The sequence below is a fragment of the Laspinema palackyanum D2c genome (assembly GCF_025370875.1).
Taxonomy (GTDB): domain Bacteria; phylum Cyanobacteriota; class Cyanobacteriia; order Cyanobacteriales; family Laspinemataceae; genus Laspinema; species Laspinema palackyanum.
On record NZ_JAMXFD010000022.1, the window covers coordinates 1 to 57671 of the forward strand.

49 protein-coding genes and 1 pseudogene (1 of these 50 running past the window's edge) are annotated in these 57671 nt (G+C 47.8%); 28 read left to right on the forward strand and 22 right to left on the reverse strand.

Going from position 1 to position 57671, the window contains the following annotated elements; genetic code table 11:
- Positions 1–498 precede the first annotated feature (498 nt).
- Positions 499–1155, forward strand: a complete 657-nt coding sequence (locus NG795_RS20880; protein ID WP_261204367.1) for a DUF3318 domain-containing protein — start codon at positions 499–501, stop codon at positions 1153–1155.
- A gap of 16 nt (positions 1156–1171) precedes the next feature.
- Here NG795_RS20880 and NG795_RS20885 read toward each other — a convergent pair whose 3' ends face one another.
- The 3 genes from NG795_RS20885 to NG795_RS20895 all read right to left on the reverse strand — a co-directional run bounded on the left by NG795_RS20885 (position 1172) and on the right by NG795_RS20895 (position 3109).
- A complete protein-coding gene (locus NG795_RS20885) occupies positions 1172–1984 on the reverse strand; it encodes a 7-carboxy-7-deazaguanine synthase QueE (RefSeq protein WP_367290575.1) in 813 nt (270 codons plus the stop codon).
- 233 nt (positions 1985–2217) lie between these two features.
- Positions 2218–2805 (reverse strand): hypothetical protein, encoded by a 588-nt coding sequence (locus tag NG795_RS20890; RefSeq protein ID WP_367290576.1) that lies wholly within the window; start codon positions 2803–2805, stop codon positions 2218–2220.
- A 79-nt stretch (positions 2806–2884) separates the two neighbouring features.
- Positions 2885–3109, reverse strand: coding sequence for a hypothetical protein (locus NG795_RS20895; RefSeq protein ID WP_367290577.1), 225 nt, complete (start codon positions 3107–3109; stop codon positions 2885–2887).
- A gap of 191 nt (positions 3110–3300) precedes the next feature.
- On the opposite strand from NG795_RS20895, the gene trpD reads away from it, so the two are divergent.
- On the forward strand, positions 3301–4392 hold the full coding sequence (gene trpD / locus NG795_RS20900; RefSeq protein ID WP_367290578.1) for an anthranilate phosphoribosyltransferase: 1092 nt from the start codon (positions 3301–3303) through the stop codon (positions 4390–4392).
- A 140-nt stretch (positions 4393–4532) separates the two neighbouring features.
- Here the strand turns inward: trpD and NG795_RS20905 are convergent, their stop codons facing one another.
- Positions 4533–5108, reverse strand: a complete 576-nt coding sequence (locus NG795_RS20905; RefSeq protein WP_367290579.1) for a retropepsin-like aspartic protease family protein — start codon at positions 5106–5108, stop codon at positions 4533–4535.
- Positions 5109–5154: 46 nt separating this feature from the next.
- Here NG795_RS20905 and NG795_RS20910 point away from each other — a divergent pair, with 46 nt between their 5' ends.
- From NG795_RS20910 to NG795_RS20940, 7 genes and pseudogenes are all read left to right on the forward strand, one after another.
- Positions 5155–5478, forward strand: a complete 324-nt coding sequence (locus NG795_RS20910; protein ID WP_367290580.1) for a hypothetical protein — start codon at positions 5155–5157, stop codon at positions 5476–5478.
- A gap of 56 nt (positions 5479–5534) precedes the next feature.
- Positions 5535–6695 (forward strand): glutamine-hydrolyzing carbamoyl-phosphate synthase small subunit, encoded by a 1161-nt coding sequence (carA, locus tag NG795_RS20915; protein WP_367290654.1) that lies wholly within the window; start codon positions 5535–5537, stop codon positions 6693–6695.
- A 351-nt stretch (positions 6696–7046) separates the two neighbouring features.
- A pseudogene (locus NG795_RS20920) lies at positions 7047–7160 on the forward strand (RNA-guided endonuclease TnpB family protein); the annotation flags it as partial.
- 29 nt (positions 7161–7189) lie between these two features.
- The gene (locus NG795_RS20925) at positions 7190–7558 is read left to right on the forward strand and encodes an STAS domain-containing protein (RefSeq protein WP_254564168.1); all 369 of its coding nucleotides are present in this window, start codon (positions 7190–7192) and stop codon (positions 7556–7558) included.
- A gap of 702 nt (positions 7559–8260) precedes the next feature.
- Complete coding sequence (locus tag NG795_RS20930) at positions 8261–8776, forward strand: Mini-ribonuclease 3 (protein ID WP_367290581.1); 516 nt, start codon at positions 8261–8263, stop codon at positions 8774–8776.
- A 454-nt stretch (positions 8777–9230) separates the two neighbouring features.
- The gene (rlmB, locus tag NG795_RS20935) at positions 9231–10031 is read left to right on the forward strand and encodes a 23S rRNA (guanosine(2251)-2'-O)-methyltransferase RlmB (protein WP_436836073.1); all 801 of its coding nucleotides are present in this window, start codon (positions 9231–9233) and stop codon (positions 10029–10031) included.
- 70 nt (positions 10032–10101) lie between these two features.
- The gene (locus NG795_RS20940) at positions 10102–10386 is read left to right on the forward strand and encodes a DUF1816 domain-containing protein (protein WP_436836074.1); all 285 of its coding nucleotides are present in this window, start codon (positions 10102–10104) and stop codon (positions 10384–10386) included.
- A gap of 22 nt (positions 10387–10408) precedes the next feature.
- On the opposite strand, the gene NG795_RS20945 is transcribed toward NG795_RS20940, so the two are convergent.
- Both NG795_RS20945 and NG795_RS20950 read right to left on the reverse strand, forming a co-directional pair.
- Positions 10409–11278, reverse strand: a complete 870-nt coding sequence (locus NG795_RS20945; protein WP_367290583.1) for an alpha/beta fold hydrolase — start codon at positions 11276–11278, stop codon at positions 10409–10411.
- Between the two features lie 104 nt (positions 11279–11382).
- Positions 11383–12726 carry a serine hydrolase gene (locus NG795_RS20950; RefSeq protein WP_367290584.1) on the reverse strand — a complete coding sequence of 448 codons (1344 nt, stop codon included), beginning with the start codon at positions 12724–12726 and terminating at the stop codon, positions 11383–11385.
- A 204-nt stretch (positions 12727–12930) separates the two neighbouring features.
- On the opposite strand from NG795_RS20950, the gene NG795_RS20955 reads away from it, so the two are divergent.
- From NG795_RS20955 to NG795_RS20970, 4 genes are all read left to right on the forward strand, one after another.
- Positions 12931–13212: a hypothetical protein gene (locus NG795_RS20955; RefSeq protein WP_367290585.1), complete on the forward strand. Its 282-nt coding sequence runs from the start codon at positions 12931–12933 to the stop codon at positions 13210–13212.
- A gap of 22 nt (positions 13213–13234) precedes the next feature.
- On the forward strand, positions 13235–13735 hold the full coding sequence (locus NG795_RS20960) for a hypothetical protein (RefSeq protein ID WP_367290586.1): 501 nt from the start codon (positions 13235–13237) through the stop codon (positions 13733–13735).
- Entirely contained in the window at positions 13710–13904 is a 195-nt protein-coding gene (locus NG795_RS20965) for a hypothetical protein (protein WP_367290587.1), read from the forward strand. Before NG795_RS20960 ends, NG795_RS20965 begins: the two co-directional genes overlap by 26 nt.
- Positions 13905–14091: 187 nt before the next feature.
- Positions 14092–15316 (forward strand): ISAzo13 family transposase gene (locus NG795_RS20970; RefSeq protein WP_367290588.1). Its coding sequence is split into 2 segments (ribosomal slippage): positions 14092–14835 and positions 14837–15316, totalling 1224 coding nucleotides; the frame shifts between segments, so codons are not numbered across the junction.
- A gap of 164 nt (positions 15317–15480) precedes the next feature.
- Here NG795_RS20970 and NG795_RS20975 read toward each other — a convergent pair.
- The 3 genes from NG795_RS20975 to NG795_RS20985 form a co-directional block, all read right to left on the reverse strand.
- On the reverse strand, positions 15481–15618 hold the full coding sequence (locus tag NG795_RS20975) for a hypothetical protein (RefSeq protein ID WP_367290589.1): 138 nt from the start codon (positions 15616–15618) through the stop codon (positions 15481–15483).
- A gap of 6 nt (positions 15619–15624) precedes the next feature.
- The gene (locus NG795_RS20980) at positions 15625–16017 is read right to left on the reverse strand and encodes a hypothetical protein (RefSeq protein ID WP_367290590.1); all 393 of its coding nucleotides are present in this window, start codon (positions 16015–16017) and stop codon (positions 15625–15627) included.
- Positions 16018–17599: 1582 nt separating this feature from the next.
- Positions 17600–18994, reverse strand: coding sequence for an aminopeptidase P N-terminal domain-containing protein (locus NG795_RS20985; protein ID WP_367290656.1), 1395 nt, complete (start codon positions 18992–18994; stop codon positions 17600–17602).
- Positions 18995–19665: 671 nt separating this feature from the next.
- On the opposite strand from NG795_RS20985, the gene NG795_RS20990 reads away from it, so the two are divergent.
- Positions 19666–20109: a DUF4332 domain-containing protein gene (locus NG795_RS20990; RefSeq protein ID WP_367290591.1), complete on the forward strand. Its 444-nt coding sequence runs from the start codon at positions 19666–19668 to the stop codon at positions 20107–20109.
- Positions 20110–20134: 25 nt separating this feature from the next.
- Here the strand turns inward: NG795_RS20990 and NG795_RS20995 are convergent, their stop codons facing one another.
- Complete coding sequence (locus NG795_RS20995; protein WP_367290592.1) at positions 20135–20758, reverse strand: TetR/AcrR family transcriptional regulator; 624 nt, start codon at positions 20756–20758, stop codon at positions 20135–20137.
- A 268-nt stretch (positions 20759–21026) separates the two neighbouring features.
- Between NG795_RS20995 and NG795_RS21000 the strand changes: the two genes are divergently transcribed.
- Both NG795_RS21000 and NG795_RS21005 read left to right on the forward strand, forming a co-directional pair.
- Positions 21027–22553, forward strand: a complete 1527-nt coding sequence (locus NG795_RS21000) for a M16 family metallopeptidase (protein WP_436836076.1) — start codon at positions 21027–21029, stop codon at positions 22551–22553.
- Positions 22553–24049: a M16 family metallopeptidase gene (locus tag NG795_RS21005; protein WP_367290594.1), complete on the forward strand. Its 1497-nt coding sequence runs from the start codon at positions 22553–22555 to the stop codon at positions 24047–24049. The genes NG795_RS21000 and NG795_RS21005 overlap by 1 nt, the downstream gene beginning before the upstream one ends.
- A 114-nt stretch (positions 24050–24163) precedes the next feature.
- On the opposite strand, the gene NG795_RS21010 is transcribed toward NG795_RS21005, so the two are convergent.
- The 4 genes from NG795_RS21010 to NG795_RS21025 all read right to left on the reverse strand — a co-directional run bounded on the left by NG795_RS21010 (position 24164) and on the right by NG795_RS21025 (position 34591).
- Positions 24164–26098: a phospholipase D-like domain-containing protein gene (locus tag NG795_RS21010; protein WP_367290595.1), complete on the reverse strand. Its 1935-nt coding sequence runs from the start codon at positions 26096–26098 to the stop codon at positions 24164–24166.
- Positions 26076–31052, reverse strand: coding sequence for an AAA domain-containing protein (locus NG795_RS21015; RefSeq protein ID WP_367290596.1), 4977 nt, complete (start codon positions 31050–31052; stop codon positions 26076–26078). Before NG795_RS21015 ends, NG795_RS21010 begins: the two co-directional genes overlap by 23 nt.
- Positions 31053–31215: 163 nt before the next feature.
- On the reverse strand, positions 31216–31728 hold the full coding sequence (locus tag NG795_RS21020) for an HmpF-related protein (RefSeq protein WP_367290597.1): 513 nt from the start codon (positions 31726–31728) through the stop codon (positions 31216–31218).
- A gap of 121 nt (positions 31729–31849) precedes the next feature.
- Entirely contained in the window at positions 31850–34591 is a 2742-nt protein-coding gene (locus NG795_RS21025) for a valine--tRNA ligase (RefSeq protein ID WP_367290598.1), read from the reverse strand.
- Positions 34592–35129: 538 nt separating this feature from the next.
- Here NG795_RS21025 and NG795_RS21030 point away from each other — a divergent pair.
- Positions 35130–36413, forward strand: coding sequence for a hypothetical protein (locus tag NG795_RS21030; protein ID WP_367290599.1), 1284 nt, complete (start codon positions 35130–35132; stop codon positions 36411–36413).
- A 194-nt stretch (positions 36414–36607) separates the two neighbouring features.
- Here NG795_RS21030 and NG795_RS21035 read toward each other — a convergent pair whose 3' ends face one another.
- Positions 36608–37480 carry a DUF4351 domain-containing protein gene (locus tag NG795_RS21035; RefSeq protein WP_367290600.1) on the reverse strand — a complete coding sequence of 291 codons (873 nt, stop codon included), beginning with the start codon at positions 37478–37480 and terminating at the stop codon, positions 36608–36610.
- A gap of 237 nt (positions 37481–37717) precedes the next feature.
- On the opposite strand from NG795_RS21035, the gene NG795_RS21040 reads away from it, so the two are divergent.
- Genes NG795_RS21040 through NG795_RS21050 form a run of 3 tightly spaced genes read left to right on the forward strand, consistent with a single transcriptional unit; the run spans position 37718 to position 41528 of the window.
- Complete coding sequence (locus NG795_RS21040) at positions 37718–40018, forward strand: hypothetical protein (protein ID WP_367290601.1); 2301 nt, start codon at positions 37718–37720, stop codon at positions 40016–40018.
- The gene (locus NG795_RS21045; RefSeq protein WP_367290602.1) at positions 40005–41030 is read left to right on the forward strand and encodes an NAD(P)/FAD-dependent oxidoreductase; all 1026 of its coding nucleotides are present in this window, start codon (positions 40005–40007) and stop codon (positions 41028–41030) included. Before NG795_RS21040 ends, NG795_RS21045 begins: the two co-directional genes overlap by 14 nt.
- A 60-nt stretch (positions 41031–41090) precedes the next feature.
- The gene (locus NG795_RS21050; protein ID WP_367290603.1) at positions 41091–41528 is read left to right on the forward strand and encodes a secondary thiamine-phosphate synthase enzyme YjbQ; all 438 of its coding nucleotides are present in this window, start codon (positions 41091–41093) and stop codon (positions 41526–41528) included.
- A gap of 498 nt (positions 41529–42026) precedes the next feature.
- On the opposite strand, the gene NG795_RS21055 is transcribed toward NG795_RS21050, so the two are convergent.
- Entirely contained in the window at positions 42027–42776 is a 750-nt protein-coding gene (locus NG795_RS21055) for a glycosyltransferase family A protein (protein WP_367290604.1), read from the reverse strand.
- Between the two features lie 426 nt (positions 42777–43202).
- Between NG795_RS21055 and NG795_RS21060 the strand changes: the two genes are divergently transcribed.
- Positions 43203–43688 carry a hypothetical protein gene (locus tag NG795_RS21060; RefSeq protein WP_367290605.1) on the forward strand — a complete coding sequence of 162 codons (486 nt, stop codon included), beginning with the start codon at positions 43203–43205 and terminating at the stop codon, positions 43686–43688.
- Positions 43689–43758: 70 nt separating this feature from the next.
- Here NG795_RS21060 and NG795_RS21065 read toward each other — a convergent pair whose 3' ends face one another.
- Genes NG795_RS21065 through NG795_RS21080 form a run of 4 tightly spaced genes read right to left on the reverse strand, consistent with a single transcriptional unit; the run spans position 43759 to position 45777 of the window.
- Positions 43759–44076: a gas vesicle protein GvpG gene (locus NG795_RS21065; protein WP_367290606.1), complete on the reverse strand. Its 318-nt coding sequence runs from the start codon at positions 44074–44076 to the stop codon at positions 43759–43761.
- 4 nt (positions 44077–44080) lie between these two features.
- The gene (gene gvpF, locus NG795_RS21070) at positions 44081–44824 is read right to left on the reverse strand and encodes a gas vesicle protein GvpF (protein ID WP_367290607.1); all 744 of its coding nucleotides are present in this window, start codon (positions 44822–44824) and stop codon (positions 44081–44083) included.
- A 32-nt stretch (positions 44825–44856) separates the two neighbouring features.
- Positions 44857–45336, reverse strand: coding sequence for a gas vesicle protein K (locus NG795_RS21075; RefSeq protein WP_367290608.1), 480 nt, complete (start codon positions 45334–45336; stop codon positions 44857–44859).
- Positions 45337–45369: 33 nt separating this feature from the next.
- Complete coding sequence (locus tag NG795_RS21080) at positions 45370–45777, reverse strand: gas vesicle protein (RefSeq protein ID WP_436836075.1); 408 nt, start codon at positions 45775–45777, stop codon at positions 45370–45372.
- A gap of 1185 nt (positions 45778–46962) precedes the next feature.
- Between NG795_RS21080 and gvpA the strand changes: the two genes are divergently transcribed.
- From gvpA to NG795_RS21110, 6 genes are all read left to right on the forward strand, one after another.
- Positions 46963–47181: a gas vesicle structural protein GvpA gene (gvpA, locus tag NG795_RS21085; RefSeq protein ID WP_254567340.1), complete on the forward strand. Its 219-nt coding sequence runs from the start codon at positions 46963–46965 to the stop codon at positions 47179–47181.
- 186 nt (positions 47182–47367) lie between these two features.
- Positions 47368–47736: a hypothetical protein gene (locus tag NG795_RS21090; RefSeq protein WP_367290609.1), complete on the forward strand. Its 369-nt coding sequence runs from the start codon at positions 47368–47370 to the stop codon at positions 47734–47736.
- 30 nt (positions 47737–47766) lie between these two features.
- Positions 47767–48705, forward strand: coding sequence for a gas vesicle protein GvpN (gvpN, locus tag NG795_RS21095; protein ID WP_367290610.1), 939 nt, complete (start codon positions 47767–47769; stop codon positions 48703–48705).
- A gap of 219 nt (positions 48706–48924) precedes the next feature.
- Positions 48925–51927, forward strand: coding sequence for a LamG domain-containing protein (locus NG795_RS21100; protein WP_367290611.1), 3003 nt, complete (start codon positions 48925–48927; stop codon positions 51925–51927).
- A 74-nt stretch (positions 51928–52001) separates the two neighbouring features.
- Positions 52002–53903 carry an ArsA family ATPase gene (locus NG795_RS21105; RefSeq protein ID WP_367290612.1) on the forward strand — a complete coding sequence of 634 codons (1902 nt, stop codon included), beginning with the start codon at positions 52002–52004 and terminating at the stop codon, positions 53901–53903.
- Between the two features lie 501 nt (positions 53904–54404).
- Complete coding sequence (locus tag NG795_RS21110) at positions 54405–56282, forward strand: AAA family ATPase (protein WP_367290613.1); 1878 nt, start codon at positions 54405–54407, stop codon at positions 56280–56282.
- A gap of 74 nt (positions 56283–56356) precedes the next feature.
- On the opposite strand, the gene NG795_RS21115 is transcribed toward NG795_RS21110, so the two are convergent.
- The gene (locus NG795_RS21115) at positions 56357–56551 is read right to left on the reverse strand and encodes a hypothetical protein (RefSeq protein ID WP_367290614.1); all 195 of its coding nucleotides are present in this window, start codon (positions 56549–56551) and stop codon (positions 56357–56359) included.
- 97 nt (positions 56552–56648) lie between these two features.
- Here NG795_RS21115 and NG795_RS21120 point away from each other — a divergent pair, with 97 nt between their 5' ends.
- The gene (locus tag NG795_RS21120) at positions 56649–57323 is read left to right on the forward strand and encodes a class I SAM-dependent methyltransferase (protein WP_367290615.1); all 675 of its coding nucleotides are present in this window, start codon (positions 56649–56651) and stop codon (positions 57321–57323) included.
- A 161-nt stretch (positions 57324–57484) separates the two neighbouring features.
- Here NG795_RS21120 and NG795_RS21125 read toward each other — a convergent pair whose 3' ends face one another.
- On the reverse strand, positions 57485–57671 hold the 3' end of the coding sequence (locus NG795_RS21125) for a phosphoribulokinase (protein WP_367290616.1). 818 nt of this gene lie beyond the right edge of the window; the window shows 187 of its 1005 coding nt (coding positions 819–1005); its start codon lies off the right edge, out of view; the stop codon is at positions 57485–57487.

Below are 57671 nucleotides of genomic sequence, written 5' to 3' on the forward strand. Positions count from 1 at the left end.
TAACGACTTCAGTCGTTCTCTTCTCTTAAGTTCGTAGTAACGACTTCAGTCGTTCTCTTCTCTTAAGTTCGTAGTAAGAATTGAATTAGAAGTAATTCTTGAGCTACTTTTTTCCCTTAAAGTTAACTCCCGGAAACGACTGAAGTCGTTACTACGAACTCGGATAACGACTGAAGTCGTTACTACGAACATTGATACAGTTTTATCATTTAAGCCTAACAATCTCTCTTTTGCTACGATTGCCACGGGTTAACTGTTGCAAATTAAACGAATAACGCTCTAGTTCTGAAAATTTTCGTTAATTTACATAAATTGTTATATTTGTCAACCCCCCGAGGAATGAAACCGGGAACTCGGCCATCTGGAGACCCTTTTGAGGGGTATTGATGCCCCAGGAAACCGAATCCCGGGGGAGTGAAGTGGTGCTTATGGCCTAAAAATCGCTACAATCCAAGTAGATAAACTGTTTTTTGTGTCAAAATTTCAGCGGCTTGAGCAATGACCTCATATACTACGACAAAAGCTGACATGATAGAACTCCGGCGGCTCAAAGGCTTACTGCCGCCGGAATTGCAAAGCTGGGTCATGGTCGAAAAAGCGATCGAAGTGAATCCCCCCTTGGTTCGCAGTGAAGAAATCGGAAGCGATCAGGTGGAAGTCCAAATTGACCTAGTGAAGTGGGAACAACTCGCCCTAGATCAGCGCAACTTGCTGTTTTGGCATGAAGTAGCACGCATCCAAAACGACACCATTTCTAAAGAGGGATGGGAAATGGCGGCGCTGGCGATCGGGTTAGGTGGTGCAGTGGGAGAACTGTGGGTACAGGATGGTTTGCTGCTGTTGTTGGCACTGTCTCTGTGCGGCGTGGCGGGATACCGACTTTATCAGAAAAACAATGGAGATCGCACCTTAAAGGAAGCAATCGAAGCGGATGAAAAAGCGATCGCCCTTGCGACTCGTTTTGGCTATTCCCTTCCCAACGCTTATAAAAGTCTCGGCAGCGCCTTAAAAACCCTCGTTGAACTCACCCCGAAAAAACGCCAGCGTAGCAAATACGAAGCCCGGTTGCAAGCGCTCAAACGCAGTGCTGCCAAAGCTAAAGCTAAAGTTAAGGCGGCGCGGGAAACTACCACGAATACGGAAAGCGTGTACTAACCCCCACCGCACCCCACTACAACTGACCCAACATTTTATGGGTTTGTGGGACCACTCTCACGGGTTTCAGCCATTGTTTCATCACTCCTTGCCACGCCAGCACCTTTGTGGGTGCTGGTGATTTTATGGCAGGGGTCGGGCGATCGCCAAAGTTCGCCGTTTCTCCCGCATTCAGCGGCGTCACAGGTTGCAAAAACACCGTCACGTTGGGGTTAATCCCCGCTACCAATTGCGCCGCCTGTTCCAACTCCGCCTCTAAGGTGTCATCAGAAATAATAATTTTGACAAATACTTCCACTCCGGCAGCACAGCAGAGGCTCAAAAATTCCTGATGTGCCTGCCAATGGGTTTCTCCACTGACACTCGGCAATTTGATATCCATCCCCACCAGATCCAAATGAGGCAAAATCCTCTGCAATTGCTGGGGACGATGACCCCCAGTTTCCAAATACAGGGGTAACCCGGTTCGTTGTTTGAGTTGTGGCAAAAATTCCACCAAAAAGGGAGTATGGAGTAAGGGTTCACCGCCGGTTAAACTGATGCTGTCATGTAAACCCGGTTGATTTTGGCGATCGATCCAGTCTAGGAAGAGAGGGAGGGGGACGGGGTTGGGGTGAATTTCAAAATCGCGATCGCCGGGAGTTTTTTCAATCCGGCAGGTATCCGGTGCCGTCCAAGTATGAGCGCTATCGCAATAGTTACAGCGCAAATCACATCCGGCAAAGCGAACGAAAATTTGACGAGTCCCCACATTCAATCCTTCGCCTTGAATACCAGAAAATACTTCGATCGCTCTTACAGTGGGAGGAGCGGCAATAGTTGCAGTCATGATCAATCGATGGATTCTTTACGGGATTAATGTTTTGTCTATAACAACCCCGCAGGCTGAAGCCTGGGGCTATACGGACGAAGCCCGCCTGCGCGGGCTAAGATAGAAAACAGACTTGATATCCAATTCAGTTGTCTCAAGTTTTCTCTTCAGCCTGCGGAGGCAGGCTTTGTCCGTGTAGCCCCAGGCTTCAGCCTGCGGGGTTTTATTTGAGACAACCGGATTTGGTATGATTAGGGGTTGTGCTTCGGTGGAACTTGGCCGAGTTTCTGCAACTGTTGTTGCACCTCTACTTCCACTATAGAAGGGATTCGAGCGATCGCCTGGACAATTTCCCTCTCCAGTTCGGCGATCGGCGTTTGTCCCGGTTTCCCCGCAGGCAGTCCATCCAAACACTGTTGTAGCGCGGTAATCACTTCCGCCAAACTTTCCACCTCTTCCAATTCCGGGCGCTCTTTAAATTCACTCCGCAGCCGCTGTAACTGGGTCGTTACAACCGTTAGAGTTTGCTCCAACTCGGTTGAGCGCGATCGCAGTTGTCGCACTGCCACCACCACGGGCTCAATCTCTTGGGCGATCGTCATCTTCATCGCTTCCGGGGCAATTTTCACTTCCTCCACCGCCACCCGAGATGGCATACTCTGTCGTCGGCGATTCACCAAATTCAACCCCAAAGAAACGATCACCGGCGCTGCCGCATAAATCACCTGCCCAGAAATAGCCGCCAGCACTGACCCCAGCACTACAGCCGCCAGAGAGACATATTCAGCAATATTCAGCCAGTCACGCCGATCCATCAAGTCACCCCAGGTACTGAACATCCCTCATTTTAAGCCTTAACCTGGAAACTCTACCGTTCCTCACGGAAACTCTCGTCCCAGAATCCTTGAGTTTTCCGGCTCATAGCAAATCTTCTAAATTCACTTCAATCCAATTTTGACGGTTATTGATGTTTTCAATAGCATTTATTAGCTTATCTCGGTTCGCTTTTGAACTTAATAAATATTCAGTTTCATCAATTTCAGAAACTACAATTTTTATATTTTTACCCGCAAATTTTGTTTTAACATCATCTAAAAATTGACTATCAATTTCATTAGCATTCAATCGATAAATAACCGACATAATTGTTCCCGATTTGAGAGGCCCATCTTAAGCATAAGATAATCCTAACAGAGCCACCGCTCCAACTTCAACCCAGCCCCACTCCTGAAAACCCAATCCAGAAATTTCCTACGAGCCTGCTTATCGCGGTAAAATCGATTCGTTTAAATCAGCAGCACCCCAACTGCTTGCCGTGCAATCCCAATTTAACTATGATTGATTCTCCTTCTGCAACCGAACAAACTCCCGGAAAAATCACCTTAGACACCAACTGGTCCGAGTTATTGCAACAATTGCTCGATCGCCAATCTCTGACGATGGATCAAGCGAGTCAACTGATGACGGGATGGCTTCAAGAAGAAATCCCCCCGGTGTTATCCGGGGCCATTTTAGCCGCTTTGCAAAGCAAAAGTGTTTCCGCAGAGGAACTGGCAGGGATGGCAAAAGTATTACAATCCCAGTCTGCCTATATGGAAACTGGGACAAATTGCGAAACTCGTAAACAGGCGATCGATACCTGTGGCACCGGAGGCGATGGGGCTTCGACTTTTAACATTTCCACCTGTGTTGCCTTTGTCGCTGCTGCTGCTGGGGTTAAGGTTGCCAAACATGGAAATCGATCGGCATCGAGTAAGGTGGGTTCTGCCGATGTGTTGGAAGCGTTGGGTGTGAATTTGAATGCACCGGGTAGTCAGGCGATCGCCGCTTTAGATGAAGTCGGCATCACCTTTCTATTTGCACCCGGTTGGCATCCGGCCATGAAAGCGGTGGCCCCCCTGCGCCGCACCTTAAAAGTTCGCACCGTTTTTAACTTATTGGGACCTCTAGTTAATCCTGTGCGACCCACCGGACAGGTGATAGGCGTCTGTGACCCCCACTTGGTGGTGCCGATCGCCCATGCGTTACGACAATTGGGGACCGAATTAGCGATCGTGGTGCATGGACGGGAAAAACTCGATGAAGCGGGATTAGCAGATGCCAGTGATTTAGCCATCCTTGCCAATGGAGAAGTGCAACTCAGTACCATCACCCCGGCAGAACTCGGGCTAGAACCCTCACCCACGGGAGCATTGCGAGGCGGGGATGTCGCAGAAAATGCCCAGATTTTGCAGTCGGTCCTCCAAGGTGGAGGGACTCAAGCGCAACAGGATGTAGTCGCCTTAAATGCTGCTTTAGCCTTACAAGTTAGCGGTCTGATCCCCGTAGGGGACCATATCCAGGGCATCGCCTTAGCCAAAGAAATTCTTGCCTCCGGTGCCGCTTGGACCAAACTACAGCAATTGGTGGCATTTCTGAATCAGTAAGATAGCAGCGGGTTAGAAACCGGGTTTTTTCAGAAAATGTGTTGGAATGACCCGTTAATCTGGGGGAGAAACCCGGTTTCTGGTCCGTGGACTCTAAAACTTGACCCGTATCCTAGCTGGGGTCAAGTTTCAGTCACACCTCAATTTTGAGTAGCAGAGGTGCGAGTTCGTAACTCAATGATATTTTCCTTGATGGTGATATCGTAACTGCCAAAAAAGTTTTGTCCTAAGAGACCCATGCCTTGGAGACCCCCTTCAACACCGGGTGGGGCGATCGTGACGAGGAGTTCTTCCAGGGTCGCATCCCCCACTTGGATTTTAGAAACTCGGCCCACTTCCATTTCCACCTCTGAAGCACTCGCGGTGGAAATTCGAGCTTTATCGAAGGGGACTACATTTAAACTGCGGGCCATTGTGGGGGTAATTAAGGTGGCACTCGCCCCCGTATCAAAGAGCATCTCGAATTTCTCTGTGCCATTGAAGATAACATCTACCACCGGAATGCCGCCCTGACGACGTTTGATAGGGATTTGAAAGACGCCGGACATGGCCCCTTCGGGGACATCTGTGGTTTGATTGGGGCAGAGGTTTCCTAATTCAATGAGGTTGCCATTGGAATCAATAGCGAAACAACCGGGATATTCCTGAGCGAGGGCGACAGGCCCCATCAATCCTAGACTGGTCACAGCAAATAGGGTAGAGAGAATTTTTTTCATTAAACTTTTTCCTCTTGGCAGTTAGAGCAGAAATGGAAAGGGGGCAATGGCTAAATCCAGCCGCTCGGAATTCAGGGTAGCATTGGGCAATGCCCAACCTCCGGTGCAGATGAGTCAAGTTGGGTTATGTCTATTATGCCCGGTTGATTCAGGAAAGCGAAACCCCGGCAGCCAGACATTCACAGACCCTGACGCCCAGGGGAAATCCACCGGGGAAGCGAACTTAGGTGAGGAAATATGGCTCACGGGGGAAAGCCAGGGAGTTGCGATCGCTTCTTTACATTACGGCCAACAGATACGCGCCAAGAAAGCAACTCATGGAATAATAGGATCTTGCGGAAGTCAAACGGCTGGGTCCCTCATAGACTAAATGGACCCCTTACCCGTGACTGCCGAAACATGACCCCTGAAGCTAGTGAGGTTTCTATGTCTCTTTCTGCCGATCGCCCTGCCTTGCTCGTACTAGCAGATGGAACGTCCTATCGCGGTTGGTCCTTTGGAGCCACTGGCACGACCATTGGTGAAGTGGTCTTCAATACCGGCATGACAGGCTATCAAGAGGTATTGACAGATCCCAGCTACTGCGGCCAGATCGTGACGTTCACCTATCCCGAATTAGGCAATACCGGGGTGAATCCCGACGACGAAGAATCCCAACGTCCCCAAGTGCGCGGGGCGATCGCTCGGAATATCTGCAAGCGGCCCAGCAACTGGCGCTCAACCCAGTCCCTCCCCGACTACCTGACCCAAAACAATATTCCTGGGATTTACGGCATCGATACCCGCGCACTCACCCGCAAAATTCGCATGGTTGGGGCCATGAATGGTGGAATTTCCACCGAAATCCTCGACCCCGCCGAATTATTAGCCCAAGTGCAAGCGGCCCCCTCCATGAAGGGCTTAAACCTCGTCCCAGAAGTCTCCACCTCAACGGTTTACGAATGGACCGAAACCACTGACCCCCATTGGGAATTCAGTCCCCAAGCTCAAGGCATGAACGGGGAAACATTCACCGTCGTTGCCCTAGATTTTGGGATTAAGCGTAATATCCTGCGCCGTCTAGCGAGTTATGGATGTCGCGTGATTGTCGTTCCTGCCACCACTTCCGCCGAGGAAATCCTCAAGCACAATCCCGATGGGATTTTTCTCTCCAATGGACCCGGAGACCCGGCGGCAGTGCTCCAAGGAGTCGAAACCACCAAACAATTGCTGAACTCTGAAAAACCCATGTTTGGGATTTGTTTAGGACACCAAATTTTGGGACTCTCCCTGGGTTCGGATACCTTTAAGCTCAAATTTGGGCATCGCGGTTTAAATCAACCGGCAGGGTTAACGGGTCAAGTTGAAATTACCAGCCAAAATCACAGCTTTGCCTTGAGTGACGATTCTTTAAGCAGCGAGGTGGAAATTACCCATCTGAACTTGAACGATCGCACCATTGCCGGTTTGCGTCACAAGTCTCTGCCAGTGTTTTCCGTCCAATACCACCCCGAAGCGAGTCCGGGTCCCCATGACGCGGACTATATTTTCAAACAGTTTGTCGATTCCATGCGTGAATCTCGGACTGCCGCGAAAACTGCCAGTTAGCAGGGTGCGGAACTTAAAACCGGGTAATTAATTGGCAAAATTCCTTGTCAATCGGCAATCGGACCGATTACAATCTAAAAATCTAAAGGCGCTGCTCATTGACAAACGGCCAGAAAGCCTTTAAAATGGATCGTCGATTTGAGGAGTAAGGATTTAATCCGAGATTTGCTGGGCATCTGCGGATAATCGGGTATAATATCCGACAAGATCTGAACATGGAGCAGCCACTCGCGCCTTCCCTTAGACTTTTCCGCCCTACCTTTGAGACTTCCTTGCTTGGTTGCCGAGGTGGGTGTGGATTCTTGAGTCTAAGAGGGTACGAGTCTAATCATCCTCATCGACCTTAAACCATCAAGCGCTTTTGGAATCTTTCTAAAAGCTTTGCGGGATACCGCCGCTGTCACCTTCCAGGGTGATAGTGCCATCGCTGCATTGTCCAGCAATAGCCGGACAAATGTCGCGTAAATGTATCAGTATGCAGCTAGGAGGGCGTTATTCCTGAGCCATTAACCCTGACCGTTAGCCTAAGAGGCACGCGCGAAGTCGGGAACGATTACCAACTCTTCCGTCTCACTGGCTTACTCGATGCCTTTTCGGAAGCGACCTTTCGGAAGGCTATCAGTCAGTGTATTGACGAGGGTCCCACGAACATTATTTTGGATTTATCCAAAATAGATTTTGTTGACAGTTCTGGTTTAGGTGCGCTGGTGCAACTGGTAAAAAAAGCTCAAACTGCTGAAGGTACCTTGCAAATTGTCAGCAATCCCCGGGTGACCCAAACGGTCAAACTGGTTCGATTAGAGCAGTTTCTCTCTTTGCAGCCATCGGTGGACGCTGCCCTAGAGAAAATCAAATCCACTTGAGTGTTTTACGCTCTAAATAGGCTATCCAGTTCAATTTTGATACTGGATAGCTTGTTTATTTGGAGGATGGGCCCATGTTTGTAGTAACGACTTGCTGTCGTTTGACCCAGGGGGAGTATGGGTCCATGTTTGTAATAACGACTTGCTGTCGTTGCTCTCGTGTCACGGCTTAAGCCGTGACACGCACGATTGGCGGTTGAAGCGCCTGCGTAATGACTGGATGCTTTACCTGCAAGGGGGCGTTACTTGGCCTCAGCCAAGTAACGCGGTAACGACTGAAGTCGTTACTACGAACGAAGAGGACGACTGAAGTCGTTACTACGAACGAAGAGGACGACTGAAGTCGTTACTACGAACGAAGAGGACGACTGAAGTCGTTACTACGAACTTTCTCCCCCATCTCCCCCATCCGATAAGAACCCGATCGCGAAATGTTATAATCCCCTTATCCCTCGGCACGATTCACCGGGTTAAACCCGATCGCCTTGGATAGTTATGCCCTAGGGCAGAGGGAAACTTCAGGCGATCGGCTGACCTACCCCGCCTAATCCGGGGACTAGAATGTGAGGCGAGGCAGTGACCCTGGTAAAATTTTCCCTTTTCAAGAATTCAAAACATAAAATGGTAACCCAGTTAATCCAGTTAGGGGAGTTTGGACGTGGGATCGGGAATCATTAACTCAAGTGGTTTAGTGCGGGCAGTATGACAGCAACCCCAGAAGCAACAAGCCCAGAAGCTAATCTAGTCGCTGATGTCCCCCCCGGTGCTATGGCGTTTGAGCGCCAGGACTACTTGTCCCTGATGCTCCCCGTCAAAAAATTATCGGCCCCGGAAATTCAACAGCTATCACCCATCGCCCTAGCCTATCTGGGAGATGCAGTGTACGAACTGTTTATCCGCGCCTGGTATTTACGACCACCGAAACGCCAGAAGCTCTATCATAATTGTGTGGTGTCGCAAGTGCGAGCCGAGACCCAAGCACGAATGCTGCGATCGCTCGAACCGTTCCTAACCCCGACCGAACTTGAGATTCTCAAACGCGGGCGCAATGCTGCCACGGGAGGGCCAAAACGAGTTGATGCCGCAATTTATCAACAGGCAACAAGCTTGGAAAGCCTGATGGGATATTTATACCTCACCGATCCCAACCGCTTGATCTACCTATTCACCCAATTAAATCTCGAACCCCTCGAAAGTGGTGGCTCTACTGAACTATAAAGTCAGTTCCACCCATTACCCTCACGCTGATTCCCACCCTTGAGCTTCCCCAACCGGGAAAGAGACTCAACACCACATTGGGATGAAGCCATCTACCCCCCCAATCATAATTGTCATGCCTGGTAAACCCGAAAATTTGAAGCCCTCAGTCCGATCCAAGCGAGAATCTTATCCAAAAAAAGACAGTGGACAGGGATCGTCTTATCCGAAAAAAGACAGTGGGCAGGGATCGTCCTACCCGAAAAAAGATTATGGACAGGGATCGTCTTATCCGAAAAAAGACAGTGGGCAGGGATCGTCCTATCCGAAAAAAGACAGTGGGCAGGGATCGTCTTATCCGAAAAAAGATTATGGACAGGGTTCCTCCTACCCGAAAAAGGACGGGAAAAGTCGCAAATCCTTTCCCCCGGGTTCTGCCCAACCCGCCCTTGACCCAGATACAGACCTCAAAGATATGATTTACGGTCGCCATACTGTATTGAGTGCTTTAGAGGGAGAGCGGCAACTGCATCGGGTCTGGATTACGGCTCAATTGCGGTATGATCCCCGCTTTCATACGGCGATCGCCACCGCCAAAGCTACGGGAACGGTGATTGATGAAGTGGATTACCGACGCCTGGATCTGCTGACTCACGGGGAAAATCACCAAGGGGTTGCCGCACAGGTTTCTCCCTATACCTATTGGGAACTCCCGGATCTAATTGCCAATGCCTTAAAGGTATCCGATCGTCCAGTCCTCCTTATGGGTGATGGGATTAACGACCCTCACAATTTAGGGGCAATGATTCGCACCGCTGAGGCGATCGGCGCTCAGGGGATGGTGATCCCCCAAAGACGAGCGGTTGGGATCACATCAACGGTGATGAAAGTCGCCGCCGGTGCCTTAGAATTTTTTCCGGTTGCCCGGGTGATCAATCTCAGTCGAGCCTTGGAAGAGTTAAAGGAAGCCGGGTTTTGGATCTATGGCACTGCCGCCAACGCGCCTTCGGCTGTGAGCAGCATCGAATTTAGCCGACCCACGGTTTTGGTCGTGGGATCCGAAGGGGAAGGTTTGAATTTGTTGACACAACGTCACTGTGATGAGTTAATTTCTATCCCCCTCCAAGGAAAGATCCCCAGCCTGAATGTCTCAGTAGCAACGGGCATGGCGCTTTACGAGATTTTTCGTCAGCGATGGACCCAGCGTCCGAATATGGGAAATGTGAAGAAAAATACTGTTGAAAAAATAAATCCAAGGGAGTATAAAGAAATGTAAATTAACCCGTCTGCTCGAACCAAGACTTAATAGCACCTCGTCGTCATACAACGGTAAATAGGGGAATGATATGAAGGAATTGAAAGAAATCTTGATTAGCTTGCTGAACCTTTTAGGCTGGGCCTGGTGGGTAGAGATTGCCACAGACAATCCTCGGTGTACTTACTACTTTGGACCATTCCTGAGTAAAACGGAAGCCGAAACCGCTAAAAACGGATATATAGAAGACCTCGAACAAGAAAGCGCTCAGGGCATTTCCTTTGCGGTCAAACGCTGCAAACCCAGCGATCTCACGGTTTATGAGGAGCCGGGGGAGATGAATAGTCGGGGAAAATCCCCGGCATATAGCGGTTAGTTTGAATTGGGAGGCTGCCTGATTATTGGGAAGAAAGCTCGGATGGTGCAACGACTTGGGGATGGCGATCAATCCAGCGATCCATATCCCCGAGGACTTGCGCCGGTATTTCCCAAGGAAACAGGTGAGCGGTATTGGGGTAGCAGATGAATTCAGATTTTTTTAGGTGATCAGCGGTTTCCCGACTCGAATCTGCGGTAATGTGGCGGTCGGCTTCCCCCGCCATGACTAAGGAGGAACAAGTGATTTGTTCTAGGTCAGAGAGTCGGTTGTAGCCCCCTGTGAGGGCGGCGTTGAGCGCATTACGAGCCGGACGGCTGGTTTGAAGATAGGCAGACATCCCCCGAGAAGCGAGGTATTGGTAAGCGACGGGAGTATGTTGCTGAATTAGGTAACGAAAGAGCGATCGCCGGCCCAAGGTTTCGATATTCCATTGCCAACTCGGAACGACTCGATTAATAATCCCGGAGACTCCGGTAAAGGCTAAATCTTGCCAACTAATCGGGGGATGGGAACTCCGGGGACGGGCAGCAGAAGCGACTAACATCAATCCCGTGACGCGATCGGGGTGTCGCAACGCCAGTTCCATTGCCAAAATCCCTCCCAGAGACCAACCTAAGAGTAAAAAGCGATCGACCCCGAGGCGATCGAGCAATGCTTCTATATCCTGAAGATGGTCCGTCATTTGAAAGCGCCCTCGGGTGCGGCTTTTCCCGTACCCTCGCAAATCTGGGGCAATGGTTTGGAATCTTTGGCTCAAATGGTCCGTAAACACAGACATGGAAGCCCCGTGACCCGGATGGCCATGCAAACAGAGAATCGGAAAGCCGGATCCCCGGACAAGCGCACTTAAGTGATGCGGCGAATAAGTTAGAGGTGGAGTGGACACCATGTCGAATTGCTCAGGTCAGAGGTTTTCCTTTTCATAGTATCGGGATCGACTCCCTAGCGGCTACTGATCCCCCATCTGGTATTGCTCGCTACAACCCCTTGCCTTTAGAGTTGACCACTGCGGAAGAGATATTCTGAGATTTCCGAAATAAACTGACGAATACTCGGTTCGCTATAGGCACCATCGTCAATCACGGTAATAATGTAAGTCTCGCCGAAGAGATTCATCGCTACCGTGGTGCCGAGGACGCGAGAGGTTTGCCCGGTTTTTTCCCCTAACCAGTGACCGAATCCTCCTTCTAACCCAGCGAACCCGAGTTCATGGTCATATTGCCGTTCCAGGGAACGAATTAGAATTTCATCGCCGAGATGTTCTCGGTTATAGATTTGAATCATCATCTCAGTCAGATCATCGCTGGTGGTGGTGTTCCTGCCGATCGCCACATTCTGAGGATAAATGCGATCGCCGACAAATTTAGAATAAACCCGCGTTTGTTTAAAACCCCGTTCTTCTAACACTTGATTAATGTAATCCCACCCCAAATAATCAATAATTTGATTGGGGCCGATATTGCTACTGTGACCGATCGTGGCATCTAAAATCGTTTGAATGGGATATTTTTCACCCACCCGCAGGTCCGAGGCATCCTCGGTATAGTTACCCCGATCGACATGAATCGGGGTATCAAACCGGAGTTTTTCCGAGGTGACTTTGTTCATTAACGCCACGGCGATCGGGACTTTCATCAAACTGGCGGCATCTCGCGCCGGTTCATTTCCGCGCAACCGACGGCAGATATGAGTCGTGAGGTGACAGATGGTAATTTTGACTTGGTTCGAGAGGCCACTGCGTTGAGCAATGGGAATTAAAAATTCCGATTGTGCCACTTCCAGACGGTACGAAACCGCCTCTAAATTGGCTTGATATTCAGGGATTTTTGCCTTGGCGCGATCGCCATAGTCGGAATCAGCGGGAATTTGATGCAAATTATCCAACGCTTGTTCCCAAAGGGATTTGAGCGTTTGTAAGGTCTCAACGGAGGAATTCCCCGCCTGACCCAACTCTGATGCTTGTACACCATATTTGAGTGCCTCTTCCCAGTAGGGTTTGCCATTGAGTTGTTTCGCCAGATTTCGTTCTACCGTTTCCATGCGCGCCAACAGGGTATCGTATCGTTGCAACAACGGCGCGAACTCAGAAGGGTAGGACCATTGATCCGTAGAGACAGGCGTTGAGTCAGCACAGTTCGGATCAGAAAGCGAGGGATTGTCTTGTGGAGTGGGGCGATCGCCACCGATGCTAGTCCCGGAGTTCGTCTCCATTGCAGTGGGAGAACAAGTCAGCGGGGGGGCTTTCGCTTGGGGTTGCGGCATCCACCACATCCCCGCCGCCAGTAGACTCAGAGAACTTGTCAGTGCGATCGCAATCCGTTTTTTACCTCTGTGCATATTGCACACCCTACCTCACCGAATAAAAACCATCGACGTTGGTTATTTTACTGAATCCTGCACCAAAAAACCGAAAACAATTCATAGACAAGAGTTTTACGGAATCCACCCCACATCACTTGTAGCAGAATAGATCCCATCAGTTCTCGGTTAAACCGCTCCACTCCAACAAATTACCGAAAATTCCCGAGAAACTCTCAACCCTTGCTCCCCCTGGGACTGAGTAATCATCTGAGTGGCGCTCAAGTCCGCGTCGGAGTGACTTGCGCCTTATGCCATGCCACGATCGATGGAAAAACCGGGGCCATTTTAGAGGGGGCCACCAATAAGGATCTTGATGCTGGTTTATTGCTGGCAATGGCGAGTAACACTGCCGCACTCTATCGGCAGACGGGGGTCAATCCATTGGAACTACCCAAAGGCAGCCATACCTATACCAATAGCCCAGGGGAACTGACCAAATTGCCGGACTCCGAAACCTTATGAATCGTTGACGGATTCATAAGCAGTGCAACGGGGGGCGGTAATTTTTAATCAAGCCGGTTGTGTGGATTGTCATAGTGGTCGCTACTTTACCAATCATGAGGTAATTCCGCAACGGGTAGTGGGGACCCAGCCCGAACGGCCCCAGGCATCCTTGGGACTAAAGAAACTGTTCCAAGACCCGACGACTTATCCCCCGAGCGTCCAGGTCCCGCTTCCGGAGAATCCCCCGGTGATTCCGGTGCCAACGGATATTACACCGCAACGGTCGATTGATCTGACGTTTGGGATTACCGAGCCTAAGGGTGGATACAAAGTGCAGCACTTGATTGGGTTATACCTGACGGCTCCTTATCTTCATGATGGCGGTGTAGCAGCGGCAGCCGATGGGTTAAGCCCTGATGCAGAGGGCAAGTTCCCGGTAAGCCAATCCCGATCGCATTGGCTTACCGGGAACCCTGTTACAAGGGATAAATCCGGATCCGGAAGCAAGTTTAAGAATGCGGGTCGATCGCCGCTTGCGTGAAGCCATGATTGCCGCCAACCGGGCGAACCCCAGTCTACAACGGGCTAATATTGACGGCAGGGGACATGATTACTGGGTGGATGAAGAGGCTGGATTTACACCGGGAGATCAGACGGATTTGATTCAGTTTCTCTTATCCATTGATTTCGCAATTGCCCTAATCTGGTGATAATCAGGTTACTGGGAAGGATAAAAGTTCAATTTAGTGAGTTAGAGTTATTAAGGGAGGAGAGGTTGATGGAAGAATTGATGCGGGGGTTATTGGGCGATCGCATTACGCTAAGGGATTTCCAGAAAATAAATTCTGCAACGCCGTGATAAAATAAGCATTAACCCCGTGCGCAAGGAGAACGCAGATGGAATTAACAGATTCGGTGAAAAATTTATTAATTGAGACAGCAAAGCAATTGAAAGGAGCCGCGAAACGTCGTTTCATGGCTCAGACGGTTAAAGACTTAGGCTTTGGGGGTCAGAGTCGAGCTAACAAAGAACTGGGATGGGATAGGGATACAGTAAGGAAAGGAGTGCGGGAACTAGAGACCGGCATAACTTGTGTAGATAATTATAAAGGCCGAGGTCGCAAAAAAGCTGAAAAACATTTGCCGCATCTCTTAGTAGATATTCAATCGATAGTAGATAGTCAGAGTCAAACAGATCCTACATTTAAAAGTAACCGCTTATATACCCGCTTAAGCGCAGAATTCGTAAGAAAACAGCTAATTATCCAAAAAAACTATACGGAAGAAGAGTTGCCCACGACAGAAACCATTCGACGGAAACTTAACCACTTAGGTTATTACCCGCAAAAAGTGAAAAAAAGTCAACCTCAAAAAAAAATTCCCGAAACCGATGAAATTTTTGCGCAGATGGAAGCGATTAATAAAGAAGCTTTACTCTCTCCTACCACGTTAGAAATCTCAATGGACGGCAAAGCTGCCGTTAACATTGGGCCTTTTTCCCGAAAAGGAAAAACTCGCGTCCCAACGTTCGCTTGCGATCATGATTTTAATTCAAACAGTAAAGTCATACCTTATGGGATTTTTTTACCTCAGTCAGATGACTTATTTTTATATTTTATAGAATCGAAAGTAACTAGAGAAAAGCATAGTTGATATTTTAGAAGAGTGGTGGCAAGAGTTTGGCTCCAGGTTTGGGGAGTGTAAAACTCTGCTAATCAAACAAGATAATGGGCCAGAGAATCATTCACGAAGAACTCAATTTATGAACCGCATTGTCGAGTTTGGTGAAACTTATAAAATCAACGTGCGTCTGGCATACTATCCGCCATATCACAGTAAATATAATCCGATTGAGCGGACTTGGGCTGTGTTAGAAAATCATTGGAATGGCACCATTCTTGAGGATATCAAAACCGCTTTACAGGGGGCAAAAACCATGACTTGGAAAGGCAATAATCCCGTGGTAAAGCTTGTGAATAAGACCTATCAAACAGGAGTCAAGCTAACTTGTAAAGCAATGGAAAAGCTGGAAACCAAGCTCACTCGTTTGATAAACATAGAGCCAGACAATCAGTACAACTTGGGAAAATGGTTTGTAGACATCTTCTATAATGCCCCGTGAAGTTTGCAGATTTTATTTTGTGGAAATCCCTAACCTGGCTGATTTTTATCATTGGGTTTTGTGGCGTGACTTACAGTATCTTGGATCGCGATTCTGATAGGCGATCGCCCGATTAACATCCCAGGAGCAGGGAGCAAGAGGCTCCCTACTCCTCATCCAGAAACTTACTCAGTTTCCGGTAAGGGCGGGCGGAGGGATAGATACACCAAAGGACCCAGTAAGGGAACGATCGCCACCGCCCAGAAAACCCGAGAATCGTGCCCACCCCGACGGGCCATATCATCGCCCAGTAGGATTGGCAAAACTAACTACAGTAAGGCAAAATCCCAACTCATTAAATATAAAAATCGACGGGTTTGCCACTGCTTAATAAATTCGTCAAAATTGCCGAAATATAGGGCATAGATGATTAAGCCAATGGTCCTAAGAAGCAGGGCCACTCCTGTTAAGCGAGCATCAAAAAGTTTTATGAACCCATCTTTTTTACCGGAAAAGTAAGGGCGGCTTTCCCGCAACAGGAGATAGGGCATCATCCCCATGACTCCAGACCCATTGGATGCTAAAAAAGAGGGCCAAGCGGGTATCGGTTGCATTCGCTCATCAATAAACATCAACCCGGCATAAATTAACGGCCAAACTCCCATAAAACTAAACAGGTTAAACCCATAAGCATTCACATCATTCAGTTGCAGTTTGACCATTTTTCAATCAGGGTTAAGTTGCCCGTTTGCTCTAAGGGTTCGAGTTGTAAAATATAGCCAACAAACAATGACCAAATTATTAACAAAAAATTTTTAAACCCATAACCAAAAAGAACCTTTGAGGGAATGGTTTCTGGATATTATAAGAGACAATTTGCGAGAGTTCCTCTGTCTAAAGTGAAGGTTTCCCAGGAAAAGAAACACAGGAACTGACCCAGGGATGGTGCATTCCGGGCAGATTTTGGTGTTGAGCAGCGTTTTGGGTGGGTGGCCCTGATTAACTCTGAACGGTGGCATGGGGTTTGTAAAGGGAACGGATGCCTTCTTGACAATCTGAGGATGATGTCACTACAAATTCTGATTTATTTAAGTATATTTACTCAGCATCAGCCAAATTGCTGATTTCTGTTAAGCTATTTGGCTGATGTAGAAATAAAAGGACCGCGTAGACAATGAATGGTTGGGTGATTTCACTTATTCGAGATTGAGGTTACAAAAGTTCAGGGGATGATCGGTTGAGTGAGTCATCGGAGGGCTGGTGAAAAAACCGAAAAAAAAGAGGGTCAATATGGGAAGCATCTGCGAAAGGATTCACTTAACAGAAAGGGAATCAGGAAACAAAAACATCTATCCCTCGGTGGATATTACAAACGAAAAATCTCAAAACAAAGCTCATCGCTGGTCCCTTTTGAGCGGGAATAAAATGGATGGGGTGATTGACAAGAATGAGTCTTACCCAATCCCTGTTAGCAATCGAAGGGGAACTAGACCCCCAAGCTTTTTGACGATGGAGAGCGGCTGGTATCGATGCCGCAGTCTCTAATTGAATTGGATATAAATTCTGCGGAAAGATGCGGGTTTTCCTATTTTATGGTATTGGAAGAAAAATCTTCGGGTGAAGCCCCACAGTTTCTGATGAGCTACTTTAGGTACCCTAGGGAGCAGAAAAGCACCTGGTTTAAGCCAAAGCAATCCTCCTCCCAAAATTGGAGGTTAATATCCCTGATTGCTTTTGCCCATGATGGGTTAAACCCCATATCTAAAAATGACCAACTTGGCATATAGTCATGAAAGTTAGTAAATTTTTATGAAAACTTGGTAACAGGCTGTACTATAACAAGTTACAAGGTTTATTCCCGATTTCAGCGAAGTTAAATCTCGGATATGAAGCAATTTTTTAAGTGCAAAAATTGCAACTGTTTTATAGACTAATGAAATCAGAAGACTTTCGTATCAGCTAATGCTAACACTCAACTTTGCACATTTCCGCTTGAATGTGGCACCATTTTTGTTGCCTATCCAGCTCTATTTTGCGCCAGGACTACCTGCGCCGGATATTCACGCGATGTCAGTCCCAGTGACCAGACCCTATGAGGAGCGTCCCACCACCGAGGCGAATTCCGATTGTAAGGAGAACGATCAGAAAGAATGCGATCATCATCGGGGCAGTCGGGAGGAGCGTTCGGAACGCTAGTTTTTTAAGGTTGACGGCTAACCCTGTTGTGGGGAACTGAACGCGATCGCTTCATGAGGCGGCGGGTCACAAACTGTGGCCCGCCAGTCTACCTCAGACAAGTGAGACTCAACCCCGAACAATCTGCTCGATTTTCTGCGCTTGCACCGGCAAGGCAGCCGTAAAAACTTCCCGACCCTCTTGGGTAACCATGACATCATCTTCAATGCGGATGCCTCGGACATCGTGAAACTGGGCTAATTTATCCCAGTTGACGACTCCATCATATTGCTCACGCCGTTGGGGGTCGTTTAAAATCGCGGGGACTTGATAAAATCCCGGTTCAATGGTGACTAACATTCCCGGTTGTAGCGTCCGGTTCAGACGCAGGTAACATAAACCAAAGCGATCGCTGCGATCGCGACCCTCCTGATATCCCGCAATATCTCCCAAATCTTCCATATCATGAACATCCAATCCCAGGAGATGTCCCACCCCATGCGGAAAAAATAAGGCATGGGCGTCCATTTCCACTAAATCCTCGGGATTGCCACGCAGAATTCCTAAATTTACCAATCCTTCAGCGATCGCCACCGCTGCTACCCGATGAATATCTGCATATTCCACCCCAGGACCCACCTGCTCAATGCAGGCGTCATGGGCCGCTAGAACCACCTCGTAAATATCCCGTTGGGTGGGGGAAAACTGCCCGGAAACCGGCCAGGTGCGCGTGACATCTGCGGCCCAACCTGTGGCAGTTTCTGCCCCCACATCCACTAACAGCAAATCTCCCGGTTGCAAGGGGTTATGGTAATGCTGATTGTGCAGAACCTGCCCCTCAACCGTGACAATACTGTTATAAGCACAGGTAAAATTCTGGGCCATAATCGCCCCTTCCATTGCAGCGCGGACCATTGCTTCAGTTTGAGCCCGTCGAGTGGACATCATTCCCACGAGATGAGCTTGGACGGTACAGGCAGCCGCTTGTAACAGTTCTCGAATGGCGGATTCATCGTGGATTAGACGTAATTGAGCGATCGCCAGGGCCAATTCCCGATCGCCAGCAACTGTGGGGTTGCCTTGATCGGGAAACAATCCCACCGGGCGATCGAGGATATCCGCCTGTTCCATGCGCGTCTTCAAATCCGATGCAGCAACAGTTGCAGCATTTTGGCTGCGAGATTTTAACTCGGAAAGGGGAAATGCCGCATCTGCGGCGATCGCCTCGGCAACCTGCGATCGCTTCGGCATTTCTCCATGCCAAAGGGTACTACCGGGATGGGGATCATCCATAAACAGTTCCAATCTGCCCCCTTCCAGACGAATGGCCGCATTTTCTAGGGAGACTCCGGCAAAATATAAGAAATGACTGCTTGGGCGAAAGGGATAAACATTCGCCGGAAAATTGCGGGAACAGGGACTTCCTGACCACAAAATCACGGGAGTTGCAACTTCATTTGCCAGCTTGCTGCGGCGTTGCTGTAGGGCGGTTGCCAGGGAAGTTGCAGGAGTGGACATTTGCATGAGGGATAATTTCACCTTGCGATCGAGTTCGGTTTTATCATCCATCATAGGCAGTAAAGAGATCTCAGACTAAAGTCCCCCGAACCTCGTTATCTTAGTTTGTAGTAACGACTTCAGTCGTTATTTCCCCGTTCGTAGTAACGCCTTCAGTCGTTATTTCCCCGTTTGTAGTAACGACTTCAGTCGTTATTTCCCCGTTCGTAGTAACGCCTTCAGGCGTTATTTCCCCGTTTGTAGTAACGACTGAAGTCGTTATTTCCCCGTTCGTAGTAACGACTGAAGTCGTTATTTCCCCGTTCGTAGTAACGACTGCAGTCGTTATTTCCGGTATCGCGATCATCAGAAGGGGTTTAAACTCCCTAACCTGGTGGCGATCGGTGCCAAATCTCTACTACGAACAGGGGAGAACGACTGAAGTCGTTACTACGAACAGGGGAGAACGACTGAAGTCGTTACTACGAACGTGGAGAACGACTGAAGTCGTTACTACGAACAGGGGAGAACGACTGAAGTCGTTACTACGAACGTGGAGAACGCCTGAAGGCGTTACTACGAACAGGGGAGAACGCCTGAAGGCGTTACTACGAACAGGGGAGAACGACTGAAGTCGTTACTACGAACGGGGAGAACGGTTACCCTAATGAAAGAGGAGTCTTCATTCCATCCAACCCATGAACGCATCTAAATCGGGGTCAGTGCGCCCTTTAAAACCGAGTCACTGGCCGATCGCCCAATTACCTGGGGTCAGTTCCCAGGACCAAAATCTACTGGAAAATTGCGGGATTACCACCACTCGGGAACTGCTGCGCCGGGGGAAAACGCCTGAACAACGGCAGGCGATCGCCTCGGAGTTAGGCATCCATCTCCAATATGTGAATAAATGGGTGGCAATGGCTGAATTAGCCTCCGTTCCAACAGTCGGCTGTGAATATTGTGGATTATTGTTACACGCCGGGATTGCTTCGATCGCCCAACTGGCTGACTTACCCATCCACCGATTACACCAACAACTTTTAAGGGTCCAAGTTGCCAATCTCCAACGCCGGGACCTTTGTCCCTCTGTGGATGAAGTGACGCGATGGATTCAACAGGCGCGGACACTTGTGAAAGGATGAGGGATGAAGGATGAAGGATGAGGAATTACTCGTTTTGGGGTGGCACTAAGACGCCATGCAGGAAAATATCGGCCAATCCTTCCGCCATTTCCTGCATCGCTTTGGGAGAGGAATCGTTTTCCAGGAGGGTTTGTTGACTGAACCCTGCCACGGCAAACATTCCGAGGAACACATGAGCAACCAGGCGCGGATTCATGGGACGATAAATTCCCCGTTCCATTGCGGTTTCAAAGAATGCCTCAGCGACATCGGTCATTTTGGAAATCACCTCGGCTTGAATGCGATCGCGTAACTCCGGGTGAAACTGAGCCTCCAGGAAGCAAACCCGCATCAAATCCGCATTTTTGTGAATATTCAACATCCGCCGCCGCATCACCTGCGCTACCGCCTGATAACTGCCCATTTCGCTGAGTTCCGTGAGCAGATCCGTGAGGATTTCGATCCATCCCTCCGTTGCCAACTCCACCAAAATTGCTTTTTTATTGGCAAAATGACGGAATAGGGTTCCTTCAGCTACACTAGCAGATTGAGCGAGGTCCCTGGTGGTGGTGCCGTTGTAACCCTTTTGGGCAAATAACCGCTGCGCCGCATTTAAAATCCGAGTGCGCGTATCGGTTTCAGCAGGTTGGGAGCGAGTAAATATATTCATCGTTAATAGAAAATAGTGCTGTGGGAAATCACATCAATAGCGTTTTTTTCTAACCCCGGAGGACTCAACGAACCCGAATCAAACAGAGGAATAACCGCCCTTGCATCACTTAAAATGGCTGACCCTCAATCGAGGAGTCACCCCCAGACTGATGAATCAAAATCACCGCTTTTTTTTATTGGCTATGTCAATCTCTAGGTTTCGGATGGCGATCGCAAAATTGGGAAAATCCCTAGGGACTGGGAAATGGTCCCACTCCCGACCCTTCATGATCGCCCTTTTGGTCACGCTTCTCCTCTGGTCCGGGATTTCATTAAACCCGGCACTGGGTCGAGAGCAAGTTTCCCCAGCTAAAACTCAGTCAATCCAGCCTTACTTAGACCGGGTTGCGGAGAAAATTAGCGAGTTTACCCTCGATAATGGACTCAAGTTTATCGTTTTAGAACGACATACCGCCCCGGTTGTTTCATTTCTAACATACGCTGATGTTGGCGGCACCAACGAACCGGAAGGCAAAACCGGCGTTGCCCACTTTTTAGAGCATTTAGCCTTTAAAGGGACTCAGCGCATTGGGACCCGCAACTATCGAGCCGAGAAAGAGCTGCTCGAAAAACTCGATCGCCTTGATGCTCAAATTAGAACCGCTACAGCCGCTGGAAAAACTGCCGAAGCTCAACGGTTACAAGCCGAATTTGACAAAACCGAAGCGGCTGCCGGTGAGTTGGTCGTCCAGAACGAATTGGGTCAAATTGTCGAACAATCCGGAGGCGTTGGACTCAATGCTACCACGTCTGCCGATGCCACTCGCTATTTCTACAGCTTTCCTTCCAATAAGGTAGAACTCTGGATGTCCCTAGAGTCTGAGCGTTTCCTTGAACCCGTCTTTCGCGAATTCTATCGGGAAAAACAGGTGATTCTCGAAGAGAGAAGAATGCGGACGGATAACTCCCCCATTGGCAAAATGATTGAGGAATTTCTACAAACTGCCTTTGTGACGCATCCCTATCGCCAACCTGTGATTGGCTATCCCCAGGATTTAGTCAATCTGCGGCGTGAAGATGTCCAGGAGTTTTTTGAGACTTATTACGTTCCCAACAATTTGACGATCGCGGTTGTTGGAGATGTGGACCCAGAGAATGTGCGGCAATTGGCACAGACTTATTTTGGGCGCTACAAAGCCGGACCCACTCCTCCGAAGGTGGACAAAACCGAGCCTCCCCAGACGGAACCGAGAGAGGTGGTGGTTCGGTTTCCCTCGGAACCTTGGTATTTAGAAGGATATCACCGTCCAGCTATCAATCATCCGGATAATGTAGTGTATGAATTGATGGCTCAAATTCTCAGTTCTGGACGGACTTCTCGCCTCTACAAATCCCTTGTAGAAGAACAGCAAGTGGCTTTGACGGCGCAGGGTTTGAATGGATTTCCCGGAGAAAAGTATGAGAATTTAATGCTATTTTATGGCCTGACTGCTCCCGGGCATACGGTGGAAGAAGTGGCAACTGCTTTGCAAGAGCAAATCAATCGGCTGACGGTGGAAGAAGTGTCCACAGAAGAGTTAGAGCGGGTTAAAACCCAAGCCCGAGCGGGAGTGTTGCGATCGCTGGCTTCTAATCAAGGGATGGCGAGTTTGTTGGTGGAATATCAAATTAAAACCGGCGATTGGCGCAATTTATTTCAAGAGTTAGAGCAAATTGCGGCGGTGACACCCAAAGACATTCGGCGCGTCTCTCGTCAAACATTCCGGCCCGAAAATCGGACCGTGGGACTGCTGCTGCCCGAGGAAAAATCGTAATGAGTCAGAGAATGGTTACATCTAAGAATAAGCCCACAAAATATTGGATTGTGCTGTTGGTTTTGCCGGTGATATGGTTGCTGTTTAATGCGGGGATTGTCACCGCAGAATCAGCGAAGCATTATACGGATTTGGAGTTTGCACCGCCTCCGGAAATTGTGTTACCACCTTTCGAGCGCTTTGAGCTAGAGAATGGCATGGTGGTATATTTGATGGAGGACCGGGAACTGCCTTTAGTTTCGGGGACGGCTTTAATTCGCACAGGAGATCGCTGGGAACCGGGGAATCAAACTGGACTCGGCCAAATTCTCGGTCAAGTATTACGAACGGGGGGAACAACGTTGCATTCCCCGAATGAATTAAATGAGTTGCTAGAACGTCGCGCTGCTTCAGTGGAAACGAGCATTGATACCACTTCTGCATCAGCTAGTTTTAGTGCCTTAAGTCAGGATTTGAATGAGGTGTTTGGACTGTTTGCTGAAGTGATCAGAACTCCGGCATTTGCTCCGGAGCAAATTGAGTTAGCAAAAAGCCAACAATCTGGGGCGATCGCCCGTCGGAATGATTCCCCCAGTGCCATCGCCTCTCGGGAATTCCAAAAGCTGATTTATGGGGAAAATAGCCCCTATGCTCGGACGATTGAATATGAAACCTTGAGCAATATTTCTCGGTCCGATGTGGTGCAATTTTACCAGCGCTATTTCCATCCCAATAACATGATTTTGGGCATTGTAGGAGATTTTGAAAAGGCGGAAATGCGTAGGCTAATTGAGCAGAAATTGGGCGACTGGAAACCCGGTCCAACCATCAGCAAAAATATTGCGGAGTTATCCCCAACTGCTCAAGCTCAACAAGGGGGAGTCTTTTTCGTGGAACGCCCGCAATTAACCCAAAGTACAATTCAAATCGGACATTTGGGTGGGGAGTTAAATAGTCCGGATTATCCGGCGTTGTCGGTTCTGAATGGGGTGCTGAATGGATTTGGCGGACGGTTATTTAATCAGGTGCGATCGCGCGAAGGATTAGCCTATTCTGTCTATGGCGTCTGGAGTCCCCGCTATGATTATCCGGGAATGTTTATTGCCGGGGGTCAAACGCGATCGGAGGCAACGGTGCCATTTATTCAGTCTGTTTTTCGAGAAATCGAACGCATTCGCACCGAGCCGATTACTGCCGAAGAGTTACAGTATGCTAAAGATACCACCCTCAATTCCTTCATCTTCAATTTCGCCGATCCGAGTCAAACCTTGTCTCGGTTAATGCGATATGAATATTATGGATATCCCGAGGATTTTATCTTCCAATATCGGCGCGGTGTCGAAAACACGACCATTGAAGATGTGCAGCGAGTCGCACAAAAATACTTGAACCCGAATCAGTTAGTTACCCTAGTGGTGGGGAATCCGATGGAGATTAACCCTCCCTTAAGTAGTCTGACTCCTGATAATCAGGTGACTTCCATTGACGTGACAATTCCAGAACCCTCAAGAAGTTAATTCTTCATTAGGAGTGGCGATCGCCCCTACCGGAAAAGAATAACGACTGAAGTCGTTACTACAAACAATCAGAAAGAATTTTCCGATGTTCGTAGTAACGACTTCAGTCGTTTCTTATCCCGACTTGTGAGGTTTAGATTTTTTCCGAGGAGAATTTTGAGTCGGCGGAAAAGTTGCCGCCAGTTTAGCTAGTTCCCCAGCAATAAAGGCATCTGGTGACTCGCCTGCCTCCGATGCAATCCCCAGGCGGATGAAGTCTTGCCAGACGGGTTCGGAGAGTAAATTGAGAGCAAGGGTGCGATCGCCACTGGCAATAACAGCCATCACCTGCCGCCATGCTTCGCACAAGCTATCCAGTTCCTGGGAATCCGGGGTGAGTTCAGATAGCTGGGAAAGCGCCTGATTCAAGCTAGGGGAATCCGGGGACATTTGCTGCGATCGCAAGCCCTGACAAGCAATTTTTAGCCAAATCGGGAGCAATTCTAGCCACTCCCGGTCCTGAATCTGCTGTAAGGCAGTCTCTGCCATCCCCAACCCACCCCAGATACTTAGAGAGGTGGTGGCGAGGGATTCATCTTGAGTGGTAATTGCCTGCTGCCAGAGGGATTCGGCGCGTTGTTGAAATTGGGTAGAGAGAAACTGGTACGCTTCGCTGACGATTTCGGGAAGGGTGACTTGATAGACAGTTTCTCCCTGGGGTAGGCGATCGCCTCCATAAGTTAGCCAATTATGTGCGCTACAGATATAAGTTTGGCGATCGATGACAACTTCTTTGGCGTGAGACTGTTCCAACTCGACGACTTGTATAGCGGATAATCCTTCTGCTGTCTTTATCGCTGCTAATTTTGTCAGCCATTCGGGAGAAAGCTTACCCATGATATCTATATCTGTAGAGGCGATTCGCGAATCGCCCCTACAGTCGGAGGATTCCCCGGATCTATTTCCCTGTCCGATGAGAATCCAAACCCCGCGTTTGACGAGGGTTTCTAATCTTTGTAACAGGCGATTATCTATTCCTTTTTCTGTGAATATAGGCGAATAAATTAACACCTGATGCGTGGCAGTTTCGAGGGTTTCTAAAAATTGTTTCTGAATCTGATTCTCGGGGATTAAAATTGCACTGCCGGTTTCGGTGGGATTTTCTCCGCCATTATCCCGATTAGGAGTTGCTGCTTGTCGGACTTGTTCCAGTCTAGCTTCAACTTCTGGATTCTGCGGTGGTAAACTTTCCTCACCATTGGTAGAACGGATTGCAAACAACTCCGTTAGGGAAATTTTTCCCTCAGATTGAAGCATTTCTAGCCAAAGGGTGGCGGATTGTAGTAACTGTTCTCCGCGTCTAAATTGCAGGGTTAAGTGCTGATTTAGGGTATCAAAAATAGCAAACAGTGCCACGGATTGCCAACGGGTTTCGGGCGATTCAGCGATTTGGAAGGCGGTGACTTCTTTGCCAGATTCGGGACTGTGGAATCCCAATCCTTGATGGATGAGGCGTTGCTGGACATCGGTGAGGGTTAGGGAGTCTATCGGTTGAATGCGGCTGTTGAGGGGAAGAAAATCGCCTAAATTGGGGAGATTTAAAGCGGATTCGCGGAGAGGATTAACTTCAAAGGTAGTCGCCTCTAATAAAGGGTCAGCGATCGCATAGATAGGATGACTTTCTGGCGGTTGCGGGACGGACCCTTTTTCATAAAAAGCTCGCCCTTCTGGGGTGAGTTTAAGGGAACCGTCGGGGAGAACATTTAGGGTATTTAATACCTTGAGATTGGCGGTGGTACTTCTAACAAAAATGGGGTCCAAACCCAAGACTTGGGCGAGTTCAACCTCGGTGGGTTTCGGGGTAATTTCTAAGCTGGCCCGGAGGATAAATTCTTCTAAAACATTGAATTTTCTGGGCGCAGTTACCATTAATTCTATGCCCGTTTGAAGCATAGCATAGCGGAATTGTCTAGCGGCAATTACCGATAAGCCCGGACTGGTTTTTTCGAGTTTTTCCACCGAGGTTTGCAGGGAGGAATCAATGGGTTTAGGGGAGGATTCGAGAAACATCAATTAGACCTCCTTGATGACGCACAACATTAGACACTTCTGAATAAATTCGCCCGACTTCCCCATGATGATGGGCGAATAATTCATGACAGCCAACGATAACCAGCAATTCCCGGGCGCGAGAAAAGGCCACATTCACCCGTTCAGATTTTTTAGCAAATCCCACTTTTCCTTCGGAATTATTGCGAACCATGCTAACAATAATTATGGACCTTTCCATCCCTTGAAATTGGTCAACAGTTCCGGTTCTAATTTGCAGAGAAGGGAAGCGGCTGTCATCCAAGATTCGTTCTTCAATCCGGTTGAGTTGGGCGCGATAAAAGGTGATGATACCAATTTCTTTGGGGGGATGACCCTGGGCGACTTTTTCGGCCCAAGTGGTTTCCATATCTTGACAAAGTTGCTCGATCGCCTCAATTTCTTTGGGATTAATAAAGGATGTCCCTTCTTTGCGTTCGCCAAAGGTGGAATCTTGGGGCATTTTCACCCAAATCAGGTGTTGATGTGCCTGGATGATGGCACTATCCAGGTGATGTTTGCGGGCTTGATCCGGGTCTAAAATGCCGCATTGGAGACGGCGATCGTAAAATTGATTAATCGCCCCCATGATGTTGGGATGCATCCGATATTGAATCGTTAGCATGGTTTTGATAGACTCGGGGGCGGCATCAAATTGCAGTTTAAAGAAGGAGTCTTCTAAAAATTGCAAGGCATCTTTACTGCTGCCCATTTCGATGGCAATATCTTCAATAGTATCATCATTCAGCATAGGCGGTAACTGACAGCGATCGCCGACTAAAACTAACCGTTTAGCTTTGAGGGCGGGAATTAATAATTCCGGCGGTGTGCATTTGCTGACTTCATCGACAATCACCACATCAAATTTATTAAATTCTTCGGAAAAGTCTCGACGCGCCGCTTGGACACAGGTAATCCCAATTACATTGGCATTATCCAGATAAATTTGGCGTAATTCAGTGCGGTCCTGTTCCGAAGGATTACGGAGTTTATCAATCCAATCTTGGACTAAGTTTTGATAGCGATTTAGATACTGTTCTTCCTGATTTCCCGCCTGTTCCCAGGTTTCAAACTGGGTTTTGACTTGGTGTAAAAAAGGCAAATCACAGCAGTGGTTCTCGGCAATTTGCGGCAGGCGATCGCGTAGGGTTTCCCAGGTTTGCCGCCACCAATTGCGATGGTTGAGTAAGGGTTCTGGCAGATTGGTAGTCAGTTGTTGGGTAATTTCATGCAGTTCCAGTTCACACTGTTCTAGTTGCTGTTGCAGCGGTTGCAAATTTTGTTGTTGCTGGGTGAGATAGCTTTCAATTAGACCCTGAATATGACCTAAAACTTCAAAGGGGGCTAAGGCAGCAATTGCGTTTTCTAAGTTAGTAATTCGACTTTCCCAGGATTGCACCAGTGTCGCAAATTCTGAGGGTTTTTCCCAAATTAAAGCCCGGTTAGCTTGATATCGCTGGACGCCGGTTAAAATTGCCGGAGGAAGGTGAGGTTGTTGGCTTAATTTTTGTAACTGTTCTAACGCTTTTTGGAGAGTTTTTTCTCCTTCTTGACGCAATAAATTTAGGGCAGATTGTGATTGTTCAAGTTGCGGTTTTTGGGCGGCAATCCAATGCTGAATTTGATGCCACTGTTGCCCAATATGGCTTAATCCCTGTTCCGTTTCCGTTTTCAGCGGGAGTAAACATTGGCGCGCCTGGGTGACAATTTCATCGATGCTAGTTTGGGCGATTTGTTGCAAAGTCAATTCGACTGACTGAACTTGCCACAAGGTGGCATACTGCTGTTGCTGCTGCTGTAAAATTTCCTGGGTTTTCACGACTAAATTCTGCCGTCCCGATGTCGTCAGTTGGGGATAATTGCCATATCCTGCCGCCAGTTCCCTCCATAAACTGCGATCGCCTGCTGAAAAGACAATCGGAGGCTGATTTAGACTGCGGTGCAAAAATTCATTAAAATAGGAATGATTGCCTTTGGTATTGCGAAAATTGCCCTTAGTTTCATAAGCTAAGGCTTTGAGAAATTGCTCCCAATTCGGCAGTTCCGTCACCGGATGATTGCCATAGTTGGGCATAATTGCCACATTCAAGGTTTGGGCGATCGTCAGTAAACTATCGGGAACATGAATCAATTTACTGTTAAAGGGTTGACCCGTTTGGACCGCTTGTCTTAAAATGGTATAAACTTGGGCAGGTGCTGTTTCTAACCAAACCCCAACCTCTTTAATCACGCGGTCAATTTCTAACTTACGAGTTTGTAAATTTTGAAAGCGTTGCTGGAGGGATTTTTGCTTCGTTAAGGCTTGTTCATATTCCCCTTGCAGTTGCTGCAATGGAGTGGAATCTGCCCGAAATTGTTGGACGGCAGCAGCAGCAGCAGCGATCGCCTCAGCAGTGCGATTCGCTTCTGTGACAATTTCCCTAAATTTAGCCAACTCTGGCGCAACGGTTTCGCAACACCAAGCTGCCAACCCAAATGCACCGCGATCGGGACGAATCCATCCCAATTCTTGGGTTAAAGGTAATGCCACTCGCACTGCATCAATAAAAGTTTTAACCCTACTATCTTCCAAGGTATAAGGGCGAATTTCAGCCAATAACTTCACCACATCGGGAGATTCCCAGGGTACATTTGGCGCAGCAGCTAACAACGCTGCCAACTCCTCACTCACCCGTTTTACTTCGGGATTTTGCGCTTGTGCCGCCTGATACTGCTGTTCCCAAATTGCCCGATTTTCTAGTAAACTCTCCTGACGTTCTTTCCAAAACAGGCGATCGCTGGCGAGTGCTTCTTCCGCTGCCAAATACACCTCAAATTCCGCCGCTACCTTCCGCATTTGGTGATAAAATACTAAATCATTGCGCCGTTTTTCCAAATCCGTCTCACAGTGACTCGCCGTATTTTGCAGCCAAGTCCCGATCGCATTCTCTTCTAAATAAGGCGCACCTTCTTCCTGTACCTTCTCCGCTTTTCCCTTTCGCAACGCTCGAATCACGGGACTATGCACCAATCGACTCAAAGCATTATCCACCGCTAAATTGGCTTGAGATGCGATTAAAGTCCGTCCCCCTCGGCGCGCCACCTGGTAGCAAATTTCCGCAATTACTGTGGTTTTTCCCGTCCCCGGAGGACCTTGAATTAAGACTAAATCTTTGGCAGATAACACCATTTCCACGGCGGCAATTTGGTCCGGATTGGCAGCGGGTAATAGTAACTCCGCCCTCTCCAGTTTAACCGAGTTTTTCGGAACCCTTGCCTGTCCCGCATCAAAGAAAAATTGGCCTAAAAAGGGATTCTGACTATGACCCTGTTCCAGCCGTTTTAAGGCGTTCATTTTATGAGTGATTTGACTCAGTTCCCCAAAGGCTTCAAACAATAAATATCCGCTTTCGGGTAACTGATAATAACCCCCTGCCATCAACTCTAGCAAATCAGAATCCGGCTTAATTCTCAGCAACCGCCGTTCAGTATCCACCGAGTCAATTCGCCCTAAAATTCGTCCATCCCGGCCATTTTTTCCCAGGGGAGAACTTTCAAATAGGCGAAGCTGTTCGCTGCGGGCTTTATAAGTGCGACTCCAGAATTCCCCTGCGGCTAATTCGGTTTCGCTGCTGCCGTCAATGGTTGCCTCACGACTGTCCAATTCAAAGCTAATCCGGCGCGCATCCGCCCCATAATTATGACCGATAAACGGTACACAAAACTGCCGTGATTCCGCAATCCGTCGTTCAATTTCTACATAAACTCGCCATGCCTGAAGTTGTTCCTCAGTGGGAATTAAATCTCCAGAAACCGGCAGTTTTGCCATGCGTTTTAAGGCGGAACGAGGAACGCCTAAATCATACTGATGATCCGGCAGCAACCGCAGACGACAGAGGACCGTAAACCCATCCCCGCGTCCCCGAGTTTGGGGAACAAAAGTCACATCAATTAAACGTAATCCACCCCGTCCATCGGGACTGACTACAGCCTTTAAAGATAAGGTTTTGTAGCGCTTTTCTAACAGAGGAATTCCCGGTTCATCCCGATCGCAAGCAAGGGTAAGTTGCCACCGTTCCTCTCCCGCATCTTTCCCCGACCCCAGACGGCGCAAGTAAAAAGAGTGCGATCGCTGTTCTAACAGTTGTGCGAATAACAGTTCCGCCCGATCGCGACGACTGCGAAAATCCTCATCGCGATCGCTGGGTTTCTCCCCTGCCAGTTCCCGAATCACATTGGCGATCGCTGTTTTGCCAACGAACCGATACCCCCACTTTGCCTCCTCCTGCTTGGCAGCAGATTTCTCCGAGGGTACTACCGTCGTCACCCACTCCACCCGACTGATAATCTCCGCAGTAACCTGAATCTCGCGCTTGTCCCCCTCGGAACATAAATATACCGACCCTGACAACCGAGTTCCTGCGGGGATTCCCTGGGAATTCACCGCCATCTGTAGCGACTGTAACCCCGGGGACAAATACTGCGATCGCACTTGCAACCAATCCAAGTCCGACACCACCTGACAAGACTCACCCAGTTGCAGTTCCCAACCCTTTTCTACCTGGCGATTCGGTTCAATCTCCCCAAACTCCAATCGCCCTGGAACCGCCCAAATTGCGCCTTCCCACTGGACATTTTCCGCGCTTCCCGTCAATCTCACCTGATGCAAAATCGGCGCGGTATTTGCCTCACCCCTTATCGCTACAGCACCCGTTTCACCCCCAACAGTTCGGGCGATCGCCAAATTCTCCAAGCGCACTCCGGCAACCGTCACCACCACCGCAGGCGCATCCACCGCAAACAGCACAGAATCACCGCCACTCCCGCGAATCGTCACTGCACGCGCGATCGTGAAGGTTCCCTTGTAATCTCCCGGTTTTAAGGAGATTTCATATCCATCCCGGACAATTTCCAGTAATTCAACAAAATTGGTGGGATCTGCTTCAATCGACGGCACAATCACTCCTGACTCATAGTGCGGCATCTTGGCGATCGGGCGATCGCCTGGGCGTGAAACTGTGGTTTCATTTTACCTTAAATTGTCTCTCCCTACAACGTCCCATTTTCAGCTATTATCCCCAGCTTTGTCTTAGATTAAGTATCACAAATCATGAAACTTGTCAATCCGTGATTTTTCCTTCTATTCTGACCTGATTTTCTTCATTCTGATCGCTGCTATCATCCGCCGTTACTTCCAACTTTTGAGCCAAAATTTCTAAGCGGTGGTGTTCTTTTTTTAGTTTTTCTTCTAACTCTTGAAGTTGGTCTCTGCGCGCTTCTAATTCTAGGGCTCGACGGGAGAGTTCCTGACTTTGTAAAGTCAAAGATTGCCGCCATTGTTCAATCTCATCCGCCTGTTCCTGTAAAAAATCCGGCGTCAATCCTTTGGTCAAATATTGTTGAACCAGATTAATCGCCCATTCCGTCGCCTCATTGATCGTGCGAATTTGTCCCCCAGTGGTAATATCCGCTAAAACCAGAATTCCCTCGCCAAAGGCATTGGCTTCTGTGGTGACAATTGGCTCAGTTTCTGACACCAAAGCCCAGATATCTCCAGATTTCTGACAGGCGAGTAGTCGTAACCCTGTTTTGCCTAAGAATCCTTTTTTTTGCACCTGAGCTAAGTATATCATTGCAGTCTGCTTCAAAAGGTGATGGATTGGAATGGGCGAGAATTGTCGGTTTCCGGTCCCATTCTCAATGAGAGAGAGGACCGGAGGCAGATTTATCTTCAACAGTTAGGGGGTTTCGGGATTATTCACCTCTTAATTGACGGAGGCGATCGCGTAAAATTTCCCCCTGCTTTTCCGCTTCGGCGAGGCTGTCTCGCGCCCCTTGGACCACTTCTGGCGGGGCTTTGTCCACGAATTTAGCGTTAGATAATCGCCCAGAAATGGATTTCACTTCTCCCTCAATTTTACCCAAACTTTTCTCCAGTTTGGCACAGAGTTGTTCTATATCCACCACTCCTGCTAGAGGCACTAATACTTGGACAGTTCCCACCACTCCGGCGATGGTTTGTTCCGGTTCTTCCGCTAAAGCTGGGGTAATCGTCAAGTCTTCAACTTTGGCTAAACCTTGAATATAAGATTCCCCGCGATGGAGAATATCCCGTTCTTTATCGCTGTCACTTTGCAAAATGGCTTTAATTTTTGCCCCAGGTTTAATATCCACCTCGGCGCGTAAATTCCGAATAGTCCGAATCGACCCAATAATTAACTGGAAGTCCGATTCTAAGTCACTATCCATCAAATTAGCATCAGCTTCGGGATAGGATTGCACCGCTAAGGATGCCGTTGACTCTGCTTGGGTTAAGGTATGCCAAATTTCCTCCGTGATATGAGGAACAAACGGATGGAGTAATTTGAGAATTCCCTCTAAGACGAAAGCGAGGGTTTGTTGCGCCACCCGTCGGGAAGCGGCATTTTCTCCTTGTAAGCGCGACTTGACTAATTCAATATACCAGTCACAGAAATCTCCCCAAATAAACTCATACAAAGTTTTGGCAGCATCCCCTAATCCGTAGGTATCGACTGCTTCACAGGTTTGTTGCACCGTGTGATAATACCGCGACAAAATCCAGCGATCGCACAGTTCCAAATTCGAGGCATTCTCTCCCGGATTCCCCAACTGTTGCGGCGTCTGTCCCTCTAAATTCATCATCACAAACCGCGCCGCATTCCACAGTTTATTCGTGAAATTCCGCGACGCTTCCACCGATGCCGACTCATCGGTAGTCCGATTATATTCCAAGCGAATATCTTGACCCGCGCCCACAACTTCCCGGATTAAGGTATAACGGAGAGAATCAGTCCCATATTTTTCAATCAACAGCAACGGGTCAATCCCATTCCCCGAAGACTTGGACATTTTTTTGTTATTTTCATCCCGGACTAATCCGTGAATGTAAACATCTTTAAACGGCATTTTCTCCGTAAAATGTCCCGCCATCATCGTCATCCGCGCTACCCAGAAGAAGATGATATCAAAGCCTGTAACTAGAGTTGTCGTGGGATAATAGGTGCTTAAATCTTCAGTTTGGTCAGGCCATCCCAAGGTAGAAAACGGCCATAATCCAGAGGAAAACCAAGTATCCAACACATCCGGGTCTTGTTGAATTTGGACGGCTTCCCCAAATTGTTCTTTTAGTTTAGCGGTAGCTTCCTCAGCCGATTTTGCCACCACAAACGGCGTATCATCCGCAATCATTCCCCCGGTTTCACTAATCGCATACCAAGCGGGAATTTGATGTCCCCACCAGAGTTGGCGAGAAATACACCAATCTTTGAGTTTTTCCAACCAATCGCGATACACTTTCGTCCAGCGATCGGGGACAAACCGAGGGGAATTTTGCTCATCCAGGAACGTCAAGGCGCGACTGGAGAGAGAGTCAATTTTAACAAACCACTGAGTTGAAATCAGGGGTTCGACCGGGACTTTACCGCGATCGCTATAAGGAACCGTATGCTTATATTCCTCCACCTTCACCAGCAGTCCTTCTGCCTCCAACTGCTGCACCACTGCTTTTCTGGCATCCTGGCGATCGTGTCCCGCAAAAGGTCCGGCATTCTCATTCAATGACCCATCTTTATTCATAATGGTAATAAACGGCAAATTATGCCGCATTCCCATTTCAAAATCATTCGGGTCATGGGCCGGAGTTACTTTAACACAACCCGTCCCAAAACTTGGATCAACAAACTCATCTCCCACAATCGGAATTTCCCGATTCATAATCGGCAGCGTTAACATTTTCCCAATTAACCCTTTGTAGCGATCGTCATTGGGATTCACCGCAACTGCCGTATCTCCTAACATTGTTTCGGGTCGAGTCGTCGCCACCTCCACAAATCCAGATCCATCACTCAGGGGATAGCGAAAGTGCCATAAATGACCATTCACTTCCCGCTGTTCCACCTCCAAATCCGACACCGCAGACTGACTCGCCGGACACCAATTCACCATATATTTACCGCGATAAATCAGTCCCTCCTCATGCAAGGCGATAAACGCTTCCAAAACCGCCTTGGAAAGACCTTCATCCATCGTAAACCGTTCGCGAGTCCAATCCACAGAAACACCCAACCGGCGCAACTGATTCGTAATCGTATTACCAGACTCTTCTTTCCATTGCCAAGCGCGTTCCAGGAACTTCTCCCGTCCCACTTGATCCCGCGTTTTGCCATCTTCGCGCAGTTGCCGTTCCAAAATCGTCTGGACCGCAATACTGGCATGATCCGTCCCCGGCAACCATAGGGTATTGCGCCCTTTCATGCGATGATACCGCACCAGCACGTCAATCAGGGCGCTTTCAAAGGCGTGCCCCATGTGTAAACTACCCGTAACATTGGGCGGGGGAATCATGATACAGTAAGGCTCTCCCGGGTGATTCGGGTCCGCTTTAAAAACCTGATTCTCTTCCCAAAACGCCTGCCACTTGGCTTCTGTCGTCTTGGGTTCATATTGACTCGGTAAGTTAGGAATGGTGGAAGTCATCGGGAATATAAGGTGAACGGATTACAAACTGATCTATCTTACGATTTTGCCACAAGCCTTTGACGGAAACGAAGGGAAAATAATCAGGACCCCTCCAGGAAGGATGGCAATGGCGGCAGTTGTAGCGGGACCCTGACCCTAAAAGCTGGGGACGTAGGGTCCTAGGGGAAGAGTCTACCGCGTTTTGGAGGGTCCTGGCGATCCAGAAGGGTCGGGAAATTGGCATCCGTAGCTGGTTGGGGTCGCTTTTGTAGGTGATCGGCTGAGTCTAACGCAATAGGCAATGTGGGGAATCAGGCCCTTAGAAAAAAGGTTGCCAAAGCGGTAGAAAAAGGGATTTAACAGAATCCAGGAAATACTAACCTAGCCTACCCCGTGTCGAGTCTACCTAGAACCCGAATATAGAAAAATTCCTGGCTTTGGAAAAGAATAAACCCTAAATGTAGTATAATGTAGTGTTGAATGGTAGAATTAGCTGTATCGGCTACTCAGTTGTCGAGCAATCTACCTATAAAATCATAAATAATGTGGAGTTTCCGTGAAAAATTACTTTCAAAATCAGGAATATGTTTTGAAATGGATTAGTTTTTACTATCTAGGTTTCCGCTACCAAGGTCGTGGCGTAATGACCTGGAATCCAGAACAAGGATTTTATATCCAAGCATTTTTAGAAACTCCTCAAGAATTTCCAAAAACTACCATTGAATTAAATAAACCCGATATCATCAGAAAACAGCATTTAACATCGATTCGGATGAAATCCACCAATTTTACCTGGGCTATTGTTCCGAACGTACATTTGGGCGATCAGGGGGAAATGATTCTTTTAGAAAATCGGATTTTTATTAAAGTTAGCCGAGTAATTTTTTATAATTGTTGGGGTTTTTCAAATAAACCTAATAACAATTTGTGGGGTTCGGCACTATATAAAACTGCAAGCAAATTACGTTTGCCAGATAAGGTTAGTACAGAGGTATTAATTAATGATCAACAACGAGAGTTTAAAGAAGAATTATCAGGAATTTTGTATGAAGACGAAAACAATTATAAATTGGTGGGGCGTATGATTGACGACAGATATCTTAAAATTTCTTGGTTACTGCCTACTTCTCAATGCTCCAAAGTAGATAATTGGAAATGGTCAGAAGCACTTCAAGATTCTTTTTCTCTTTTGTATGGGGAAAGTATTGAGTTGGTGAGGCGTGAAATTCGGCGGGGATATAATAAAATTTATAGTGAAATTAAACATCAATCCCGGTTAGATTCTCTAGGTGTTTTATCTCCATTAAAACAAACCCAGCAGCTTAATAAAAGTTCTTTAATGTTGCTGACTCAGTTTTTTGTAACCGAAGGAGTGAATTCTGGGATTTGTCGCCAAATGTTTAAACAAATGCTGGAAGCGTCTCGCCAGGAAAGTTGGCAAGCTAGAGAACTACTTCTTTCTACAATCCTTGAAGCGGCCCTAAGAACAATTGAAAACCATCCTTTCAAGCCCAGAGATCATTCATTTCAAGTAGCAAAAGCCTTAAAAAATTTTAGAGAAAAGTATTTCTCAAAAGACTGGAAACCAGAGATCAAGAAGATACTCGATATTTATGAAAATATGCGCCATCGGAATGCCCATCCTGATTTTTTACTGAAAAAGGGTGGATATTTATCCGAAGAATATAGAGAAAAATCAGTTGACGATATGATTTATTTAAGCCGATTTTACGGATATATGATTTTAGCAATGGCAGGGTTTCAGGATTTAGAGCCTCAGTTTCCTCCCCCATTTGCTGAGTGGAAAGCAACAGTTAAAATTGAACCACCACAGAAATAAATGTAAAATTCCTCAAATGCTTTCTATAGGGCTTGCTGCATAGGTGAGCGAGCGCAACCCAAAACCTAAATTCGGGAAAATTTGCCTTCCGTTATGTCTCAAAAAAGTGATCGCCTTGACTGTTACCGAATCACCAAGGCGATCGCTGTTTAATTTATCCAATATGTTCTGTAGAGAAGCGCTGATTCACTTGTCTACAAATCCCGATTATAATTGTCAGTCACGGGAGGAAAAGCCGCCATCAATTCTTCCAAAGAATTTACATTCATCAGCCTTTCGGCAAACAGTTCTAATTGCTCCCGGTTCAACCGTTGCAAATTAGCTTCCACCGCTTCCGGGACTTCCCCAAACCGACACCGGATTAGGTGTTGGATGAGTTGTCGTGTTTCTTGGCGTCCTTCTTCCACTCCTTGCTGTAAAATGTCTTGACCCCAAGGGGATTCCAATAATGCCTGGGTTGCAAAATTCAGGATTTTCTCCACGATATTTTCTCCTAATACATAGCTAGAAAAAATTCCCAACAATCGTTGTAAATCTTCCGACCGTTCTTCCTGTTGTATTCGGACTGCGGCGCGACGTAAGATGGTTTCGTTTGCACCCCCTTTCATCACCGTTGCTAAGGGCAGTAGGGCCTTGAGTTCCGGTTGAAAGGCGAGCTCGGCATCGATTTCCCAGAGGTTGATCACCTCATAGTCTTGCTTTGCCTCTAGTCCCATAATACTCGATTCATAACAAGTGGGAATGGGGGTGTTCCCGGTTGGCGGAAAAATATTGACCACCACCGGATGCACGCGCAAATCATATTTTTCTTCTGCTAGTGCCGCATAAGCCCGAATCCGTACCGGCATCCTTGTATCCGGGCGAAATTGGAGTTCGGTTAGGCTAATAAATTCCCCTTCTTCCTCGCTATAGGCTTTGATGAGGATATCGCTATCTCGACTGAGCCATTGAAATTCTGAATCGAGGATGACTTCGGCGACTGTACCGGATGAGCGCGTCACCCATTTGACCCATCCATCGGGGTAGAGTCCGATTAATCTTTTGCCACTAATATCTGCTTTTCCCATTGTTTTATGGCGGATATTTATAACTATAATTATAACCTAAAGCATGGAGACAATTAATATATTATCATTTTAATATTGTTTTTTATTGCGAGGTTGAATAACAAATATTTATATTTTTGCACAAAATCTTGAATGCCCCTAGGTTCCCATCAAACCTATAATAATTTTTGATGGGAACCTAGGGGCAAATCAACTCGATAGGCTCTATAATCATGAGGATTAAACCAGGAATTACCTATGGCCTTAATTGATCAGGTTAAACAAGTCTGCGATCGCCTCGTGAACCACGGATGGCGAGAATTACTATTACAGCATGGGTTGGATATCACAGCGGCAAACCTGACAGCGGAATTGGGGAAAATCCTCCCGAACATCAACCGCAATCTTCCAGGATTTACGGATTTTGCTGATGAAGGGAATCGGGCGATCGCACCGGGGTCTCCTGCCCGCAGTTTACTCTATCATGCCTTAGCTGCGACGACAGTCGTTATCGGGGCTGAGGGCAATGAATTAACCGCCTTTCCTACCCTGGCTGAGATTGAGGCGGTGGAAAACTACGTCTATGGCGTCAAACCCCCCTCGTTGGCGGAATTACGGGTTAAGGCGAATTATGCACCCTTGGCGATCGCCGTCTTTGCCTCCGAATACCGTCCCGCCTCGGACACCCCCCACCAGAAACACGCGGATTTGTGCTTTTCCCGGACTGGGGTCGCCCGAGTGGGAACCTCTGAAGCCCTGTATGACGGCAAACATCGCGGGTTTTTACCCTTTGTAGAAGGGGACTCCCAAGCGATGCGGGTAATTCCAGCCCAGTATAGTGCTTATGTTGCCGTCATCCGTCGAGGCGATCGCCCCGGATATAAACCGATGCGGGTGCGCGATGGAGACGATCGCAGGTTATTCTGGTTTCCCTTACACAAACTATTTAGCGGCAATGAATGTATCCGTGATTTTAATTTAACCCTCAACCTAGAAGCTACTCATATCAACGAAAAACTTCGTCGCATCCATCTCCAACTGCAAAACCAAGGGTATGACACCGGCTGGAGTGAACCGGATATTAGCAATCCGCCCTTTATCTTTACCGAAGGCATCGCCGAATTCTCACAAAATCCCGATGATGGCATGGGAACCCTCACCCCCATTGTCCATCCCCTTCTCGTCGAAGCAGCAGAATATCAAGGCAAACCTCTCACTTATCAAGTTCCTGCCAACTATGGTTTAACCCTCTCTTCCAGCTTGCTGATTCCCTCAGACAACGAAGCGCGACGCGCCCCGGAATATGTCCACGCCCGTCACCAAGTCTTACCCAACGGGGCCATCACTGACCTGAATGAACGCCCGGATGTTGCTAGTATAGTAGCCCAAGGCGGATACAATGCCTTACATTACCTCGATTTTACTGCCGATGGCTGGATCGAAGCCCTCTGTCCCGAATTAGCGATTCAAATCCCCCGACGGGTTCCCGCTTATTCCCTGGTAAGCGCCCCAGATTACTTCCCCACCTGCGATCAAAGGCATCTGATGGATTGGTGGGAACAATCGGTGCCAGAAGCTGTGAGAAACAGCATTTGGCGAATTCCTCCCGAAACCTTAGCCGATGAGCGAATGCCGCCCAATTTGGCCTTAACTGAAGCCGATTTTCGCCCGGAAGATACTACGGTAACGGCGATCGTCTCCTTACCCGGAGAACCCTTTGTCAAACAGCGTCCCCTCGACCGTTTCATCCTGAATCGCCAATCCTACCTCCCGGATGCGGCTGCGGGAATCTATGCGCCGGGATGGGATGTGAGCTTTGATCGCACACCAGAAGGCTTGGATTTCCTAGCTGCTTATGGTCTGGGCAGTCCCTTCCCCGAAGATTCTAAACTTTGTGCCGCACTTAGTGCGTTTTGGCCTGCGGTCTCACCTGACTCCGCCCGCACCTTTGAACCGATGCCAAGTTGGCCAACTGTCAGCCCTCTGACTGATGCGGAAATCGGGCAAACTGGGGACTTGCCTTGGGATGGGGTTCCGGGACCGCGCCTGGTGCAATTGAGCGATCGCCAGGTGGTGGAATATGAGGCGATCGATCATGTCGATTACGTCACCAATGCCTTACAGGGTAAATTCACCTTAGCCCTAACGGGAAAAGTTGATGTGCGAGAATACGAGGCGAGAGTGCTAACAATGGCTTATGTCTATCACGCTTTAGGCATTGAAGAGGAAAAATACTTTCCTCCCGGACAGTCCGAGGCACAAGACGCTGAGGCATTTGGCCGAATTGTCAATGAAAAATCCAAATGGGGTGTTCTCTCCTTCCGAGAAGTTACCCCAACGGAGACAGAACTACTAGAGGCGCAAACCCAAACAGGTCAACGCTTACGGGGAAAAACCTATCGGTTTGAAATGTATCGGCATGGCAATATCACCACTCCGGAAGATGTGCGAAAACGCTGGGTGGAAATCCGCGAACGGGTTACCCTGTTTGTCGATGGACTGCGGGTGTTGATGAAACGGGATTCTGGAGTCTGGGAATCGAAAAATGTGCGAGGTTGACGTGGCGATCGCCGGGAGTGGTCCGGGAGGAACTGCTGCCGCCATTGCCTTGGCACAGCAAGGGTTCCGAGTGGCGATCGCTGAAGCGGAACCCTTCCCTCGCCCTCATCCGGGGGAAACCCTCCACCCCGGCATCGAACCCCTGTTACAGCAGTTAGGAGTCGGCAATCGCCTCTTACCTGCCGGATTCCTGCGTCATCCCGGAAACTGGATACAATGGGAGGGCAGTCGCCGGTTTGAACCCTTCGGGTCCGATGAAACCGGCCCTTGGCAAGGGTTTCAGGCATGGCGGGCGGATTTTGATACAATCTTGCGCGATCGGGCGGTGGAATTAGGTGTCGAAGTCCACCAACCCTGCCGCGCCTTATATCCCATTGTCAGCGAAAACCGAGTAATAGGAATCGCCACCAACCAAGGTGAAATCAAGGCAAAATTTGCAGTCGATGCCACCGGCAGCAGACAGTGGTTAGCCAAACAATTAAAGTTAGCAATTCACCCATTTTCTCCCCCCTTAATCGCCCATTATGGCTATGTCCAAGGAGACTGTCCCATCCGAGATCATGCACCGGCGATCGTAGCGAGGGAAGGGGGATGGATTTGGACCGCCAAAGTCCGTCCCCAACTCTACCAATGGACCCGCCTTAATTTGGACAACAAACCCCTAGAAAAAAACTGGCAACCCGCCGAATTCCAAACCCTAAAACCCTGGGGAAAACCCGCCGTTGCGGATGTCACCTGGAGACAAGTTTCTCCCCCCGCCGGACCCGGTTATTTTCTAGTCGGAGATGCCGCCACGGTTTTGGATCCAGCCTCCTCTCATGGCGTCCTCAAAGCAATCATGTCCGGCATGATGGTCGCCCATTTGATTACCAACCTCTTGAATGGGAAAGCCTTTGAGAGTCAAGTTATGGCAGGGTACAGTCAGTGGATGGAGAATTGGTTTCAGAAAGATATCGAAACGTTAAGAAACCTTTACGCCTTACTGCCGAATGCCCCAGATTGGGTAAAATAATAGGGGAAAATACAGCCCTGTTTTATTCTGACAAGATTGATTAGAGGAGTGTAAGATTCAATGACTATCACCAACCATTTTATCGACATTGAAACCGAATCAGGAATCAGCATTCATAACCTGACTCCCTACATCAAAGACTTGCTAGAGGCAAATCCGGTTAAAAATGGTTATGTTTTGGTCTTTGCAAGACATACCACCACCGCTTTATTTATTAACGAATACGAAGAAAGATTGCTGGATGATATCAAGGTCTATCTGGAAAAATTAGCCCCTCCTGATGCCAAATATCTCCATAACGATTTGCATCTGCGCGTCGTCCCTCCTGATGAACCCATCAACGGACATTCCCATCTGATGGCAATCACCCTCAACAATAGCGAATACATTCCCATCGTTGAGGAAAATTTAGCCTTGGGGACTTGGCAATCAGTGATGTTAATTGATTTAGATGGGCCACGAAAACGCAATCTGCTGATTCAAATTTGCGGGGAATGAGGGGGTTCCCCAAAAGGCAGGCTTCCTCCCGGGGATCTAAACTGATGGAAACTCTATAAAAATCATCATAAAACCCGAGGTTTTCTATAGAATCCAGAAACCATTTCCGCCACCAATCCCGTCAGTCACCGTTCCTGAAAAGGGCATATAGACTAGGAAAACCCGCAGACCCTGACGGGGTTATTCATAGCACAGAACCAAGACTAATATGCTGCCACCATTAGCAATGGTAAGTTTTTCATCTTTGACGAAAAACTTACCATCCTCCCGATCGCACCGACAATCATCGTGGGAATTACCGTCCCCAGTAGTGCTTTAACATCTTTAGCAAACTGGCGCTATTTGGCTTGGAGTTGGGCTTGACTTAGGGTCGGCTTTTTCGGCTTTCGCTTGGACTTTTTTTCTAGGACTTCTTTTTTTTGGATTGGGTCTTAGATGCCTTTTCGCGATGATGTCTCCGGATCGATATGTAATCCAATCAACCCTCCATCGAATGTTTTAATTTTCAAGTCTGGCCAGACCAAACTCTTCACAAATTTCTGGCGTTAACTTCCGACGAGTAAAAACATTAAATTTTAATTTTTTTTCATTTCTCGATAGATTTTCGCTGGTGCCAATGATGTAAACAGCACCCGGAAATGGAAGAGGCTTAATCGGGTGATTTCTTTCTGCCATTACATTTTTGACTTTTTCATGAGCTATATAAAATTTATAGTATCCGTAGCCTCTGTTATATTCCGGATTTTCAGGCAAACCAATAAGGTCATAACGAAGCACATTACAACTTCCTGACATTCGATAAAAATTCCAGGGCTTTAGATAAATAACAGAATCATTGTTTAAATACTTATATCCTTGATTGATATACCACCCATTAGCGGAAAAATTGTTTTTGACAAATTGAGCCAGATTTTTGCTCACGCAGTCATCCGCATCCACAATCATGATATGGGATGGAGAAAATTCTTTGGCTGCAATCAATCCAGCCAAAATTTTTCGACCTTTATCCGTCCGGGCTTGTGCCATATGGCTCGGTTGGTTGCTGGGGTAAGGGAAATCTACTTCAAGGTAGTTAATCTTAGGATGTGAAAAATTAATGGTGGGTCGTTGGTTACAAACAACAATTACTTGAAAATCAGAGCAAGTTTGATTACAAATCGAACGAGCAGTTCTTTCAAATAGCAGGCAAACTTTTTCCCATGAAGCCGATTTTTCCTGGCTTTTAAGCGGAACTACAAAAACAAGCATAATTGTTTACACTCCAAATTTTTGGTTCTAATTATAGTAGCACCCCGGTCAGGGCTACTCAGGTTGGGCAGCCCTGTTATAGCGATTCGCCGACTCATCAGATACGGACATTTAGACGAGTCAGAAAAGCGATCGCAATAGCCTGTAAGCGTTTCACGTCAGCCAGTGTGGAACTCCCTTACATTGAGCTTTCCTAGGAGATGGCGAAGCTTGATGCTCTCCCCGACAAAATTGTACGCGAACAACTTGGCTAACCGCTATGTTACCATAATTATGGGAGATGAGGCAATTAAATAGATTTCTTGCAAAATTCTAAAAAGCACACTTTCTTCAGGGGGGGGTTGGACTGTCGGGGTTCTCATCTGACAGGGCGCAACAGTTGAGGATAGGTGCGGAAACTCTCATCTACAAGTTGGTTTAGGGATTTTGGCGTGGGTGGGTTATGTGGCGGTGACTCCAGAATTGGGGGTCAAAATTAACCCAAAAGTGGCGATCGCCACTGGATTTGGGTATCATAAGCTAGACTCTGCGAGAAAACCTATGCCTAGAATTAAACCGCCCTCCTCAATGCCGCCGAAAATTAGTTCCACTCCTCGCAGAAACTGTGAGGCAGGGGAACAAGTTGAACTCTATAAAATGATGACGAAGCGACAGCGGATTCACCATGAGATTCAGATGATGAAACAGCGGATGGAGTTGTTGAATTCTCAGTTAAGTCTATTGGATAGTCAAATTGAAGCGAAGGAAAAGACGATTCAGGAGGGGCGACAATCTTCTGATCAGGGGGGGGCGGCTTTTTCTGGAGAAATTAAGCCGATTCAGGACCGTTCAACTCAGTCTCACCCCCCCATTTGTGAACCGATTCCTCGGGGGAATTCTCATTCGTTTAAAACGTTTCATCTGGAATATTAAAGTCAGGCTGAAATGGGGGTGGAATATCCATCCCCCTTGTTCTATTTTTAACGTTTGTCAAGGGTTCGGGTTAATCGAGGACTGTGATGGAGAAAGAAGATAAACCATCCTCGCTGATGAACTCTTCGGATTCTATTTCTTCTTGTTGTTCCGCTTCCATTTCTTCTTCCATTGCTTGAATTTTGAGCAACAGTTCCTCTTCCTGAATTTCAAAGTCTTCTTCGGAAATGTCGCCCATGTCGAAGGCGAGTTGTAAGGCTAATAACTGTTTTTGGACATTTTGAATGTCATCGAGTTCGCTGGTTGCTCGTTCTAGGAGTTGTTCCCCTAACCAGACGATGCCGCCAAGGGGTCCGGAGATGGGAAAAGTTAACAATTCAAATAGCATAGGATTATCCCTGTGATTCGAGTTGGGCAAAGGTATAAGGGGCGGTAAAGTTATTATACCGAATTCGCAGGCGATCGCCAAAGTTTTTATCGATCGCTTCTACTGCTTCACTAAACTCCAGTTCCCGGTCCCAAGGAATTAAATAAGCGGCATTATAAATCATCTCTTCAGTCATCGGGTCGCTTTCGATGACTTCTTCCGCTAAGGGATTTAATCCGGTTTGAAAGGCAGCAATCACCGCTTGTTTTCTAAACTTTAAGCTGCTTTCTATCATCTGACCGATGTTGATGACTTCTTCCATGCTTAAAGCTTTTCCTAAACTGGCATCCCGTAGTTGTTTTAAACTGGGATTCTCTTCTAGTAACGCTTCGATTTCGTTTTGGCTCTCCCAAAATAGTTTGATGCTGACTTCCCTGCGTCCTTCCAATTTCTGAAACAGGGCTTCGAGCTTCCCCTGATAGGGAGCAATTAAGTCTCGGATTACGGTGTCCCAGGTTTTAACGACCAACCCAAAGCGCAGGGGGAGTAAGGTGCGAAATCCAGCACTCATCGCCTCTTCTAAGACTTTTTCATGGCCTAATAAATTGCGCCGGGAGGTGAGATATTTGGTTTGTTTGGCTTCGGAATAGAGGAAGTGGAATCCCTGAATGGTTTGGTTATGAACAGGTTGGCGATCTAGTCCAGCGATCGTCAAGGTGTCTGGCAGGGGATGGGGTAAAATTCCGTACAGATAAAACCCTAAACTCATGTTAAGTTATGGTCTAATTTATTGAACAACATTTATAGCGGTTGAGAGGTTAGCACTAACCGAAGTTTTGCCTGAATTAAGTTCAGGTTAGCTACACCCAAATCCAGGTCACCTTGGACGACAATACCGACATTTAAGAGGCGGTCTAGTAATTCTAAGATGGACGCTTCTTGACTGGGTTCGCCTGGATAATAGCTGCCCGGTTTAGGTAGGAGGGTTCCCACTTCTCCGAGGTCCAGGTTCAAATCATTGGGGTCAATCTCGAAGATATCGCACAATCGGAGGATTTCTGCTTCTAGTTTTTGCAAACTCTCGGCAGCAGCATCTAACTCGGTTTCATTGAGCACTTGGTCATCCATGCGACGAATCACTTGCGCTTCCATCAATTGCCGAATTAGTTCCACGAGGGTTAAGACGAGGGATGCTAACCCCGCTTTACTGTTAATAGCGCGACGAGTGGGGGTAATTTCGCTGAGTTGAGACGGGTTAGACGGGGTTTCAGCTAATGCCATGAGGGTGCGGTTTTCTTATAGGTTTGACCGGGTTTAAATCTCCCCAACGCTGCCGCTGGGTTCGGGGTTGGTTTCAGAGATTGAGGGACTGCTGGTGAGGGCTTTGAGCGATCGCATTTCGGCTTCTAAGACTTGCAGGCGATCGTGCAGTTGGCGGTTTTCTTCGATTAAATCTTGATTTTTACTGCTCAAATATGGGTCATTTTCCCACCAGTTGATTCCCATTTCTCGCGCTTTATCCACGGAAGCAATTAGTAAGCGAATTCGGATATGGAGTAGCTCAGTTGTGGCAACGGAAATGGAAATATCTCCGGCAATTACTATTCCTTTATCTAAGACTCGTTCGAGGATATCGGCTAAAGTCGAGCCTTGGGTGGAGGTGGCAATGGTGCGATTTGAGTTGGATTGAGCGCTTGAAGGCTGTATCGGGTTAGAAGACACGATGAATTTAACTCAGTAAAGGGATTTAATTAGAGTTTTGCAGGGTTGGCTAGAGTTGGCTGCATTCAGCCCTTCCTCAACAATTAGGTCGAAGCATCGGCAATTCCCGGGATGGGATTGATTGCGATCGCCCTAGCATCCAATCGATGAGAACAATCAGACTGAATGAATATCCTCTGCTATTTTTCCCTGTTTAAACTGCGATCGCCCACCTAAACCTCAGTTTTTTACGGTTTAAAGTGACCCCACTTTATTTAGATATTCTAACACGCCAATTTCCTTTAAACCGCTGCATCCTTGCTCTTTTTTCTTAAATCTTTCCTCTACCTGACTGCTAATGGTCATAGGTCTAACTATTATAAATCGAACTCCGTTGCTCTGCTCATATATTTTTATGAACAATCCTAAAGAAATATTGCAAAATCCCCGGTTTGCAGTATCGACTTCAGTCGTTACCCCCATTTCCCCGTAAGGAATCCAGCCATTTTCAAAATCCCAACGCTATCATCCCACTTCTCTTGACAAAACTCCCCAAACATGATTTAAAACTAAACCCTCGGATAGAGAAAAAGACTTAGAGAGAATTCCTAGACCCCTTCGGACGCCCAGACCCCTAAAAATCTCTCTTTAAAGTTTTGTTAAATTTGTAATTTCCTTGATAATGGAGGTGGCCGACTGAGGTACGATAACAACAAGCAGATTTCCTCAACAAATCCCCCATCGAATCAGGGTGTGGAACTCGCGGTAAACGGACGAGACGATTTTGCGATCGCCTCGAACCAGAGCCCTTGAAAAACACCGTGATTCGGAAAGATAAAACTCAGAGGAATTCTGGACTAAATCAGCCTAAAATCGGTGGGGGTAATGAGTTGGAAGGGGGTGGAGTTCAGCAAAACGGCAAAACACCGAAAAAAGGAAGGGAGGGACTGTTGTTTCAGTTCGACTTGTACAGATAAAATCAAGGCGAACGGACCCTGTTTTTCATCTAATTTTAGGGGTTAAACCGCAGTAGGAGGGTTCCCTTTGAATCTGGCATCTTGAATGGGGCCGCAAGAGGGGGAGAGCACCATCACTGGCATAAAAACCAAGTATTTTTATGTTAAATGGACTCAATCAAGTCATTAATCCACCTGGATCACGGGGTGGGAAAGTCCAAGTCTTTATTTACACTCTGGAGCAATCATCATGGCAGTTGAAAAAGTCAACTCATCTTCCAGTCTAGCCGAAGTCATCGATCGCATTTTAGATAAAGGCGTCGTGATCGATTTATGGGTGCGGGTATCCCTGGTGGGAATCGAACTGCTGGCGATCGAAGCAAGAATTGTCATCGCCTCGGTAGAAACCTATCTGAAATATGCGGAAGCGGTAGGGCTGACTTCCCAAGCTGCTGTCCCTGCGGCTTAATCCATTGTAGTGGATCGAAAATAGCCAGTAACCGGACATTAAACCTGCTGCCTGCGAAGAAAAGCAGCAGCAGGTATTTCCCATACATTAAAAATGGAAAATTGACCGGAAAGGGACAGTCCGACTCGGCCATGTCTTGAAAATTTTGCCCATAATTTAGCTGAGATTATACCCGGAGGAAAAGTCGTGTCTTTGCGAGAACAATGGAACGCTGCTAGGGTGCAACGTCAGCAGGAAATTCTAGTTCGGCAACAACAGGTCCTAGAACAGCGCTATGAGACTCAAATCAAATTAGAAGAAATCGCCGCCCATCGAGTCGAAATGGCGGCGGAAGTCAGCCAAGCGTTGCAGGACTTTTATGCCAACTTAAAAGCCGATGTTGCCGCTTTTCGAGAAGAAACGCGATCGCAACAGGAACAAATCTGGACTGCCGAAAAACAGCAGCGGAGTACCTATGTAACCAACCTGCAAGCGTATGTTTGGGGAACAGCGCCTACCCCAATTAAACCCCGTCCCAAACCCACTGGAGTTTCCCTGAATTCCCCTAAGCGCTAACTCAACGGACGTGATGCAAAGAGGTTATTTGTGACCACAGTTTTACAAGCCACTTCCCAGAATTTTGTCGATACACCGGCCATTCATCGTCTGACAAAACGCGCCTTGCGCTATCTCCATGCGGGATTTTCAGTTCACCTGCGCGGTCCTGCTGGAACCGGCAAAACAACTTTAGCCATTCATTTGGCTAATCTGTTGGAACGTCCGATTGTTTTAATGTTTGGCGATGATGAATACAAATCATCAGACTTGATTGGCAACCAACGGGGATACAACCGCAAAAAAGTAGTAGACAACTTTATTCACAACGTGATTAAAGTCGAAGATGAATATCGTCAATCCTGGTCAGATGCAAGGTTAACCACCGCCTGCCGCGAGGGATTTACCCTCATTTATGACGAATTTAATCGATCGCGTCCCGAAGTGAATAATGTGTTGCTATCAGTTTTAGAAGAAAAACTGTTAGTCCTGCCAACCAGTGCACAACAACCGGAATATATTCGGGCGCATCCCCAGTTTCGCGTAATTTTTACCTCCAATCCCGAGGAATATTGCGGAGTCCATGAAACTCAGGATGCCTTAATGGATCGGTTGATTACTTTAGATATTCCTGAACCCGATGAACTGACTCAACAAGAGATTGTTGTCCAAAAATCGGGATTAACCCGAGGGGATGCGGCAATGATTGTGCATTTGGTCAAAACCTTTCGAGAACGGAGTACGACCCACGAAAAATCCTCGGGTTTACGCGCTTGTTTAATTGTGGCTACAGTCTGTCACCAAAATAATATTCCCGTCGTCCCCAGCAGTGCCGACTTTCGAGAAATTTGTGCTGATATTTTGCTCTCTCGGGCTAAAATTCCTCATGCTGAAGGACTTGCCATTCTCGGGCAACTATTTAAAGAAGTCATGGCGGCAGAGAAACGTTCCGCCACGGTTGAGGTTTTAACCCATGGTAAAGTAGGATAGACTCGCCTAATTCTATCTTTTCTAGGGCTGTAAATACAGAGTTGGTTAGAAACCGGGTTTCTTGACAATATTTTGGCCTATTAGTAATAACTTTAGGCCAGAAACCCGGTTTCTTGCTCTTTGGATCTAAAAAACTGTATCGATATCCCACAGAACAATATCGGAAGTCGAATTTAACCTGAATGCGATCGCTCAATTAGCAGCTACGAATCCCCCAAGATGATTTTCAATAAATCCGTTGCCGTTCCACCCACCGCTAAAGAAGTTGACCTGGGCTATTCTTATCCAGATATCCCCTTGTTTAATGGGACTAGCGATTGGATTGAAATTCCCTATTCCGGAGATTTTAATCCCCGGCAGTTTACGGTGGAACTGTGGGTGGACTATCAAGGAGGAATTGGCTATCGAGCCATTTTAACCTCAGTTTGTAGTTCTGCTCAAGAAGGAAGGCGGGGCTATCTTTTCTGTGTGAATCCCGCCGGAAATTGGCAATTTTGGACGGGTAGCGGTCAACCGGACGCGCCTTGGGTGATGCTGACTGGACCGAGAGCTGCAAAAGGGGTCTGGACGCATTTAGCGACAAGTTATGATGAACCGTCGCAAACAGTTTTCTTCTATATTGATGGCACTTTAGTAGCGCAACGCTCTGGAATTCCCTTTCATCCAAATGAGCGCAATTCCCTGCGCGTGGGGGCTGGTGCCACGGAACAAAGTGGGGCAAGTCCTTGTTTTTTTCAGGGACGAATTGCACAAATTAGAATCTGGAATCGTCCGTTAAGTCTTGCGGATATTACCACTCTAGCAAACCCGGATTTAATGGGCAAGGGTCCAATAACTCTAACCCCCCCAATTGTTTCCTCTCCGGTAGAACCTTACCCAATTGCTTCCGAAACCCACCCCGAACCGGAGGTTTTATTAGAAGAAACTCCCTCCGTGATTAGGGAAGAAGAAATCTGGGATGAGGAGATAACTGAACCGGAACCGGAGGTTTTATTAGAAGAAACTCCCTCCGTGATTGGGGAAGAAGAAATCTGGGATGAGGAGATAACTGAACCGGAACCGGAGGTTTTATTAGAAGAAACTCCCTCCGAACCAGAACCGGATATTTTAATCGAAGAAACTCCCTTCATGATTGGGGAGGAAGAGATAGAAGAACCGCGAGAAATATTGGAAATGTCTCCAACTCTGGGAGGACCGGAACCGGAAACTGTTCCTGACGCAAAATCCTTACAGTCTGCTTTAATGTTCAATGGAATGAATAGCAGTGTAGAAATTAAAACGCCCTTTAAAAATAATCAGACTTTTACCCTATCGCTGTGGGTTAAACCGGCATTGTTGGACCAGGGTTGGTGTGGGTTGTTCAGCAATGATTCTGGAGAGCATTTACCTCCCCTGCAACTGGGAATTGCCCCGAAAGGAGGATTGTATTACGATTCCTTTGATGCGGCAGGAACTTGTCGATATCATGATACCCTTGAGGGATTTTTTGAAAGTGCCGATCGCTGGGTACAGATTGCCTGGGTGAAAGTGGGAACCGAATATCGCTTTTATCGCAACGGCGAGTTATATGCCATCCAACCTGCACCGTCGGCCTTCTATCGGCATCACTCTCAGGCGTTGATTGGGATGGGAGAGAATGGGTTTGCGGGGGCAATTCGAGATGTGAGAGTCTGGAAAGTTGCCCGAACTGCCGCCGAGATTCGTCATGATTTGCACCGTCCTTTAACCGGAGAGGAACCGGGATTGTGCCATTACTGGGGGTTCAATGATGGCAATGGCGCGATCGCCTCCGATGGAGCAAAATGCGCTAACTGGGGGAAAATCATCGGGGCCACCTGGGGACAAGGTAACCCCCCTAGAAGCAGTGAAATTTCCCCAAACGAGGGATTTAGGCCCGTCTTATGCTTTGCCGGAGAAACAAACTATATCGAAGTCGAAGACCCCTTCGAGAATGATACCACCTTTACCATTTCCCTATGGTTGCAACCGGACACTGCAAGTCCAACCCCCTATGGCATCATGGGAAAACGCTGGTGGCCCTCCGCCTTTAAACCGGAACTGTGGGGGATTGAGTACCAACAAACGTTATACTATCATACCTCGGATCCGTCTTCTCCAAACATTTGTCATGCGGCACCCTTGTTGAACTTTTTTTCTGGGTGCGAAGGAGAGTGGGTGCATTTGACCTGGGTGAAAGCGGGAACAGAGTATCGATTTTATCGCAATGGGACGTTATTTGCCACCCAATCTGCACCAGAACGGTTCTATACTGATAATACAACCTATTGGTTTGGCAAGTTGGGAATCGGGAATTCCGTGGCGCACTTTCGGGGGCAAATGGCGGATATTCAAATCTGGAATGTCGCACTCAGCGAGGAACAAATTAAGCAGAATTTGCAGCAGGGTGTCACGGGAGAGGAGCCTGGATTGCGGCATTATTGGCCGTTAAATGAAGGGCAGGGGACGCGGGTTCAGGATATTGCCAATCAAACCAATCCGGGCAAAATTCGCGGTGCGACATGGCAGATTGAAGAAGTGGCGATCGCCCTGCCGGAACCAGAATTCCCCCTCCCCCACTTTGTGTCCTCGGTACTCACGTTTGATGGAGAGGATGATGCCGTCATCCTTCCCGAACTGGGAGAAATAGATCGCACTTTTACCCTGTCCCTGTGGGTCAAACCGGCAACCTTGGATGATGAACGGTGGCAAGGGATTCTCAGTAAGCAGGGGGAAGAGGGGGAGCAATTGGGACTCTGCTTGTGTCCTGGCGATCGCGCCTTGCAGTATCAAACCCGAGGGTTAGGGGAGAAAACGCTTGATAGCAATGTTTTGCTCAACTTCTTTGAAACCGGCAATCAATGGGTTCATATCACTTGGGTGAAAGCAGGAAGTCTTTCTCACTTTTACCGCAATGGCGAATGGGTTGCCACCCAACGGACCCCGGAACGATTACAGCAGACCCCGGGAGACTATTGCTTAGGGAAATCCCAGGTTTTTGGAAACCGAGATAGCTTTTTTGCCGGTCAAATTGCCGAAGTGAGACTCTGGCGGGTGGCGCGAACCGAGGCGGAAATTCAGAGCGATTTCACCCATCGCTTGCAAGGGGATGAACCGGGATTAATCGCCTATTATCCCTTGAATGAAGGGAGTGGAGACTGGGTAGGCGATCGCGGACGGATTCTGGGGGCGAAATGGGAACTGATGGAAATACCGATTGTGTAAATTAGGCGATCGGTGATGCCTGAATAATGGGATAATCAGATGCAGATTCATAAACCGGAATGGTAGAAATCTCTATGAATATAACCGATAAAAATTTTACTTCGATTACCCAGTACAACTCCCTTCACCTTGCTTTATTTAGTGGTAAAGGCGGGGTGGGAAAAACCACCCTTGCTTGTGCTTTTGCCCGAAATTGGGCTAAATTATTTCCCCAAGACTCTATCTTATTAATCTCCACCGATCCCGCTCATTCTTTAGGGGATGTGTTGCAACTTCCCGTAACCACTGCCGCTACAGCATTACCGGACTTGCCTAATTTACAAGTGCGATCGCTCGATGCCAAAGAACTCTTAGGGGAATTTAAAGCAAAATATGGCAAATTCTTAGAATTATTAGTAGAACGGGGCAGCTTTGTTGAGGGAGAAGATTTAACTCCAGTGTGGGATTTAGACTGGCCCGGATTAGATGAAATCATGGGATTGCTGGAAATTCAACGATTGCTCACGGAGAAAGTTGTAGATAGAATTGTGGTGGATATGGCCCCTTCCGGTCATACTTTAAATTTATTAGGCATCAAAGATTTTTTAGATGTGGTCTTAAATTCCTTGGAACTGTTCCAAGAAAAACATCGGGCGATGTCTAAAACTTTTAGAGGAACCTATACACCCGATGAAATCGATAAGTTTTTAGTTGACTTGAAATCTGACTTAAATGAAGGGAGAGCATTGCTGCAAGATGAAAGTTTTACCGCTTGCTTAGTGGTGGCGATCGCCGAACCCATGAGTTTGTTGGAAACCGGACGGTTTATCACCAGTTTGGAAGAATTATTAATTCCTTGTCAGGGTTTATTCATTAACCAAATTGCCCTCAATCCAGAACCGGATTTAGACCGTTATAGTGAACAACAACACTTACTTGAAAAATTCCTCCACCTCCCCGGGAATCACCCGGTTTTCATCCTCCCGCAACAAGCTACCGAACCCCTGGGAGCAAAGGCCCTAGATGCCCTGATTCCTCAACTGCAAGCCCTAGAACAGGTGGAATTAGGTCCCGAGGCGATCGTGGAATGGCCGGAAAAAGTAGCCCCCAGCTTCCCGGATTTTATCGCAAAAGGTCGTCAATTAATTTTAGTGGGTGGGAAAGGAGGTGTGGGAAAAACCACCGTTGCCGCTGCATTAGGGTGGGGATTGGCGCAGCGCTATCCGGATAAAAAAATTAGAGTGATTTCCATTGATCCTGCCCATTCTTTAGGAGATGCTTTCGGTCAAGATTTGGGACATGAACCGATGCCAATCACGGAAAATTTAAGTGGGCAAGAAATTGATGCTGAGGTGATTTTGGAACAATTTCGCGATAACTATCTCTGGGAATTAGCGGAAATGATGAGTGGAGAAGGGCCGAATCCTGGAAGCATCAAAATTGCCTATACTCCGGAAGCATGGCGGATGCTGGTTGCCCAAGCTTTACCAGGAATTGATGAAATGTTATCCTTGATTGAAGTGTTTGATTTATTAAATCGACATGAACAAGATTTAATTATTTTAGATACAGCACCCACGGGTCATTTATTGCGGTTTTTAGAAATGCCTGCGGCTTTATCCGATTGGTTGGCATGGATATTTAAATTGTGGATTCAATACCAAAATGTGTTAGGCAGAGTGGAATTTATGGGACGATTGCGGACGTTGCGGCAACAAGTGGTGAAAGCACAAAAGCAGTTAAAAGATGCTGACTATACAGAATTTATTGGGGTAGTACAAGCACAAGCGGCGATTCTGTCCGAACAGGTGCGATTAACAGAGTCATTGGCAAAGATGGAAGTGCCTCAACGGTATGTGGTTCATAATCGGTATCGCCCGGGGGGTGAAATTGATGCGCGATTATTTCCAGCACAAACGGTGATTCATTTGCCGGTTTTGCCGCGTTCGGTGTCGGCTTTAGAGAGGATTCAAGGGGCTGCTGATTTGTTGTTTTAATCTGGATTAGTTGGGGGAGGGGAATAGGCGCTTAAGCCGCTGAGAGGGCGTATCACGGCAGAGCCATGATACGAGGGGGAGGTGTATAGAGTAGGGTTTTATTTCCGGTCCCCTCCCCTGATTCTTGGTCCAGGTTAGGGTGGGGTCTCCCGTGAGGTGGCGATTCCCTACGGGATAGCTCCGCCTTAAGGGTTTAAGCGTTTGTATAGAGGTTGGTCCAACCTATTTCTTCGGCTCAGTGGGGAGGGGGTTTCCAAAAATGCTAAGATTTAGTCTAAACCACTCTACACCTTGGGATATAGGGATCCATGCCCTATAAAATCAGCCTTTGGAGGAAGACTATTTAAGGGATAAATTGTTAGATTGAAAGTAACCTCCCTTAAACAAATCCGGGGCTTTTTCTATATCTTAGGGTAGAGCCAATTGCAGTGAACTACTGCATTTTGGACCCAAATTAATGGGGTCAAAAACGGAACTGTTAATTATGAGGGAGAGCTATTTATGAATGATTTATTTAAAGGGTTTGAGCAGTTATTAGAACTCGCGAAAACCTTGGAAGAGAAAATAGAAGCTGGAGAACTCAAGGCAGATATGCAGTTCCGTACTCGTCCGATTAGTAGCATACCCCGTACTGGCGCGATTCCCCGGACTGGGAATGTCGGAGTCTCCACGGGTGGGGTTTCTGTAGATGCCAGTCCTTTCCGTACACCACCAGGTCCGCGTTCTACGGGTCCTCGTTCCAAGGGTGGCGGGTCAAATTTTACTTCCCCCACTCCCGGGGTGTCGAAGCCCCCAAAATCGGGTTCTTCGATGAAAGATATTGGCGGACTTCGAGAAGTTTTAACCGAACTAAAAGAACTGATTGGGATGCCTTTAAAACGTCCTGATTTATTAGCAAAAATTGGACTAGAACCGACCCGAGGGGTATTGTTAGTTGGACCTCCGGGAACGGGAAAAACCCTGACTGCTCGTGCTTTAGCCTCAGAATTGGGCGTCAACTATATTGATTTAGTTGGGCCAGAAGTGATTAGTAAATATTACGGCGAAGCGGAGCAAAAACTGCGGGCAATTTTTGACCAAGCGGTGAACAGTGCGCCTTGTATTATTTTTATTGATGAAATTGACAGTTTAGCGCCCGATCGCTCTCAAGTTGAGGGAGAAGTAGAAAAACGCCTGGTAGCCCAATTGTTGGGGTTAATGGATGGATTTGCTCAAACTCAAGGGGTGATTGTATTAGCCGCCACAAATCGACCGGATGCCTTAGATCCTGCCTTACGTCGCCCGGGACGGTTCGATCGCGAAGTGCAGTTTCGAGTCCCCGACTGCGCCGGACGGTTGGAAATATTAGAAATTCTCACCGGCGCAATGCCTTTAGATAACACGGTGCAGTTAGGGGAAATTGCCGAATTAGCCACCGGATTTGTAGGGGCAGATTTGAAAGCAGTTTGTCAAAAAGCCGCCTATACTGCCCTGCGTCGTCAAGTGCCTTCCATTGAGGCAGAGATTCCGGAGACGATGACGGTACAGCAGGGGGATTTTTTAGAAGCCCTCAAAGCGGTGAAACCCGCAGTTTTGCGGTCCGTGGAAGTGCAATCTCCTCATGTTTCATGGGATGAAATTGGCGGATTGGAGAGCATTAAACAGACCCTGCGAGAGGCAGTAGAAGGGGCGCTGATTAATCGGGAATTGTATTTACAAACCAAAGCCCGATCGCCCAAAGGAATTTTGCTCTGGGGTCCTCCAGGAACGGGCAAAACCCTGTTAGCCAAAGCCGTCGCCTCCCAAGCGAAAGCCAATTTTATCTGCATCAATGGACCGGAATTACTTAGTAAATGGGTGGGGGCGAGTGAACAAGCGGTTCGCGAATTATTTACCAAAGCCCGCCAAGCAGCGCCCTGTGTGGTGTTTATTGATGAAATCGATACCTTAGCCCCTGCCCGAGGACAGCATACCGGGGATTCAGGGGTGAGCGATCGCGTCGTTGGACAATTACTCGTAGAACTAGACGGCTTGGCAACCGGGTCCGATATCCTAGTCATTGGGGCGACAAATCGTCCCGAGGCAATGGATTCGGCCCTCCTGCGGGCGGGACGCTTCGACTTACAACTGATGGTGGATTTACCGGATGGAGACAGTCGTTTAGGAATTTTGCAAGTCCACAATCAGGAACGTCCCTTATCCGAGGTAGATTTGTCCCACTGGGCAACGGTTACCGAAGGTTGGAATGGAGCAGATTTGGCCTTATTAGGCGATCGCGCCGCAGTCGAAGCCATCCGCCGCTATCGGGCGATCGGCATGAGCGATCCGGCGCAAATTCGGATTACCAGTGAAGATTTTACCTACGCTTACGATGCCTTGAACCAACAGCGATCGGCTTAGTGAGGTCATTTGTCATTTGTCCTTGGGAAATACCGAGGATGGGGAATGTTCGTAGTAATGACTTCAGTCGTTTCTTAAGTTCGTAGTAACGACTTGCTGTCGTTTCCTAAGTTCGTAGTAACGACTTGCTGTCGTTTCCTACCTGAAGCGGTGACACTCACCATCAGGGGCTTAAGCACCTGTTTGGAAACTGGAGGATCCGGACATGGGAGCGTTACTTGGCGGATGCCAAGTAACGCGGTAACGACTAAAGTCGTTACTACGAACATCTCCCCCATCCTCCCTTAAGGGATAATAAACTTAAAGTACCGCTCTTTGGAGTTGCCTTACGGTGCCTCCTCAATTCACTTTGAAAAAACCAGTTTCATGTTTGAACAACAACCTCAGACCCTACGGGAAAAAGTCCAGAAATTAGCGCATCAATCCCTAGACCAATCAAACCCTTCGGCATGGTTTGATATTTTATATGCCGAAGCCAAAGGGGATGCGGGACAAGTGCCTTGGGCAAAATTATCCCCCCATCCGGTCCTGGAAAGTTGGTTAAATGATCGCCCCATAACCCCAGAGGGTCGTTCTGCACTGGTGACGGGATGTGGATTAGGCGATGATGCCGAAACCTTAGCCGCCCGAGGATTTGAGGTGACCGCTTTTGATATTTCCCCCACGGCGATCGCCTGGTGTCGTGAACGATTTCCCGATTCTGCGGTGAATTACTGCGTTGGGGACTTCTTTAACTTAGACCCAGCATGGCAGGGTCAGTTTGATTTAGTGGAAGACAGTCGGAATATTCAAGCGTTACCCCTTGAGGTGCGATCGCAAGTCATCGAGGCGATCGCCGCTTTAGTGGCCCCAGGCGGAACCTTGTTGATTATTACCCGCCATCGCGACAACGACAGCCAACCCGATGGTCCGCCCTGGCCCCTTTCTGACCGGGACCTCGGCGAATTTTCGCAATGGGGATTAGCAGAAATCCAGCGTCACGAATTTTGGGACGGGGATAATACGATTAAACAACTGCGGGTGGAATATCGGCGATCGTAATGAGTCGCATTTAACCAATATGATACCGATCTCCTAGGACGGGGTGATTCTCCACGGATTTCGGCGCTTACTGCCGCCATACTAACCCTACAAAAAAACGCGAGAAGCTAGGATTAGCATCTCGCGTCGAGTGATGGGCTGGAATTTCAAACTAGCAACTCTTACACCTTCGCTGCTATTTTGGCTTCCTTGGAAGTTAAGCGCTCGTAAGCGGCGCGCATCTTCAGACCCGTGAGCACTTGGAACAAACCTGTACCATTGTTAGAACCCGGATAGGTGGGGTGCTGAAGCAACAGTTCGGTCAATTCCCCGTAAAACTTAGTAGAGGTGTTACTGAGGTGACTTTCG

Coding starts and splice junctions, on each gene's coding strand:
- NG795_RS20880 (WP_261204367.1), top strand. CDS start 499: ATGACCTCATATACTACGACAAAAGCTGACATGATAGAACTCCGGCGG.
- NG795_RS20885 (WP_367290575.1), bottom strand. CDS start 1,984: ATGACTGCAACTATTGCCGCTCCTCCCACTGTAAGAGCGATCGAAGTA.
- NG795_RS20890 (WP_367290576.1), bottom strand. CDS start 2,805: ATGTTCAGTACCTGGGGTGACTTGATGGATCGGCGTGACTGGCTGAAT.
- NG795_RS20895 (WP_367290577.1), bottom strand. CDS start 3,109: ATGTCGGTTATTTATCGATTGAATGCTAATGAAATTGATAGTCAATTT.
- trpD (WP_367290578.1), top strand. CDS start 3,301: ATGATTGATTCTCCTTCTGCAACCGAACAAACTCCCGGAAAAATCACC.
- NG795_RS20905 (WP_367290579.1), bottom strand. CDS start 5,108: ATGAAAAAAATTCTCTCTACCCTATTTGCTGTGACCAGTCTAGGATTG.
- NG795_RS20910 (WP_367290580.1), top strand. CDS start 5,155: ATGGCTAAATCCAGCCGCTCGGAATTCAGGGTAGCATTGGGCAATGCC.
- carA (WP_367290654.1), top strand. CDS start 5,535: ATGTCTCTTTCTGCCGATCGCCCTGCCTTGCTCGTACTAGCAGATGGA.
- NG795_RS20930 (WP_367290581.1), top strand. CDS start 8,261: ATGACAGCAACCCCAGAAGCAACAAGCCCAGAAGCTAATCTAGTCGCT.
- rlmB (WP_436836073.1), top strand. CDS start 9,231: ATGATTTACGGTCGCCATACTGTATTGAGTGCTTTAGAGGGAGAGCGG.
- NG795_RS20940 (WP_436836074.1), top strand. CDS start 10,102: ATGAAGGAATTGAAAGAAATCTTGATTAGCTTGCTGAACCTTTTAGGC.
- NG795_RS20945 (WP_367290583.1), bottom strand. CDS start 11,278: ATGGTGTCCACTCCACCTCTAACTTATTCGCCGCATCACTTAAGTGCG.
- NG795_RS20950 (WP_367290584.1), bottom strand. CDS start 12,726: ATGCACAGAGGTAAAAAACGGATTGCGATCGCACTGACAAGTTCTCTG.
- NG795_RS20965 (WP_367290587.1), top strand. CDS start 13,710: ATGCGGGTCGATCGCCGCTTGCGTGAAGCCATGATTGCCGCCAACCGG.
- NG795_RS20980 (WP_367290590.1), bottom strand. CDS start 16,017: ATGGTCAAACTGCAACTGAATGATGTGAATGCTTATGGGTTTAACCTG.
- NG795_RS20985 (WP_367290656.1), bottom strand. CDS start 18,994: ATGCAAATGTCCACTCCTGCAACTTCCCTGGCAACCGCCCTACAGCAA.
- NG795_RS20990 (WP_367290591.1), top strand. CDS start 19,666: ATGAACGCATCTAAATCGGGGTCAGTGCGCCCTTTAAAACCGAGTCAC.
- NG795_RS20995 (WP_367290592.1), bottom strand. CDS start 20,758: ATGAATATATTTACTCGCTCCCAACCTGCTGAAACCGATACGCGCACT.
- NG795_RS21000 (WP_436836076.1), top strand. CDS start 21,027: ATGATCGCCCTTTTGGTCACGCTTCTCCTCTGGTCCGGGATTTCATTA.
- NG795_RS21005 (WP_367290594.1), top strand. CDS start 22,553: ATGAGTCAGAGAATGGTTACATCTAAGAATAAGCCCACAAAATATTGG.
- NG795_RS21010 (WP_367290595.1), bottom strand. CDS start 26,098: ATGTTTCTCGAATCCTCCCCTAAACCCATTGATTCCTCCCTGCAAACC.
- NG795_RS21020 (WP_367290597.1), bottom strand. CDS start 31,728: ATGATATACTTAGCTCAGGTGCAAAAAAAAGGATTCTTAGGCAAAACA.
- NG795_RS21025 (WP_367290598.1), bottom strand. CDS start 34,591: ATGACTTCCACCATTCCTAACTTACCGAGTCAATATGAACCCAAGACG.
- NG795_RS21035 (WP_367290600.1), bottom strand. CDS start 37,480: ATGGGAAAAGCAGATATTAGTGGCAAAAGATTAATCGGACTCTACCCC.
- NG795_RS21040 (WP_367290601.1), top strand. CDS start 37,718: ATGGCCTTAATTGATCAGGTTAAACAAGTCTGCGATCGCCTCGTGAAC.
- NG795_RS21045 (WP_367290602.1), top strand. CDS start 40,005: ATGTGCGAGGTTGACGTGGCGATCGCCGGGAGTGGTCCGGGAGGAACT.
- NG795_RS21050 (WP_367290603.1), top strand. CDS start 41,091: ATGACTATCACCAACCATTTTATCGACATTGAAACCGAATCAGGAATC.
- NG795_RS21055 (WP_367290604.1), bottom strand. CDS start 42,776: ATGCTTGTTTTTGTAGTTCCGCTTAAAAGCCAGGAAAAATCGGCTTCA.
- NG795_RS21065 (WP_367290606.1), bottom strand. CDS start 44,076: ATGCTATTTGAATTGTTAACTTTTCCCATCTCCGGACCCCTTGGCGGC.
- gvpF (WP_367290607.1), bottom strand. CDS start 44,824: ATGAGTTTAGGGTTTTATCTGTACGGAATTTTACCCCATCCCCTGCCA.
- NG795_RS21075 (WP_367290608.1), bottom strand. CDS start 45,336: ATGGCATTAGCTGAAACCCCGTCTAACCCGTCTCAACTCAGCGAAATT.
- gvpA (WP_254567340.1), top strand. CDS start 46,963: ATGGCAGTTGAAAAAGTCAACTCATCTTCCAGTCTAGCCGAAGTCATC.
- NG795_RS21100 (WP_367290611.1), top strand. CDS start 48,925: ATGATTTTCAATAAATCCGTTGCCGTTCCACCCACCGCTAAAGAAGTT.
- NG795_RS21105 (WP_367290612.1), top strand. CDS start 52,002: ATGAATATAACCGATAAAAATTTTACTTCGATTACCCAGTACAACTCC.
- NG795_RS21110 (WP_367290613.1), top strand. CDS start 54,405: ATGAATGATTTATTTAAAGGGTTTGAGCAGTTATTAGAACTCGCGAAA.
- NG795_RS21115 (WP_367290614.1), bottom strand. CDS start 56,551: ATGTTCGTAGTAACGACTTTAGTCGTTACCGCGTTACTTGGCATCCGC.
- NG795_RS21120 (WP_367290615.1), top strand. CDS start 56,649: ATGTTTGAACAACAACCTCAGACCCTACGGGAAAAAGTCCAGAAATTA.